This is a genomic window from Pseudomonas sp. R9.37 (assembly GCF_963878885.1).
In the GTDB taxonomy this organism is placed as follows: Bacteria; Pseudomonadota; Gammaproteobacteria; order Pseudomonadales; family Pseudomonadaceae; genus Aquipseudomonas.
This window is the reverse complement of record NZ_CAWNZA010000032.1, coordinates 391362-446128: the sequence shown is the minus strand read 5'-3', so window position 1 is coordinate 446128 and position 54767 is coordinate 391362. Positions and strand designations below refer to the sequence as shown.

The 54767-nt window shown below is 61.6% G+C and carries 55 protein-coding genes and 1 tRNA gene (2 of these 56 cut by a window edge); 26 read left to right on the top strand and 30 right to left on the bottom strand.

The window, feature by feature from the left end; all coding sequences use genetic code 11:
• Both AACU78_RS17910 and AACU78_RS17905 read right to left on the bottom strand, forming a co-directional pair.
• Positions 1-2415: the 5' portion of an efflux RND transporter permease subunit gene (locus AACU78_RS17910; protein WP_106577075.1), read on the bottom strand. It extends 750 nt beyond the left edge of the window; 2415 of the gene's 3165 nt are visible here — the first part of the coding sequence; the start codon lies at positions 2413-2415; its stop codon lies off the left edge, out of view.
• Positions 2416-2418: 3 nt separating this feature from the next.
• Positions 2419-3567, bottom strand: a complete 1149-nt coding sequence (locus tag AACU78_RS17905) for an efflux RND transporter periplasmic adaptor subunit (protein WP_106577074.1) — start codon at positions 3565-3567, stop codon at positions 2419-2421.
• 286 nt (positions 3568-3853) lie between these two features.
• On the opposite strand from AACU78_RS17905, the gene AACU78_RS17900 reads away from it, so the two are divergent.
• Complete coding sequence (locus AACU78_RS17900) at positions 3854-4486, top strand: TetR family transcriptional regulator (RefSeq protein WP_106577073.1); 633 nt, start codon at positions 3854-3856, stop codon at positions 4484-4486.
• 363 nt (positions 4487-4849) lie between these two features.
• On the opposite strand, the gene AACU78_RS17895 is transcribed toward AACU78_RS17900, so the two are convergent.
• Genes AACU78_RS17895 through AACU78_RS17885 form a run of 3 tightly spaced genes read right to left on the bottom strand, consistent with a single transcriptional unit; the run spans position 4850 to position 7434 of the window.
• On the bottom strand, positions 4850-5905 hold the full coding sequence (locus AACU78_RS17895) for an alkene reductase (protein ID WP_106577072.1): 1056 nt from the start codon (positions 5903-5905) through the stop codon (positions 4850-4852).
• Between the two features lie 31 nt (positions 5906-5936).
• Positions 5937-7103, bottom strand: coding sequence for an MFS transporter (locus AACU78_RS17890; RefSeq protein ID WP_106577071.1), 1167 nt, complete (start codon positions 7101-7103; stop codon positions 5937-5939).
• A 13-nt stretch (positions 7104-7116) separates the two neighbouring features.
• The gene (locus AACU78_RS17885) at positions 7117-7434 is read right to left on the bottom strand and encodes an ArsR/SmtB family transcription factor (protein WP_106577070.1); all 318 of its coding nucleotides are present in this window, start codon (positions 7432-7434) and stop codon (positions 7117-7119) included.
• A 154-nt stretch (positions 7435-7588) separates the two neighbouring features.
• On the opposite strand from AACU78_RS17885, the gene AACU78_RS17880 reads away from it, so the two are divergent.
• On the top strand, positions 7589-8173 hold the full coding sequence (locus AACU78_RS17880) for an acyl carrier protein phosphodiesterase (protein WP_106577069.1): 585 nt from the start codon (positions 7589-7591) through the stop codon (positions 8171-8173).
• A 108-nt stretch (positions 8174-8281) separates the two neighbouring features.
• On the opposite strand, the gene AACU78_RS17875 is transcribed toward AACU78_RS17880, so the two are convergent.
• The gene (locus tag AACU78_RS17875) at positions 8282-9073 is read right to left on the bottom strand and encodes a lysophospholipid acyltransferase family protein (protein WP_106577068.1); all 792 of its coding nucleotides are present in this window, start codon (positions 9071-9073) and stop codon (positions 8282-8284) included.
• Positions 9073-9828: an L-ornithine N(alpha)-acyltransferase gene (olsB, locus tag AACU78_RS17870; RefSeq protein ID WP_106577067.1), complete on the bottom strand. Its 756-nt coding sequence runs from the start codon at positions 9826-9828 to the stop codon at positions 9073-9075. The genes AACU78_RS17875 and olsB overlap by 1 nt, the downstream gene beginning before the upstream one ends.
• Before the next feature lie 186 nt (positions 9829-10014).
• On the opposite strand from olsB, the gene AACU78_RS17865 reads away from it, so the two are divergent.
• From AACU78_RS17865 to AACU78_RS17850, 4 genes are all read left to right on the top strand, one after another.
• Positions 10015-11097, top strand: coding sequence for a serine hydrolase domain-containing protein (locus AACU78_RS17865; protein WP_106577066.1), 1083 nt, complete (start codon positions 10015-10017; stop codon positions 11095-11097).
• The gene (locus AACU78_RS17860; protein ID WP_106577065.1) at positions 11094-11408 is read left to right on the top strand and encodes an amidase; all 315 of its coding nucleotides are present in this window, start codon (positions 11094-11096) and stop codon (positions 11406-11408) included. The genes AACU78_RS17865 and AACU78_RS17860 overlap by 4 nt, the downstream gene beginning before the upstream one ends.
• A 187-nt stretch (positions 11409-11595) precedes the next feature.
• Positions 11596-12177, top strand: a complete 582-nt coding sequence (locus tag AACU78_RS17855) for a YceI family protein (protein ID WP_106577064.1) — start codon at positions 11596-11598, stop codon at positions 12175-12177.
• A 1-nt stretch (position 12178) separates the two neighbouring features.
• The gene (locus AACU78_RS17850; protein ID WP_106577063.1) at positions 12179-13336 is read left to right on the top strand and encodes a phospholipase D-like domain-containing protein; all 1158 of its coding nucleotides are present in this window, start codon (positions 12179-12181) and stop codon (positions 13334-13336) included.
• Positions 13337-13356: 20 nt separating this feature from the next.
• Here AACU78_RS17850 and AACU78_RS17845 read toward each other — a convergent pair whose 3' ends face one another.
• Together AACU78_RS17845 and bglX are read right to left on the bottom strand one after the other, a co-directional pair.
• The gene (locus AACU78_RS17845) at positions 13357-16398 is read right to left on the bottom strand and encodes a S8 family serine peptidase (RefSeq protein WP_106577062.1); all 3042 of its coding nucleotides are present in this window, start codon (positions 16396-16398) and stop codon (positions 13357-13359) included.
• A gap of 163 nt (positions 16399-16561) precedes the next feature.
• Positions 16562-18853 carry a beta-glucosidase BglX gene (gene bglX / locus AACU78_RS17840; protein WP_106577061.1) on the bottom strand — a complete coding sequence of 764 codons (2292 nt, stop codon included), beginning with the start codon at positions 18851-18853 and terminating at the stop codon, positions 16562-16564.
• Positions 18854-19096: 243 nt separating this feature from the next.
• On the opposite strand from bglX, the gene AACU78_RS17835 reads away from it, so the two are divergent.
• From AACU78_RS17835 to AACU78_RS17820, 4 genes are all read left to right on the top strand, one after another.
• The gene (locus AACU78_RS17835; RefSeq protein ID WP_106577060.1) at positions 19097-19708 is read left to right on the top strand and encodes a LemA family protein; all 612 of its coding nucleotides are present in this window, start codon (positions 19097-19099) and stop codon (positions 19706-19708) included.
• Positions 19709-19726: 18 nt separating this feature from the next.
• Positions 19727-20455, top strand: coding sequence for a TPM domain-containing protein (locus AACU78_RS17830; protein ID WP_106577059.1), 729 nt, complete (start codon positions 19727-19729; stop codon positions 20453-20455).
• Positions 20456-20486: 31 nt separating this feature from the next.
• Entirely contained in the window at positions 20487-21104 is a 618-nt protein-coding gene (locus tag AACU78_RS17825) for a TPM domain-containing protein (RefSeq protein ID WP_106577058.1), read from the top strand.
• A 222-nt stretch (positions 21105-21326) separates the two neighbouring features.
• Positions 21327-22544 (top strand): class I SAM-dependent methyltransferase, encoded by a 1218-nt coding sequence (locus tag AACU78_RS17820; RefSeq protein WP_106577057.1) that lies wholly within the window; start codon positions 21327-21329, stop codon positions 22542-22544.
• 131 nt (positions 22545-22675) lie between these two features.
• On the opposite strand, the gene AACU78_RS17815 is transcribed toward AACU78_RS17820, so the two are convergent.
• The 5 genes from AACU78_RS17815 to AACU78_RS17795 all read right to left on the bottom strand — a co-directional run bounded on the left by AACU78_RS17815 (position 22676) and on the right by AACU78_RS17795 (position 29168).
• Positions 22676-23575 (bottom strand): DMT family transporter, encoded by a 900-nt coding sequence (locus AACU78_RS17815; RefSeq protein ID WP_106577056.1) that lies wholly within the window; start codon positions 23573-23575, stop codon positions 22676-22678.
• A 274-nt stretch (positions 23576-23849) separates the two neighbouring features.
• Complete coding sequence (locus AACU78_RS17810; protein WP_106577055.1) at positions 23850-26408, bottom strand: TonB-dependent receptor; 2559 nt, start codon at positions 26406-26408, stop codon at positions 23850-23852.
• A gap of 128 nt (positions 26409-26536) precedes the next feature.
• Entirely contained in the window at positions 26537-27505 is a 969-nt protein-coding gene (locus AACU78_RS17805; RefSeq protein WP_106577054.1) for a FecR family protein, read from the bottom strand.
• Positions 27502-28041, bottom strand: a complete 540-nt coding sequence (locus AACU78_RS17800; RefSeq protein WP_106577053.1) for an RNA polymerase sigma factor — start codon at positions 28039-28041, stop codon at positions 27502-27504. Before AACU78_RS17800 ends, AACU78_RS17805 begins: the two co-directional genes overlap by 4 nt.
• A gap of 110 nt (positions 28042-28151) precedes the next feature.
• Complete coding sequence (locus AACU78_RS17795) at positions 28152-29168, bottom strand: DUF4917 family protein (protein ID WP_106577052.1); 1017 nt, start codon at positions 29166-29168, stop codon at positions 28152-28154.
• 123 nt (positions 29169-29291) lie between these two features.
• Here AACU78_RS17795 and yiaY point away from each other — a divergent pair, with 123 nt between their 5' ends.
• The 6 genes from yiaY to AACU78_RS17765 all read left to right on the top strand — a co-directional run bounded on the left by yiaY (position 29292) and on the right by AACU78_RS17765 (position 35857).
• On the top strand, positions 29292-30440 hold the full coding sequence (gene yiaY / locus AACU78_RS17790; protein WP_106577051.1) for an L-threonine dehydrogenase: 1149 nt from the start codon (positions 29292-29294) through the stop codon (positions 30438-30440).
• Positions 30441-30532: 92 nt separating this feature from the next.
• Complete coding sequence (locus AACU78_RS17785; RefSeq protein ID WP_106577050.1) at positions 30533-31207, top strand: NAD(P)H-binding protein; 675 nt, start codon at positions 30533-30535, stop codon at positions 31205-31207.
• Complete coding sequence (locus AACU78_RS17780; RefSeq protein ID WP_106577049.1) at positions 31207-32118, top strand: LysR family transcriptional regulator; 912 nt, start codon at positions 31207-31209, stop codon at positions 32116-32118. Before AACU78_RS17785 ends, AACU78_RS17780 begins: the two co-directional genes overlap by 1 nt.
• A 216-nt stretch (positions 32119-32334) precedes the next feature.
• Complete coding sequence (locus AACU78_RS17775) at positions 32335-33528, top strand: CaiB/BaiF CoA transferase family protein (RefSeq protein ID WP_106577048.1); 1194 nt, start codon at positions 32335-32337, stop codon at positions 33526-33528.
• Positions 33525-34466 carry a hydroxymethylglutaryl-CoA lyase gene (locus AACU78_RS17770; RefSeq protein WP_106577047.1) on the top strand — a complete coding sequence of 314 codons (942 nt, stop codon included), beginning with the start codon at positions 33525-33527 and terminating at the stop codon, positions 34464-34466. Before AACU78_RS17775 ends, AACU78_RS17770 begins: the two co-directional genes overlap by 4 nt.
• 59 nt (positions 34467-34525) lie before the next feature.
• Positions 34526-35857, top strand: coding sequence for an MFS transporter (locus tag AACU78_RS17765; protein ID WP_106577046.1), 1332 nt, complete (start codon positions 34526-34528; stop codon positions 35855-35857).
• Here AACU78_RS17765 and AACU78_RS17760 read toward each other — a convergent pair whose 3' ends face one another.
• Complete coding sequence (locus tag AACU78_RS17760) at positions 35858-36346, bottom strand: DMT family transporter (protein ID WP_106577045.1); 489 nt, start codon at positions 36344-36346, stop codon at positions 35858-35860.
• A gap of 77 nt (positions 36347-36423) precedes the next feature.
• Between AACU78_RS17760 and AACU78_RS17755 the strand changes: the two genes are divergently transcribed.
• The 4 genes from AACU78_RS17755 to AACU78_RS17740 all read left to right on the top strand — a co-directional run bounded on the left by AACU78_RS17755 (position 36424) and on the right by AACU78_RS17740 (position 39110).
• Positions 36424-37329, top strand: a complete 906-nt coding sequence (locus tag AACU78_RS17755; protein ID WP_445261901.1) for a LysR family transcriptional regulator — start codon at positions 36424-36426, stop codon at positions 37327-37329.
• A gap of 27 nt (positions 37330-37356) precedes the next feature.
• On the top strand, positions 37357-37767 hold the full coding sequence (gene fos, locus AACU78_RS17750) for a fosfomycin resistance glutathione transferase (RefSeq protein WP_106577043.1): 411 nt from the start codon (positions 37357-37359) through the stop codon (positions 37765-37767).
• A gap of 54 nt (positions 37768-37821) precedes the next feature.
• A complete protein-coding gene (locus tag AACU78_RS17745) occupies positions 37822-38463 on the top strand; it encodes a LysE family translocator (RefSeq protein WP_106577042.1) in 642 nt (213 codons plus the stop codon).
• A gap of 119 nt (positions 38464-38582) precedes the next feature.
• Entirely contained in the window at positions 38583-39110 is a 528-nt protein-coding gene (locus AACU78_RS17740; protein ID WP_106577041.1) for a DUF4142 domain-containing protein, read from the top strand.
• Between the two features lie 55 nt (positions 39111-39165).
• Here the strand turns inward: AACU78_RS17740 and AACU78_RS17735 are convergent, their stop codons facing one another.
• Together AACU78_RS17735 and AACU78_RS17730 are read right to left on the bottom strand one after the other, a co-directional pair.
• Positions 39166-39591, bottom strand: a complete 426-nt coding sequence (locus AACU78_RS17735; RefSeq protein WP_106577040.1) for a low affinity iron permease family protein — start codon at positions 39589-39591, stop codon at positions 39166-39168.
• A gap of 114 nt (positions 39592-39705) precedes the next feature.
• Entirely contained in the window at positions 39706-40206 is a 501-nt protein-coding gene (locus tag AACU78_RS17730; protein ID WP_106577039.1) for a methylated-DNA--[protein]-cysteine S-methyltransferase, read from the bottom strand.
• A gap of 48 nt (positions 40207-40254) precedes the next feature.
• On the opposite strand from AACU78_RS17730, the gene AACU78_RS17725 reads away from it, so the two are divergent.
• Positions 40255-40416 (top strand): hypothetical protein, encoded by a 162-nt coding sequence (locus AACU78_RS17725; RefSeq protein WP_158266155.1) that lies wholly within the window; start codon positions 40255-40257, stop codon positions 40414-40416.
• Positions 40417-40464: 48 nt separating this feature from the next.
• Here the strand turns inward: AACU78_RS17725 and AACU78_RS17720 are convergent, their stop codons facing one another.
• The gene (locus AACU78_RS17720) at positions 40465-41358 is read right to left on the bottom strand and encodes a LysR family transcriptional regulator (RefSeq protein WP_106577038.1); all 894 of its coding nucleotides are present in this window, start codon (positions 41356-41358) and stop codon (positions 40465-40467) included.
• A 95-nt stretch (positions 41359-41453) separates the two neighbouring features.
• Here AACU78_RS17720 and AACU78_RS17715 point away from each other — a divergent pair, with 95 nt between their 5' ends.
• The gene (locus AACU78_RS17715) at positions 41454-42617 is read left to right on the top strand and encodes an MFS transporter (protein ID WP_106577037.1); all 1164 of its coding nucleotides are present in this window, start codon (positions 41454-41456) and stop codon (positions 42615-42617) included.
• The gene (locus tag AACU78_RS17710) at positions 42614-43807 is read left to right on the top strand and encodes an MFS transporter (protein ID WP_106577036.1); all 1194 of its coding nucleotides are present in this window, start codon (positions 42614-42616) and stop codon (positions 43805-43807) included. Before AACU78_RS17715 ends, AACU78_RS17710 begins: the two co-directional genes overlap by 4 nt.
• Before the next feature lie 15 nt (positions 43808-43822).
• Here the strand turns inward: AACU78_RS17710 and AACU78_RS17705 are convergent, their stop codons facing one another.
• The 6 genes from AACU78_RS17705 to AACU78_RS17680 all read right to left on the bottom strand — a co-directional run bounded on the left by AACU78_RS17705 (position 43823) and on the right by AACU78_RS17680 (position 47228).
• Positions 43823-44128, bottom strand: a complete 306-nt coding sequence (locus AACU78_RS17705) for a DUF6482 family protein (RefSeq protein WP_106577035.1) — start codon at positions 44126-44128, stop codon at positions 43823-43825.
• Positions 44129-44152: 24 nt separating this feature from the next.
• Positions 44153-44677 carry a DUF3833 domain-containing protein gene (locus AACU78_RS17700; protein WP_106577034.1) on the bottom strand — a complete coding sequence of 175 codons (525 nt, stop codon included), beginning with the start codon at positions 44675-44677 and terminating at the stop codon, positions 44153-44155.
• A 189-nt stretch (positions 44678-44866) separates the two neighbouring features.
• Positions 44867-44940 (bottom strand) — tRNA-Gly (locus tag AACU78_RS17695).
• A gap of 193 nt (positions 44941-45133) precedes the next feature.
• Positions 45134-46018, bottom strand: coding sequence for an alpha/beta fold hydrolase (locus tag AACU78_RS17690; RefSeq protein ID WP_106577033.1), 885 nt, complete (start codon positions 46016-46018; stop codon positions 45134-45136).
• A gap of 305 nt (positions 46019-46323) precedes the next feature.
• Positions 46324-47016: a 16S rRNA pseudouridine(516) synthase gene (locus AACU78_RS17685; RefSeq protein ID WP_106577032.1), complete on the bottom strand. Its 693-nt coding sequence runs from the start codon at positions 47014-47016 to the stop codon at positions 46324-46326.
• Positions 47016-47228 carry a cysteine-rich CWC family protein gene (locus AACU78_RS17680; RefSeq protein WP_106577031.1) on the bottom strand — a complete coding sequence of 71 codons (213 nt, stop codon included), beginning with the start codon at positions 47226-47228 and terminating at the stop codon, positions 47016-47018. The genes AACU78_RS17685 and AACU78_RS17680 overlap by 1 nt, the downstream gene beginning before the upstream one ends.
• A 343-nt stretch (positions 47229-47571) precedes the next feature.
• On the opposite strand from AACU78_RS17680, the gene AACU78_RS17675 reads away from it, so the two are divergent.
• Both AACU78_RS17675 and AACU78_RS17670 read left to right on the top strand, forming a co-directional pair.
• Positions 47572-47910 carry a hypothetical protein gene (locus AACU78_RS17675; protein ID WP_106577030.1) on the top strand — a complete coding sequence of 113 codons (339 nt, stop codon included), beginning with the start codon at positions 47572-47574 and terminating at the stop codon, positions 47908-47910.
• Between the two features lie 160 nt (positions 47911-48070).
• On the top strand, positions 48071-48499 hold the full coding sequence (locus AACU78_RS17670) for a DUF3757 domain-containing protein (RefSeq protein WP_106577301.1): 429 nt from the start codon (positions 48071-48073) through the stop codon (positions 48497-48499).
• 7 nt (positions 48500-48506) lie between these two features.
• Here the strand turns inward: AACU78_RS17670 and AACU78_RS17665 are convergent, their stop codons facing one another.
• The gene (locus tag AACU78_RS17665; RefSeq protein WP_106577029.1) at positions 48507-49619 is read right to left on the bottom strand and encodes an enoyl-CoA hydratase/isomerase family protein; all 1113 of its coding nucleotides are present in this window, start codon (positions 49617-49619) and stop codon (positions 48507-48509) included.
• 136 nt (positions 49620-49755) lie between these two features.
• Here AACU78_RS17665 and ung point away from each other — a divergent pair, with 136 nt between their 5' ends.
• Positions 49756-50448: a uracil-DNA glycosylase gene (gene ung / locus AACU78_RS17660; RefSeq protein WP_106577028.1), complete on the top strand. Its 693-nt coding sequence runs from the start codon at positions 49756-49758 to the stop codon at positions 50446-50448.
• Between the two features lie 126 nt (positions 50449-50574).
• Here ung and AACU78_RS17655 read toward each other — a convergent pair whose 3' ends face one another.
• The 5 genes in view from AACU78_RS17655 to AACU78_RS17635 are tightly spaced (at most 60 nt apart) and all read right to left on the bottom strand, a layout consistent with a single transcriptional unit that may run on beyond the window.
• Positions 50575-51612, bottom strand: coding sequence for an AbrB family transcriptional regulator (locus tag AACU78_RS17655; RefSeq protein ID WP_106577027.1), 1038 nt, complete (start codon positions 51610-51612; stop codon positions 50575-50577).
• On the bottom strand, positions 51605-53119 hold the full coding sequence (locus tag AACU78_RS17650; protein WP_106577026.1) for a tripartite tricarboxylate transporter permease: 1515 nt from the start codon (positions 53117-53119) through the stop codon (positions 51605-51607). The genes AACU78_RS17655 and AACU78_RS17650 overlap by 8 nt, the downstream gene beginning before the upstream one ends.
• 1 nt (position 53120) lies before the next feature.
• Positions 53121-53579 (bottom strand): tripartite tricarboxylate transporter TctB family protein, encoded by a 459-nt coding sequence (locus tag AACU78_RS17645; protein WP_106577025.1) that lies wholly within the window; start codon positions 53577-53579, stop codon positions 53121-53123.
• Positions 53580-53639: 60 nt separating this feature from the next.
• On the bottom strand, positions 53640-54623 hold the full coding sequence (locus AACU78_RS17640; protein ID WP_106577024.1) for a Bug family tripartite tricarboxylate transporter substrate binding protein: 984 nt from the start codon (positions 54621-54623) through the stop codon (positions 53640-53642).
• A 33-nt stretch (positions 54624-54656) separates the two neighbouring features.
• Positions 54657-54767, bottom strand: the 3' end of a protein-coding gene (locus AACU78_RS17635) for an OprD family porin (protein ID WP_106577023.1). It continues 1182 nt past the right edge of the window; only the last 111 of its 1293 coding nucleotides appear in the window; the start codon falls outside the window, past its right edge; its stop codon occupies positions 54657-54659.

Sequence of the window (54767 nt, the reverse complement as noted above, 5' to 3'; positions counted from 1 at the left end):
TGGCACCATCTTCCCGGAGGTGCTGCGCACGTACCACTTATCCAGGTCTTCCGGAGACATGCGGCTGGCCGCGTCACCCTGCACATACACTTTCTTCACACGACCACGGTCGATGAAGTCGTTGATGTAGCTACCCCCCAGGGCAATGGCCAGGGTCTGCTGGATGTCCGACAGGCTGATGCCTTGGGCGCTGGCTTTTTCGTCGTCGACCGACAGCTCGTACTGCGGCTCGTCGTTCACGCCGTTGGGGCGCACGCCCGCCAGGATCTTGCTTTGTGCCGCCGCACCCAGGAACTGGTTGCGCGCATCCATCAGCTTCTGGTGGCCAACGCCGCCCTGGTCTTGCAGGAACACGTCGAAACCGGTGGCGTTACCCAGCTCCAGTACAGACGGTGGAACGACGGCATACACCATGGCGTCCTTGAACGTCTGCGAGAAGTAGCCTTGGGCGCGCTTGGCAATCTCGAACACCGACGTGGATGAGTCACGCTCGTCCCACGACTTGAGCATGACGAACGCCAGGCCAGAGCTCTGGCCACGACCGGCAAAGTTGAAGCCGTTCACGGTGAACACCGATTGAACGCCTTTGCCTTCGCCTGGCTCGCCTTCCTTGTTGTTGAGCAAGTAGGCGCGCATATCGTCGATGACTTTTTGCGTGCGTTCGGCCGAAGAGCCAACCGGCGTCTGCACCTGGGCAAAGATCACACCCTGGTCTTCGTCGGGCAGGAACGCGCTTGGAATGCGGGTGAACATCCAGATCATGCCGGCCAGGATCAGCGCATACACCAGGAATGCCGGGAGCTTGTGCTTGATCATGTTGCCCACGCCGCGCTCGTAGCTCAGTACGCCACGGTCGAAGGTGCGGTTGAACCAGCCGAAGAAACCACGCTTGGGTTGGCCGTGCTTTTCCGGATCGATCGGCTTGAGCATGGTGGCGCACAAGGCCGGGGTGAAGATCAGCGCAACCAGTACCGACAACGCCATCGCCGAAACAATCGTGATGGAGAACTGCCGGTAGATCACACCGGTGGAGCCGCCGAAGAACGCCATTGGCAGCAGTACCGCCGACAGTACCAGCGCGATACCGACCAGGGCGCCCTGGATCTGGCCCATGGACTTGATCGTCGCCTCCTTGGGCGACAGGTGTTCCTCGGCCATTACCCGCTCGACGTTTTCCACCACAACGATGGCGTCGTCCACCAGCAAGCCGATGGCCAGGATCATGCCGAACATGGTCAGGGTGTTGATGGTAAAACCGAACGCTGCGAGGATCCCGAAGGTGCCCAGCAATACCACCGGTACGGTCATGGTGGTGATGATGGTGGCGCGGAAGTTCTGCAGGAACAGGAACATCACCAGGAACACCAGCACGATCGCTTCGACCAGGGTGTGAACCACACCGGAAATCGATTCGGTCACAACCGGCGTGGTGTCATACGGCACCACCGCCTTCATGCCAGGCGGGAAGAACGGTTCCAGGGACGCAACCGTGGCACGGATCGCCTTGGCGGTGTCCAGTGCGTTGGCACCGGCGGCCAGTTTGAGCGCCATACCCGAGGCCGGCTTGCCGTTGAACTGCGCGCTGATGCTGTAGTTCTGGCCACCCAGTTCGATACGGGCAACGTCACCCAGGCGAACTTGCGAGCCGTCGGCATTGACCTTCATCAGGATCTTGCCGAACTCTTCGGCCGATTGCAGACGTGTCTTGCCGATGATGGTGGCGTTCAGCTGAGTGCCGGGCAGGGCAGGCAGGCCGCCCAATTGACCGGTGGCCACCTGGACGTTCTGCGCCTGAATGGCGTTGCTGACATCCACCGGCGTCAGCTGGTAGTTGTTCAACTTGGCCGGGTCGAGCCAGATACGCATGGCGTACTGCGAACCGAACACCTGGAAGTCACCCACACCGGCGGTACGGGAGATCGGGTCCTGGATGTTCGACACGATGTAGTTGGACAAGTCGTCCTTGGTCATGCTGCCGTCTTCCGACACCAGACCAATCACCATCAGGAAGTTCTTCACCGACTTGGTCACGCGGATACCCTGCTGCTGCACTTCTTGCGGCAGCAGTGGGGTCGCCAGGTTCAGCTTGTTCTGCACCTGAACCTGGGCGATGTCCGGGTTGGTACCCTGGTTGAACGTCGCGGTGATGGTCATGCTGCCGTCGGAGTTACTGTCCGAGGCGACATAACGCAGGTTGTCGATACCGTTGAGCTGTTGCTCGATGACCTGCACCACGGTGTCCTGCACGGTTTGTGCGGACGCGCCTGGGTAGGTCACCTGGATGTCGATGGCGGTCGGCGCAATGGCCGGGTATTGGTTGATGGGCAACTTCAGGATCGACAGTGCCCCGACCAGCATGATCACCAGGGCAATTACCCAGGCGAAAATGGGACGGTCGATAAAAAATTTCGACATGGATTACTCCCCTTTACCAGCATCGGCAGCAGGCGCTGCGGCAGTGCCGGCGGGTTTGGCGTTGTCTGCGTCCTTGACCTTGACTTCGATGCCCGGCTTGATGAATTGCAGGCCTTCGGTGATCACGCGGTCACCGGCGTCCAGGCCTTTTTCCACCAGCCAGTAGGCGCCGGCAGTACGGTTGGCGACCAGCTGACGTTGCTCGACCTTGTTGTCCTTGTTCACGATCAGCGCAGTCGGGATGCCCTTGAGGTCACGGGTCACGCCTTGCTGTGGGGCCAGAATGGCCTTGCTGTTCACACCGGCTTGCAGCTGGGCGTGGACGAACATGCCCGGCAGCAGGGTGTGATCAGGGTTCGGGAACACGGCGCGCAGGGTCACGGAACCGGTGGTCTGGTCGACCGACACTTCAGAGAATTCCAACTTGCCGTCCTGGCCATAGGCGCTGCCATCTTCCAGGGTCAGTTTTACCTTGGCGGCATTATCGCCGGCTTTTTCCAGCTGGCCGCTTTCCAGGTCACGGCGCAGTTTCAGCATTTCAGCCGAAGACTGCGTGACGTCGACGTAGATCGGGTCCAGTTGCTGGATGACGGCCATGGCATCGGCCTGGCCATTGCTGACCAGTGCGCCTTCGGTGACCGAAGAACGGCCAATACGCCCGGAGATCGGCGCGAACACTTTGGTGTAGCGCACGTTGATCTGGGCGGTTTGAACGTTTGCTTCGGCAGTCATGCGGTTGGCGACGGCCGTGTCGTATTCCTGGCGGCTGACGGCTTGCTCATCGACCAACTGCTTGTAGCGGTCGGTGATGGACTTGGTCTGGGTCAGGCTGGCTTGTGCGCTTTTCAGGGTCGCGTCATACACCGACGGGTCGATCTGGTAGAGCTGTTGCCCTTCCTTCACGTCGGCGCCTTCCTTGAACAGGCGCTTGAGAATGATGCCGTTGACCTGAGGCCGAACTTCCGCAATGCGGAAGGCGGTGGTACGCCCCGGCAATTCGGAGGTCAGGGTAAAGGCTTGCGGTTGAATGGTGACCACGCCGACCTGAGGGGTTTGAGCGGGCGGAGCCGCTTCTTCCTTTTTACATCCGCTGAGCAGCGATGCCAGGGCGACGGCAGTGACCAGAGCGGTAACAGCTGGCTTAAGTTGCATGAAGATCCTCGGGTCAGGCGCGCAGAATGCGCACAAGAAGTGTGGAAGGGTAAAAAACAAGCTGTGAGTAGATAAGTAGCTTGCTACGCAATATACTTACGTTCATGGTTGTTTGTAAACTCTTGACAGGCTTCGCGGAATGTTGACAAAGCATGTCCAAAAGCCTCGATTTTAGTACGTTCGGCGCCCATGACGGTGTCGTCCCACAATTATTCAGATGATCGTTACCGCCTATTAAAGCTGCGTTACCGATAGTCCCAAGTGTTCTGATTGAGGTTTTACTGCCATGGTTCGTCGCACCAAAGAGGAAGCTCAGGAAACGCGCAGCCAGATTCTCGAAGCCGCTGAACAGGCCTTTTATGAGCGCGGCGTTGCGCGCACGACGCTGGCGGACATCGCGGCGCTGGCCGGTGTGACGCGCGGTGCCATCTACTGGCATTTCAGCAACAAGTCCGATTTGCTCCAGGCATTGCTGGACACGCTGCACGAACCCCTGGACGAACTGGCCCGGGCGAGTGAAAGCGAAGATGAAGTCGACCCGCTTGGCTGTATGCGCAAGCTGCTGATTCATTTGTTTCATCAGGTGGCCCTGGACCCGAAAACCCGGCGCATCAATGAGATTTTGTTTCATAAGTGCGAGTTCACCGATGAAATGTGTGACATGCGTCGCCAGCGCCAGACCCATAGCCTGGAATGCAACCTGCGTATCGGCCTGACATTGCGTAACGCGGTCCATCGCGGGCAGCTTCCGGAAAATCTCGACACCACCCGTGGTGCGGTGTGCATGCATGCCTACATCAATGGGCTGATCGGCCAATGGCTTCTGGTGCCCGACAGCTTTCAATTGCATCAAGAGGCTGAGCGCTGGGTTGATGCAGGGCTGGACATGCTGCGCCTGAGCCCCAGCCTGCGCAATTAAGACAAAATGCGTAATTGCGTCCAGTTGTGTCAACAGTAAAGACGAGAGACAGTCAATCGTCCTTGCGCCTGAAGGGTGGGGTGACTTTATATACGGGCTGGCGGCCGGTTGATAGGTAGCCGCCTAAGTATTTTGTAGCAATATTGTTGCAAGCCTGTGAAGGAATGTTTCCCAGCCGTTGTGTGATCGTTCCCAAATGTGGGAGCGGGCTTGCTCGCGAAAGCGGTGGATCAGTCAAAGCATATTTAACTGATGGCCCGTATTCGCGAGCAAGCCCGCTCCCACACTAGATCTCAGGTGTATTACAAAACTCAGTAAAAAGCCCCGGTTCCTGCGAACCGGGGCTTTTTGCGTTTCAGACGATCAAAGCGCCAGGGTTGGGTAGTCGATGTAGCCGACCGGGCCTTTGGCGTAGAAGGTTTCCGGGTGCGCTTCGTTCAGCGGCGCGTCGGCCTTCAGGCGGGCCGGCAGGTCCGGGTTGGCAATAAACGGTACGCCGAAGGCCACCGCGTCTGCCTTGCCCGAGGCCAGCCAGGCGTTGGCGCTGTCCTTGGTGAAGCGTTCGTTGGCGATGTACGGGCCACCGAAGGCTTTTTTCAGTTGTGGACCGAGGCTGTCGCCGGCTTCTTTTTCGCGCGAGCAGATGAACGCGATGCCACGCTTGCCCAGTTCACTGGCGACGTAGGTGAAGGTTTCGGCCAGGTTGTCGTCGCCCATGTCATGGGAGTCGGCACGCGGTGCCAGGTGCACACCCACGCGGCCGGCGCCCCAGACGTCGATGGCGGCGTCAGTCACTTCCAGCAGCAGGCGCGCACGGTTTTCCAACGAGCCGCCGTAGTTGTCGGTGCGCTGGTTGGTGCTGCTTTGCAGGAATTGGTCGAGCAGGTAACCGTTGGCGCCGTGGATTTCCACGCCGTCAAAGCCTGCGGCCTTGGCGTTTTCGGCGCCGACGCGGTAAGCGTCGACGATATCGGCGATTTCAGCGGTTTCCAGCGCGCGTGGCGTCGGGTAGTCGGCCAGCGGACGCACCAGGCTAACGTGGCCCTTGGGCTGGATCGCGCTCGGTGCCACCGGGGTTTCGCCGTTCAGGTACGACTCGTGGGAGATGCGGCCGACATGCCACAGTTGCAGGAAGATCTTGCCGCCCGCGCCGTGCACGGCCTTGGTCACATTGGCCCAGCCGCGTACCTGGTCGTTGGACCAGATGCCCGGGGTGTCCGGGTAGCCCACGCCCAGCGGCGTCACGGAGGTGGCTTCGCTGAGGATCAGCCCGGCAGACGCGCGTTGCACGTAGTACTCGGCCATCAGCGCGTTGGGTACGCGGCCTTCATCGGCACGGCAGCGGGTCAGCGGCGCCATGATGATGCGGTTGGACAATTGCAGGTCGCCCAGTTTGATCGGATCGAAAATAGTCGTCATGGGATAACACCCTTCTCTTTAAGTGGATTGATCAGTTGGTCGCAGGGGCCAGGTCGGCATCGCCGCTCTGACGGAAAGTAATCAGGGTCACCAGCAGGGCCAGGATCGCCAGGGCCGCAGCCGCCAACGGCACGCTGGTCAGGCCGAAACCGTGGGCAATCACACTGCCGCCGACCCAGGCGCCGAGGGCGTTGCCGATGTTGAAGGCGCCGATATTCAGGGTGGACACCAGGTTCGGTGCGGCCTTGCCGAAAGTCACCACGTTGATCTGCAGCGCCGGCACGGCGGCGAACGAGGCGGTGGCCCATAGGAACAGGGTGATCTCGGTCGGGATCACCGCGACGCTGGTCCAGGTCAGTACCGTGGACACCACCGCCATGCTGATGAACACACCGATCAAGGTGGCCGCCAGGCGTTTGTCCGCCAGCTTGCCGCCGATGATGTTGCCCACGGTGAGGCCCAGGCCGATCAGCAGCAGGGTCCAGGTCACGCCTTTGGGCGACACGCCGGTGACGTCGCCCAGCAGCGGCGCGACGTAGGTGAAGAGGGTGAACATGGAGGCGGCGAACAGCGCGGTCATGGTCAGCGACAACCAGATACCGGCACCTTTGAGGGCGGCCAGTTCGGCGCGCATGTCGAGTTTTTCTTCGTCACGCTTGGCCGGCAGAAAGCGGATCAGGCCGATCAGCGCCACAACGCCGATCACCGTCACGGCCCAGAAGGTCGAGCGCCAGCCGGCTTCCTGGCCCAGCGCGGTACCCAGCGGCACGCCGAGCACATTGGCCAGGGTCAAGCCGGTGAACATCAAGGCCACTGCCGAAGCGCGCTTGTTGGCCGGCACCAGGTTGGCGGCGACCACTGAACCGATACCAAAGAACGCACCGTGGCACAGCGCGGTGACCACACGGGCAAACATCAGCACGTTGTAGTCACTGGCCAGGGCGCAGAGCAGGTTGCCAATGATAAAGATGCCCATCAACGCGACCAGGGCAGCCTTGCGCGGCAGCTTGGCGGTGGCCAGTGCCATGAAGGGTGCGCCGATGGCCACGCCCAAGGCGTAGCCGGTGACCAGCCAGCCGGCGCCGGGAATCGACACGCCAAGGTCCGCCGCCACATCGGGCAACAAGCCCATGATGACGAACTCGGTGGTGCCGATGGCGAAGGCGCTCAGGGCCAGTATGAGTAGCGAGAGGGGCATTTGCGTTTCCTTGTTACAGCGCCGGTGCGCTGAGTTCTGTAATAAGCGCCGTGAGAAAGGCTTGGATCACTTCCTCATTACGTCTGAAAAAGTGCCACTGCCCGGCCTTCTGGCTGCTGATCAAACCCGCCCGTTGCAAGGTTGCCAGGTGGGCCGACACGGTCGACTGGGACAAGCCGCAGCGCTGGTCGATCTGCCCGGCGCAGATGCCGTATTCGTGGTTGTGCAATTGCTCGGGGAACTGCACTTTCGGGTCTTTCAGCCAGGTGAGGATGTCTCGTCGTACTGGGTGCGCCAGGGCTTTTATTATTTCGTCGAGGTCGATGGACATGGCGGAGGCTCGTTTTCGTAAAACGTTATATCGCGATGAGGCGAACTTTAAATCGTTACATCCCGATACACCAATATGCTTTTGGTCTTAAGACCGGCTATTTCGGTATATCGGGTTATAACGATACATGGAGGGCAGTGGTAGACTGCGCGCCATGAATTATCTCGCACATCTGCACCTGGGCGGCCAACTTCCTGCGCAATTGCTGGGCAGCCTCTATGGCGACTTCGTTAAAGGCCGCCTGCAGGGCCAGTTCAGCCCGCAAATCGAGGCGGCGATCCAGTTGCATCGCTCCATCGATCGCTTCACCGACAGCCACCCCTTGGTAGGCGAGGCGTTGTCACGCTTCAGCCTGACCCGCAAGCGCTACGCCGGGATTGTCCTGGATGTGTTTTTCGATCACTGCCTGGCGCGGGACTGGGCGCTGTATGCTGACCAGCCGCTGGAGCGCTTCACGGCGCAGGTGTACCGCGTGCTGGCGGCCGAGCCGCAGTTGCCGGGACGACTGGCGCAGATCGCACCCTATATGGCGGCGGATGATTGGTTGGGTTCGTACCGCGAGTTCGCGGTGATGGAACAGGTGTTGCGCGGGATCTCGCGGCGTCTGACCCAGCCCGAGGAATTGAGGCATGCCATGCAGGAGTTGCGGGTGTTGTATGAGCCGTTGAGTGAGGACTTCCGGGTGTTCTACCCCGAGTTGCAGGAATTTGCACGAGCCCATCTGATCAGTGAACTCTAAATGTGGGAGCGGGCTTGCTCGCGAATACGGTGTATCCGTCAGCATATTTGTTGCTGACAGACCGCATTCGCGAGCAAGCCCGCTCCCACATGGTTGACCGTGCCCGCTTTAGGCAGCAAAAGCAGGTCGAGCAACCACGTGTTCTGCCTCCGGCAACGGCCCAAACAACGCCTTCTGCACCGCCTGCTGCGCCTGGAATGCCAGCGCTGCGCGTTCCTGCCCAGCACATGCAATCGGCTGCAGCACATGAATCTCGACATCGCCCTGGTCGTTGGAAAACAGGCGCATCAGGTGCGAGAGCAAATCGTCGTCACCAATAAACGGTGCCAGCGGGTCCACTTGCCCATCACGCAGATAACGAATGGCCACCGGTTGCAGCGACACATCGGCTTCAATCGCACTGGCCAGCAACCGCCCGTGGAAAGTGCGCAGGCTGCGCCCGTCGGTCGTAGTGCCTTCGGGGAACATCAGCAGCGGGTGCTGTTGCGCCAGGTGACGGGTCATCTGCTTGCGGATCAATTGGCTGTCGCCCGAACCCCGGCGGATAAACAAGCTGCCGGCTTTGGCCGCCAACCAGCCGGCCACCGGCCAGGTGCGCACTTCGGCCTTGGACAGAAAGGACATCGGCGCCACAGCGCCCAGCAGTGGGATATCGGTCCAGGACACGTGATTGCTCACCCACAGCATCGGCGTTTTCGGCAACTCACCGTGCACCGTCACGCGAAAGGGCAGGGCATGGGTCAGCCGCGCCATAAAGAATCGCGACCAGCGCTGGCGGCGCACCATCGAGTTGGCCACGCCCAAACGCTCGAACACGCCAAACACGCTGGCCATGCTCAGCCCCAGTGCGACCACCAGCAGCACCCGGGCGATGCGCCCGTACACGCGAAGGCGGGCCATCACATGGCCGCCTTGAAGTGGCGGGCGTAACGTGGGCACAGCTCGTCACGCTTGAGCAGGATGAACACGTCGGCCACCTGGAAATCTTCATCCCAGCACGGCTCCCCGCAGATCTTCGCACCCAGGCGCATGTAGGCTTTGAGCAGTGGCGGCATTTCGGCGATCACGTTGGACGGCAGGTCCAGTGCCGGCAGTGGCTTTTTCGGCTCGGCGCGCAGGTGTTCGTTGCACAGGTAGCGTTCGCGCAGGCGCTGCATGATCGCGTGGGCCTGGATGCCGCCGTCGTGCATCGGGATGCTCGCGCAGCCCATCAAGTAGCTGTAGCCGCCCTGGTTCAAGACTTCCGCCAACTCGCCCCACAACACGGCAATGGTGCCGCCGTTGCGGTAGGCCGGGTCGACACAGGTGCGACCGATTTCCAGGATCGGGCCTTGCAGGTGCAGCAAGCCGTGCAGGCTGAATTCTTCTTCGCTGTAGAACCGGCCCAGGGTGCTGGCGGCCTGGTGGTCGAGAAAACGGGTGGTGGCGACCAATCGACCGCTGTTCAAATCCCGCACGCCGATGTGGCTGCAGTGAACATCATAGTCATCCATGTCCAGACCCAGTTCCGCGCCTTTCAGCTTGGCGTTGAACTCGCCGCTGAACACGTTGAACCGCAGGGCCTGGGCTTCCTGCAACGCCTTGGCGCCAATCAGGCGTTCGGCTTGCAGGCGGCGTTCATTGCCGGTGTCGCTGATGCGGGCGATCTGAGTCATGGCGAATCTCCGAGTGCCAGCCACGTTCCGGCCGGTCGACTTGTTTGTCCAAACTCAGGCTATGTAGGCTCGGTGTCAGCGCCATGAAGTTACGGTGACGCTTAGATGACAGCCGTTGATGTCGCCAATCTGTCATGCGCCTGGGCTAGGCTCGCGGGCTTGAATGCCCCCCTTGAGTTCGCGTCCATGGTCCGAGGCTTGTTGTGCGTTGCCCTGCTGTTCGTCACCGTTGCCGCCCACGCCGACACCTGGCCTGACAAGGACTGGGCCCAGGGCACAGCGCTCGCCGGCCCCGCTGTCGATGCTCTGACTGCCTATGCGTTCCCAACCCGTGACGACGCCACCCGCCAAGGCATTCGCACCGACGCGCTGCTGGTGATCCGTGACGGCGAAGTCATCTACGAACGCTACGCCGCCGCCACTACCGCGAGCACGCCGCACCTGACCTGGTCGATCAGCAAAAGCCTGATGGCCACCGTGCTCGGCGTGGCCTATGGCGAAAATCGCTTCAAACTTAGCGACCCCGCCGCACGCTTTTACCCGCCGATGAAGCAGCACCCCAAGGTGACGATGGCCGACCTGCTGCACTGGGCCTCGGGCCTGGACTGGCAGGAAGATTACGAATACGCGCCGTTGAAATCCTCGGTGGTGGCGATGCTCTACACCCGTGGCCGCGCCGACATGGCCGAGTTCGCCGCCGACACCGAGGCCGCAGCGGCACCGGGCCAAGCCTTCCGTTACTCCAGCGGCGACAGCAACATCCTCTCCGCCACCCTCAAAGGCATGCTCGGCCACAAGGCCTATATGAATTACCCGTGGGACGCGCTGTTCAAGCCGCTGGGCATTCACAACGCCACCTGGGAAACCGACGCCGACGAAACCTTCGTCGCGTCCTCCTACGCCTACCTCACCGCCCGCGACCTGGCGCGCATTGGCCTGCTGATGGCGCGCGATGGGCGCTGGGGCGCGCAGCAATTGCTGCCTGAAGAGTGGGTCGCCTTCAACCGCCAACCCTTCGACAACTACAAAGCCGGCCAGGACGAAGCCGTACCCGGCGGCCAGTGGTGGCTGAACCGCGAAGTACAAGGCGCGCCCCGCCCGTGGCCCGACGCTCCGGCCGACACCTTCGCCGCCCTCGGCCACTGGGGCCAGGCGCTGTTTGTGATGCCCGATGAACACCTGGTGATCGTGCGCTACGGCGATGACCGCGACGGCAGCTACCGCCACAACGACCTGCTCAAACGCGTGCTCGCGGCGGTGCAACCATGATTCGTCGTCACCCGTTCATCAGCCTGTTTCTACTGCTGTTGCTCGCGTTGCTGGGCTGGGTCTGGCATGAGCGCGTCAACCTGCAAGCCTTCCCCGACATCATCGCGGCGTACACCGCCAAGGAATATTGCTCGTGCCGGTATGTGCAGAACTATCCGGCCGAGTATTGCCTGGGGTATGTGAAGCAGTACGTGCCGACCAGCGCGTTCAACGACAACCCGGAGCGCAGTGAAGTGACGGCCAGTGGGTTGGGGCGCACGCATACGGCGCGCTGGATGGGTGATCGCCAAGGCTGCCGCCTGAATCCCTGACACACGCCAAATTCCCTGTGAGAGCTGGCGTGCCTGCGAAGACGGCGGCACAGGCGACAGAAATGTTGACGGACCTGTCGCTATCGCAGGCAAGCCAGCTCCCACCTTGATCGGCTTTGTCAGTTACATTGCGCCCGGCACCCGGCACAGTTAAGGTTCGTCCAGGTTTTTTGCCTCACGAGTCTTTATGTTCAACGTCAAACCCCTGGCCTTCACGCTGCTGACGGCTGCAGCTCTGCCTGCCCATGCCGACTGGTATCTGGATAACGAATCCTCACGCCTGTCGTTCGTCACCACCAAAAACACCGAGGTCGCGGAAGTACAGCGTTTCCTGGTGCTGCACGGCAAGGTCGACAGCCAGGGCGCGGCCCAGTTGGACGTGGAGGTGGAGTCGATCAACAGCGGCATCCCGCTGCGCGATGAGCGCATGCGCAATGACCTGTTCGAGATCAAGACCTTCCCCGAAGCGCTCATCACTGCGCAGATCAACCTGCAACCCATCAACGATCTGGCCCCCGGCGCGCAGCTGGAATTGCGCCTGCCGTTGAGTGTGACGTTGCACGGCAAGACTCAGACCTACAGCGCCGAACTGCTGGCCACGCGCCTGGATGACCGGCGCTTTCAGGTGGTGACCCTGGAGCCGGTGGTGTTGCATGCCGAAGATTTTGACCTGGCGCCAGGCGTGGCCACCTTGCGCAAAGCGGCGGGGCTCAAGTCGATCAGTTTGTCGGTGCCGGTGGGTGCGGTACTGATTTTTACGGCGCGCTGACGTGAGCGGCGCAGTCTTCCCGTGGCGCAGCGCCAACCGTTTCGAGTTGCTGATCGACGGCCCGCGTTTCTTTCCGCAGATGCTGGCGGGCATTGCCCGCGCTGAGCGGCAAGTCGAGTTGGAGTTGTACCTGGTGGAAGCCGGCGCCTGCGCCGACGCCATGGTCCAGGCGCTGGTACTCGCAGCCGAGCGCGGCGTGCGGGTGCGCTGTTTGTTTGATGATTACGGCAGCCTGGCGTTTACCCTGAGTTTGCGTAAGCGCCTGACTGACGCGGGTGTGGAGCTGCGGTTCTACAATCGCCTGAGCTGGCGGCGCTGGATGCGCAATCTGTACCGCGACCACCGCAAGCTGTTGCTGATTGACCAGAGCATTGCCGTGGTCGGCGGCACCGGCGTGACCGATGAATTCTGGACGCCAGGGCAAGACACGGCCGAATGGCATGAAGTGATGGTGCAAATCAGCGGCCCGTTGGTGCTGGACTGGCAAGCGCTGTTCGAGCGGCAATGGCACGCCAATGCCGCTCGCCGTGAATGGAAGCCCGCTACCCATTTTGGTTTGCCGCGCCTGCCCAAGGTGCCGGCCACCGGGCCAGGCCTGGGGCGCGTCGCCTATGCCGACGCGCGTCAGCACCGCGATATCCTGCAGTCGCTGATCCGCGCCTTGAACAGCGGCCAGCAAAGAATCTGGCTGGCCACGCCGTATTTTCTGCCGACCTGGAGTGTGCGCCGTGCCTTGCGCCGCGCGGCCGGGCGTGGGGTGGATGTGCGTTTGCTGCTCACCGGCCCGCGCACCGATCATCCCTCCGTGCGCTACGCCGGGCACCGTTATTACCCGCGTTTGTTGCGCGCCGGTGTGCAGATTTTCGAATACCAGCCGTGCTTCCTGCACCTGAAAATGGTGCTGGTGGACGATTGGGTGAGCATCGGCTCGTGCAATTTCGACCACTGGAATTTGCGCTTCAACCTGGAAGCCAACCTGGAAGCGCTGGACCCGCAATTGACGCTGGCCGTGGCCGGCAGTTTCGAACGCGATTTTGCCAAGAGCCAGGCCGTGAGCCTGGAAGCATGGAAGTCGCGGCCGTTGTGGCGGCGGGTCAAGCAGCGGGTGTGGGGCTGGATTGATCGGTTGGTGGTGAATCTGTTGGATCGGCGGGGGTAGGGCGCCCCCGCCGTTGCTGACTAAAACTGCAAGCTGTACTGCGCCGTAAGGCTCTGGTCGCGTGTGCGCTCACCGCGCTGTTGGCTGAAGCCGAAGTCCAAGGTGCTGTCGCGGCTCAGGCGCGCGGTGGCGCCCACTTCCAGTCGGGTGCTGAGGCGATCCAACGGCGCGCCGCTGATGCTCATCACGCGGCCGCCGTCCCAGGCGGCCTGAGTGGTGGGTTGCAGGTCGCCGCTTGCATGGGTATAAGCCAGGCCGCCACGCAGGCTCAGCCATGACGGGCCGATCTGCGCTTTGCCCAGGTCGAGGTTGACCCGCACACCGCCGGTGGTCAGGTTGACGTTTTCCTTCGAGCGTTTGCCCTTCAGTGCAGCCATGCTACCGCGCTCTTTGAAGCCTTCGTTGCGCTGTTGCACATTGGCCAGTTGCAGATACGGCTGCCAGTTCCAGAAGTCATGGCTGAACCTGTAGTTGGCCTCGGCAAACGTCTGCACGGTGCGGCTGGCGTATGTGGCGGTCAGGCGGTTGTCTACGCCGGGGAAGCTGACGCGGCGTTTTGTTTCGATCTCATGTTGCGCATAGGCGATGCCGCCATACACGCCGAACGCGTCCCACGTGTGGCCGGCGTGCAGGGCCAATTGGTAGGTGTCGACGCTGGCTTTGCCTCGCGAACCGGCCTTCACGTCCGAGCGGCCGCTGCCGGCTACCATGCCCACGCGAGTGCCTTGCTCCAGCGTGTGATCGAACCCCAACAGCAGGCCGGTGCTGTTGTGGTGAGTGCGCGTGGTATTGCTGTTGCCTGCGAGTTGGCCGGATTGACGCGGCAGTTGCACCCAGATGCCTTGGTTGTTGGCGTCGAGTGCGGCGTCGCGGCTGTCTTGCGCCAGGCGCTGACGGTCGAGCGCGGCCTGGCGCACGACACGGCTGTTTTCAATCAGCACCGCTTGGGTGCTGGCATGCAGTTCGCCGCTCAACTGGTCCAGGGCTGCAGGTGCTTGCTCGGGAAACAGCGCGGTCAGGCGTTGCAGCAGCGGCGAGGGTTGGGTTTCAGCATCCGCAGCATGGGCGACGGCGCGTTGGTTAGCAGTCTGCGCCGCTGACGCCAGTGACTGACCGCGGCCAAACTCCACCAGCAAGTTATTGCCCTGCCTGACCTGGGAAACGCTGAGGAAAGGCGAGAACTCGCGGCGGTCTACCGAGGTAAATTCGCCATTCAACGCACCTTGGGCTTGAAGGATGCTGTAACGCTGGCCCACATAATAGTGGTTGGGTTGCGCACTCAGGTACAACGAGCCGCCATTGATGGACGCCTGGTTTTGGACCTGCAATGTGGCCGGGGCTGTCTGGCTGGTCAGCCCGGTCATCAGGGTGGAGCCGGCTGCTTGTCGGTAGTCGCCCTCGACGGCCAGTGAACCATTCAGCCGCAGCAGACCGCCTTCGAGGTTAACGTCACCTTTGAGGGTATTGGTGGCGTCCAGCTCCAGCACACCCTCTTTGAGCGTGACGCCGGCAAAGCTGTTGTTGCCGCTCAGGCGCAGCCAGCCGATGCCGGTTTTTTCCAGGTGCCCCGGGCCGCTGATGTCGTTGCGCCAGTCGTCCCAGGCGCCGCCTTGCCAGACCCTGGCGCCGCCGGCGGGGCGGTCCATGTTCACCACGGTGTCGACCCGCAGTTGGCCAGGGCCATCGATGGCTTTTTTCAGGTTCATGAGGCCCCAGCCATAGACGTCGTCTACCCCAGGCTCACCCAGGTCGGTGGCGGTGGTCAGCAACACGTCGCGGATTTGCGGGTTGTCGAGGTAGGGGAAGCGTTCCATCAGCAGGGCCAGCCCGCCGGTCACGTGCGGGGCGGCGATGGAGGTGCCGGAGGCGGTCAGGTAGTTGAACGCGGGATTGTCGCCGGTCACCTTGAAACCATCGACTTCGCCGTCGGCGTCATGGTGGTTTTCGGTGGTGATCGAACCCGACACCCAGGCTGAGGTGATACCCGTTCCGGGTGCGGCCAGGCACCAGTCTTTGCTGAAGCCGCAACGGTAGGAGCGATCGCTTAATGTCAGGCTTTGATCGAGGTTGACCACGGTCAGCCAATAAGGCTCCAGCGCCTTGATTGCGCGGGGCAGGCTCGAATGGACGCCGGTAAACGGTGCTGTTTGGGGCGAGGCGTTGGCCGTGTCGGTATTGCCCGCTGCCCATACCTGCAGCATGCCGTATTTGATCGCACCCTCGGCTGTGGCCTTGAGCTCTTGATATTGATTTATCTCGGCCAGGAAGGCGTCGAGTTCTGCCTCACCCGCCAGGGGCGTAGGTGTGCCCCAACTGTGATTGACCACGCGTACCTGTTGTTCGTGCAGTTGCGCGTAGGCCATGCTCACGGCTGCAGGCGTTACGTTGGTGACGCTGAAAGGGCTTAAACCAGGCCCGCCCAGGTAGCTGTTGCTGAATTTGCGCACGGCACTCATGTGGGCGCCGTAGGCCACGCCCTGGATGCCAGAGCCATCACGGTTGGCGACTATCCTGCCGGCCACGTGCGTGCCGTGAGCGTTGTACTGAGTGCTCACATTTTTCAGATAGTTATCAAGCTCTTCGCGGGTGATGTCGCCATTGGCAATGGCCTCCTCCAGGCCGAGCAAGGCTTCGGGAGGCAGCGAGTCGATGACATTCACCGCGGAACGGTCACCCTCGCTGAAAAAGCAGCCATCAGCCAGCACTGTCTCACTCATGCAGCCAGGGTCGGCCAGGCGCACGCCGGAATGGGGCTTGCCGGCAAATTCAGGGTGGCGCATATCGGTTCCAGAATCGTAAACGCCCACCCGCACCCCTGTGCCGCTCAACCCCCTGGCGTAGGCGTGGTCGGCACCGATTGCACCCAGCCCCCAGTCTTTGTTGAACTCTTGACTGTGCCAACTGGCTGCATCGTGCAACCGGCCTTGTTCGACGTAGCGGGCTGCCTGGGCCGCCAGGCTCGACAGGCATCCGAGCACGCAGAGGGCGATCGCCGCTGGCTTGAATGATGATTGAGCGGGCGCCTGTGTTGCGGGTGCTCGAACGGTTTTTGGGGGCGACATGGTCCACACACCTGCACAGTTATTTCGGGTCAATAGCGTGCGTGAGTAGGCCGGGCGCCTGATGTAGGACTTGGCTTGAAGCGGGGAGGGAACGCTGACTTTTTACTGACTGAGACGGGGAAGGGCGCAAGCCCCCTCTCCAACGAAGAGGGGGCTGCAGGTATTACAGCAATTCGAACGTCTGCTGCTGCACATCCTGGGAATCCAGCCCGATCTGCACATTGAACTGGCCGGGTTCCGCGGCGAACTTGAGCTGGGTGTTGTAGAACTTCAAGTCTTCTTCGGTGATGGTGAAGTGCAGCGTGCGCTCTTCACCGGCCTTGAGCATGACCTTCTGGAAGTTCTTCAGCTCTTTCACCGGGCGGATCATCGAGCCGGCCACGTCCTGGATATACAGCTGCACCACGGTTTCGCCGTCGACCTTGCCGGTGTTTTTCAGCGTGACGCTGGCGTCGAGCTTGCCGGTCTTGTTCAGCGTCGTGGACGACAGCGCCATGTCGGACAGGCTGAACGTGGTGTAGCTCAGGCCATAGCCAAACGGGAACAGCGGCCCGGTGACGTCATCGAAGTATTGCGAGGTGTAGTTGCCCGGCTTGCCCGGCGTGAAGGGCCGGCCAATGCTCAGGTGGTTGTAGTAGGTCGGAATCTGCCCCACCGAACGTGGGAAGGTGATCGGCAGCTTGCCCGACGGGTTGTAGTCACCGAACAGCACGTCGGCAATCGCGTTGCCGCCTTCGGTGCCGGCGAACCAGGTTTCGAGGATCGCGTCGGCTTGTTGGTTCTCGTCAAGAATCGACAGTGGGCGGCCGTTCATCAGCACCAGCACCAACGGTTTGCCGGTAGCTTTGAGGGCCTTGATCAAGTCGCGCTGGCTTTGCGGGATGTTCAAATCGGTGCGGCTCGAGGATTCGTGGGACATGCCACGCGACTCGCCTACGGCCGCGACCACCACGTCAGCGTCCTTCGCCGCTTTCACCGCTTCGTCGATCAGTACTTGGGCTGGGCGGGTGTCATCCACCACTTCCGGCGCATCGAAGTTGAGGAAGTTGAGGTAGTCGACCACGGCCTTGTCGTTGGTGATGTTGGCGCCACGCGCGTAGATCACTTTGCCTTTTTCGCCGATCACGGCATTGATGCCGTCGAGCAGGGTTACCGATTGTTCAGGCTTACCGGCGGCAGCCCAGCTGCCCATCATGTCGATAGGGGCCTTGGCCAGCGGGCCGACCAGCGCGATGGTCGCGGACTTTTTCAGCGGCAGGGTGTCGTTCTGGTTTTTCAGCAGCACCAGGCTGCGGCGCGCGATATCACGGGCGTCGGCGCGGTGCAGGCGGCTCTCGGCATAGGTGTCGGCCGGGTCATCCTCGGCTTTGCCGATGCGCAGGTACGGGTCGTTGAACAGGCCCATGTCGTACTTGGCACCGAGCACTTCGCGCACGGCGTTGTCGATGTCGCTCTGTTCGATTTCGCCGGACTTGAGCAACCCCGGCAGTTCCTTGCCATACAGCGAGTCGTTCATGCTCATGTCGATGCCGGCCTTGATCGCCAGCTTGGCGGCTTCACGCCCGTCCTTGGCCACGCCGTGCTTGATCAGCTCGAAGATCGCGCCGTGGTCACTGACGGCCAGGCCTTTGAAGCCCCAGTCCTTGCGCAGCAAGTCGTTCATCAGCCAGGTGTTGGCGGTGGCGGGCACGCCGTTGATCGAGTTCAACGCCACCATCACGCTGCCGGAACCGGCCTTGATTGCCGCGTGGTACGGCGGCAGGTAGTCCTGGTACATCTTGACCGGGCTCATGTCGACCACGTTGTAGTCGCGACCGCCTTCTACCGCGCCATACAGGGCGAAGTGCTTGACGCTGGCCATGATGCTGTCGGCATTGGCGGGGCTGGCGCCCTGGAAGGCCTTGACCATGACCTCGGCAATGCGCGAGACCAGGTAGGTGTCTTCGCCGAAGCCTTCGGATGTACGGCCCCAGCGTGGGTCGCGGGAAATGTCGACCATCGGCGCAAAGGTGATGTCGAGGCTGTCGGCAGCGGCTTCCTGGGCGGCGATGCGCCCGGAGCGGCCGATGGCGTCCATGTCCCAGCTGGAGGCCAGGGCCAAACTGATCGGGAAGATTGTGCGGTGGCCGTGGATCACGTCATAGGCGAAGAACATCGGGATTTTCAACCGGCTGCGCATGGCCGCGTCCTGCATCGGACGGTTTTCCGGGCGAGTGATCGAGTTGAAGGTGCCGCCGATACGGCCGGCGGCGATTTCCTTGCGGATCAGCTCGCGGGGCATTTCGGGGCCGATGCTGATCAGGCGCAATTGGCCGATCTTTTCATCCAGTGTCATCTGCTTGAGCAGGTCGCTGACAAAGGCGTCCTTGTCTTTAAGCGCAGCAGGCTTTGTTTCTGCCCAGACGGGGTGAGTGGCCAGAGTGGCAACAAGGCCGAGCAAACACAGCTTCTTCATGAATATCCTTTTTCGGCTACTGCACAGCGAAAATGCGCCGCTCTGCCAAAATGTGGGGAACATATGTTGTTGTTCGAGTGTTATTGCAGTAAATGCACGACACTTGTGAACTCTTATTCGCGCTGGGCATCTTTTTAGCTGATTGGCTCAATGCAATCCAGTGGTGGCGGCGGATTATGCCCCAAGCGCGTGGTTTAAAGGGTTAGTCGTCAACTTCCATCAAGTTTGGGCAGGAGAAACACCATGCAAGCAGCACAAGGTTACCGCTGGGGCTTGAAAGCCGCCGCTTTGCTATTGATCAGCACAGTGCTGAGCGGTTGCGGCATCAACACCATTCCGACTCTGGATGAACAGGCCAAGGCGGCCTGGGGCCAGGTGCAGAACCAGTACCAGCGCCGCGCCGACCTGATCCCCAACCTGGTGGAAGTGGTCAAGGGTTACGCAGCGCATGAGCAAGATACCCTCACCGCCGTGATCGAAGCGCGGGCCAAGGCCACCTCGATTCAGGTGGATGCCAGCACCCTCGACAATCCGGAAAAACTCAAGCAGTTCCAGCAAGCCCAGGATGGTTTGAGCGGCGCCCTCAGCCGTTTGATGGTGGTGTCCGAGCGCTACCCGGACCTCAAAGCCAACCAGAACTTCCTGGCCCTGCAATCGCAACTTGAAGGCACAGAAAACCGCATTGCCGTGGCTCGCCGTGACTTTATCCAGGCCGTGCAGGCTTACAACACCGAAATCCGTACCTTCCCTGGCCGCCTGTGGCACAGCGTGATGTACAGCGACTTGCCGATCCGCGCCACGTTTGAAGCCACCAGCGCCGATGCCGATAAAGCGCCACAAGTGAAGTTCAAATAAGGCTTCTCTGAGGTGTCGATGCGTTTATTACGGATAGGCTTGGCGCTGTGGTTGCTGGCCTGCGTGGGTGCCGCCCAGGCGGCATTGACGTTCCCGGCCTTGACCGGACGGGTGGTGGACAGCGCCCAGATGATTGACCCGGCAACCCGCGCGCAGATCACCCAGCAGTTGCAGGCGCTGGAGCAAACCTCGGGCGACCAGATCGTGGTGGTCACCGTGCCCGACCTGCAAGGCGTGCCCATTGAAGACTACGGTTACCAATTGGGTCGCCAGTGGGGCATCGGGCAGAAGGGCAAGGACAACGGCGCGCTGTTGATCGTCGCCCGTGATGAGCACAAGTTGCGCATCGAAGTCGGCTATGGCCTCGAAGGTGTGCTGACCGATGCGCAGTCGTGGGTGATCATCAACCAGGTGATCGCGCCCAAGTTCAAGGCGGGCAATTACAGCCAGGGCATCAGCGACGGTGTGGCGGCGATGGTGCAGGTGGTGGGTGGCGAGCCGCTGGCCGTGCCGGCGCATGTGGCCGATGCGAATTTCGCCAAGAACAACCCGGGGTTTTCCATCGGCTTGTTCATCTTGCTGATTGGCGTGCTGTGGCTGTGCAATCGCCTGGGCCTGCCGGTTGGCGCTATTCTGCTGGCGATTCTCAGCAGCAGTGGGCGCGGCGGCGGTGGCGGGGGCGGCGGTGGTGGCTTCAGAGGCGGCGGCGGTGGTTTTGGCGGTGGCGGGGCCTCGGGTGGCTGGTAATGACAATAACTAGAAAGGGGCATCTACAACCATGGCACTACTGAGTGAACACGAGCAACGCCAGGTCGCTGAGGCGATCGCTCGGGTCGAAAAAACCACCGATGCCGAACTGGTCACCGTGCTGGCGGCGCGTGCCGATGATTACGCCTACATCCCGTTGCTCTGGGCCAGTCTGATCGCCTTGGTGGTGCCCGGCGTGGTGCATTACTTGTCGGGCTACCTGACCATGTACACCTTGCTGCTGGCACAGTGGGCAACGTTTATCGTGTTGTGCCTGGTGTTTCGCCTGCCGAAAGTCACCACGCGTCTGATCCCGCGGTCAGTGCGGCATTGGCGCGCGTCCAACCTGGCGCGCCGCCAGTTCCTGGAGCAGAACCTGCACCACACGCTGGGCGGCACAGGCGTGCTGATTTTTGTCAGCGAGGCGGAGCGCTATGTGGAAATCCTGGTGGACGAGGGCATTTCCAAGCGCCTGGATGACGGCAGTTGGGACACCATCGTCAAGGCGTTCACCCAGCAGGTGAAGCAGGGGCAGACGCTGGCCGGGTTTATCGCGTGCATTGAGGCCTGCGGCGAGTTGCTCAAGGTGCATGTGCCGGTAACGCAAACCCGTAATGAACTACCCAACAGGTTGGTCGTACTCGAATAACCCAAACACCACTGAACCAAAATGTGGGAGGGGGCTTGCCCCCCGATGGCCGTGTGTCAAGCAACTCATTTGGAGCTGATACACCGCCATCGGGGGCAAGCCCCCTTCCACCTTTGGATCTGTGCAGGCTGGACGAATCGACCGTTGATCAAATAACCCCGTGCCCTAAACCTTCATCCCCCCTAAAATGCCCGGCATTCCCAGCCCGAGGCGTTTTTGTTCATGTCCGTCACCGCTCAACCTGCCCGCCCTGCGCCGGATCATCACGCCCAGTTCATCGAACTGCTGAGCGCAAGCCTGGCGCAGAACGCGTTTATCAAGCTGGTGCTGGCCAAGTACGTGGGTGAGGAAGCCCAATTGCAACGGCTGATCATCAAGGCGGTAGAGGTCAAGGAGCAGGCCTGCCTGTCCTTCGTCTACCGCTACAAGACCCGCGATATCACCAAGAACTTGCCGCTGGCCGAGGGCGTGGCCGCGATTGCTGCGCTGCTGCCCACCTCGTTCAAGAATGCGCATTTGCTGTCGCTGACCGACGAAGCCCAGCTGGAATACAGCAAGAAGAACAAAAGCTCGCTGTTCAAAAGCAAGCCCCAGCAACTGCGTGAGGCGCCGTCCGCCGAGCACAACCGCGAGAAAAATCGCTTCCTTGACCTGAGCCGGCCATTCCTCGCCGACCTGGGCGTGACCGACGCCAAGCAGGCGCTGATCCCGTCGATGTCGCGCAAGTGGAAGCAGATCAACAAGTTCATCGAAGTGTTCAGCCATGCGCTGACCTCGTCGCCGCTGAACCTGGATCAGCCGGTGCGCGTCGCCGATTTCGGTTCGGGCAAGGGTTACCTGACCTTCGCCATCCACGATTACCTGCGCAACACCCTCAAGGCCGAGGGCGAAGTGACTGGCGTGGAACTGCGCGAAGACATGGTGACGTTGTGCAACAGCGCGGCCGCACGCCTGGAACACCCTGGGCTGGTGTTCAAGTGCGGTGACGTACGCAGCGTGGCGCCCAGTGACCTGGACGTAATGATTGCGCTGCATGCCTGTGACATTGCCACCGATTACGCGATCCACACCGGTATCCGTTCGGGCGCGTCGATCATCATGTGCTCGCCGTGCTGCCACAAACAGATTCGCCTGCAGATCCAGAGCCCGGTGCTGCTCAAGCCGATGCTGCAATACGGCCTGCACCTGGGCCAACAGGCGGAAATGGTCACCGACAGCCTGCGTGCGCTGTACCTCGAGGCCTGTGGGTATGAGACCAAGGTGTTCGAGTTCATCTCGTTGGAACACACCAACAAGAACAAGATGATTCTGGCGATCAAGCGCAGCGAGCCGGTGGACAACGCGCAGTTGCTGGAGAAAATCCAGGCGCTGAAGGCGTTCTACCAGATCAGCGAGCACTGCCTGGAAACCCTGCTGCGCGCGGATGGCTTCTTGAACTGAACACAGACGCTGTGGGAGCCGGGCTTGTGTGGGAGCTGGCTTGCCTGCGATGCAGGCGACTCAGTCTTTCAGCTAAACCGCGGTGATTCCATCGCGGGCAAGCCCGGCGCCCACACACGCGTGCTTTCACATTAGATAGCGTTCGGCTTGGGCGCAGGCGCGGGCTGCACCGCGGTCTTGCGCCCCAGCATCACCGTCACGATCACCCCACAGGCAAACAGCCAGGTGATCGGCTCGATATGCTCACCAAAAAACAACGCCGAAAACGCGATGGTGAAGAAGATCTGCAGCAACTGGATCTGGCTGACCCGCGCGATGCCGCCCATGGCCAGCCCGGCGTACCAGGCGAAGAACCCCAGGAACTGCGAGAACAGCGACACGTAACCAAACGCCCACCAGGCACGCGTCGAAATTGCCCCTTGATGCTGCGCCGCCAAGTACCACACCGGGCCGATCAACACCGGCGTCGACAGCACCAGCGCCCAGCAGATGACCTGCCAGCCACCCATTTCCTTGGCCAGGCGGCCACCTTCGGCATACCCCAGGCCGCCCACGGCAATCGCGCCGAGCATCAGCAAATCGCCTGCCTGGACACTGCCGGCACCGGTGATCAGCGCGTAACTCAACACCAATGCACTGCCCAGCGCCGCACAGGCCCAGAAGGCTTTTGACGGCCGCTCATGGGACAGCCACGCCGCATACAGCGCCACGCACAGCGGCTGCAGGCCGTTGACCAGTGCGCCATGGGAGGCTGGCAAGGTTTGCATGGCCCAGGCCGACAACACCGGGAAACCGAGGATCACGCCGGCTATCACCAGGCACAGCCCGCGCACCTGGCGCCAGGTGGGCCAGCGCTCGCGGCGCCACAGCAACAGCGCCGCCGCCGGAACTGCCGCGAACAAGGCACGGCCCAGGCCGTTGAGCAACGGATGGATCTCCTGCACGACGATGCGGGTGAACGGCAAGGTGAGGCTGAAGATGATGACGCCCAGCAGGCCGAGGGCCATGCCGGTGTTTTCGCGCGAGCTCATGAGGGCGACCCGAATCTAGAGGGCTTCAAGGGAAGCTCATCTAGCCACAACCCTCGCCGATTGCTGGCCTACAGCTGGGTGCGGATTTATCCGTACAGTTTCAATCGCTCGGGTTGGCAGTGCCGCCGCCTTCGCCGCCTCGCCAGGGCTCGACGGCTCCCACAGAAGATCGCGAGCAAATGGAGATCCATGTGGGAGCTGTCGAGCTTTAGCGAGGCGGCGAAGGGTTCGCCTCGGTCGTGCAGACAAACCCACACACCCGCAGCACCTAACCTTAGAAGAACCGCGTAATGCTGATCTTCGCATCGCGACCTTTGGTGTAGGCACGGTCGCCGCTCAGGGCCGGGCGGAAGTTGTTGTTGAGCAAGTTGTCCACGGTGAAATTCACCTCGGTGCCTTTCAGGTAAGCCTGTTGCGGTTTCCATTTGGCGAACAGACCCTGGGTGTTGTAGGCCTTGTTACCGTACTGGTCGTAGAACAGGTCGCCCACGCTGCTGCCCGGTCCGCCGGAATATGTGTCGCTGGGCAAGCGGTCGGTGGCGCCGATGAACTGGCCTATCCAGCCTACCTGGGCATCCCAGGCCGGAATATTGGTGCCCAGCACCAGCACCCATTTGGTCGGTGGAATGTCACGTGCCGCCACATCCGGCCCCCATGGGTTGGTGTAGGCGCCTTCGTGTTCACCTTTGGCGTAGGCGAACGACACCGAGCCGAACAGGTAGGTGGAGTTATAGAACGATTCGAGTTCAAAGCCCTTGATGGTCAGGCCGCCGATGTTGCGGTAATTGGACATCGCCCCAGGCGGGCAGGCGCTGGAAATCGTGCCACCGTTGACGGCCTGGTTCTGGCAGCCGACGCCGGTGGCCTTGAAGATTTCGTCTTCGACTTTGTTGTGGAACAACGTGGTGCGCACTTGCAGGTTGTCGTCATGGGCAATCAGGTTATCGAAGCTGACGACGCTGCCCACGGTGATCGACGTGATGCGCTCCGGGTCGAGGTCGACGCTGGTGGCGGTGCGGCTGCCCAGGCCTTGCACTTCATACTGCTCGTCGATGACCGGCGCGCGCCAGGTTTTGCTCCAGTTGGCGAACAGCCCCAGGTTCGGCGTGACGTTCCAGAACAACGCCAGGCGTGGCGACCAGCCGGTGTAGGTGCGGTCACTGTAATCGTGGCCGAACGACGGGTCCGGGTTGTTGTAGTACGGCGCATCGTTGCCTTCGCCGCGGTTGCGCACGTGGTCGTAGCGCAGGGACGGGGTGATGGTCACGTCGCCCACGGTCACTGCATCCTGGACAAAGAAGCTGTGGGTATCGACCTTGCCGTGGGGCATGAAACCCGGCTGGAAATGCCCGTAGTTGTAGCGCGCCGTGTTGTAGGCAGTGCCCGGCATCCACATCTCGGTTTCGCGGATGTGCTTGCGGATCTGCCCACCCACGGTGACGGCATGCTGCAAGGGCCCGGTGTCAAACAGACTGATGTTGCGGATGTCGAGGTTTTTGTCGGTGTAGGACGTGTCCATCTTGCGCCCGCCGGTGGCCAGCTGGAAAAACGCCGTGGCGTCGCGCTCGTCGGTCTGGTCGGTGTTGGACTGGGAATATTTGACGGTCAGGTCCACCAGCGGGTTGTCCACGGGCTGGTACTCGTACTTGCCCGACCAGGTGGTGTCGACGGTGTCACGTTGGGCTAAAAAACGCTTCAACGCCCCTTCATAGCCGTAGCGATCGATGTTGGCCTGGGTCGGCGGCGTCGGGTAGCTGGCAGCAGAAAACGGTGTCCAGCGATTGCTGTGGGAACGCGAGTAGGAGAGGCCGACGCTGTGCTCTTCGGTCAAGTGGGCGTTGACCTTGAACAACTTGCCGTCCACATCCTGGGCGCTGTTGGGCAGGCGCTGCGGGTTGACCGGGTATTGGTTGCTGTCGTTGGGCAGCTTGGCAGCCACTTTCATGTCGCCGCCGTCGCGCTGCGTCAGGTAGGCCAGCGCGTCGAAACGGCCGTCGTCGGTGCGGCCATACACGGCACCGCTGTAGACCTGTTCGTGGTCGTTGCTGGAGTAGCCGTACTTGAGCATCGCGCCGCTGTTGCGACCGTCCTGGAGCAGGTCCGGGGCATCTTTGGTGGTCATGTTGACCGTGCCGCCGAAACCGCCGTTGCCGGTGAACGGTGAGTTGGGGCCTTTTTCCACCTCGATGCTTTTGATCAGCTCGGGCTCGATAAACACCGTGCCTTGCTGGTAGCGCTCAAAGCCGCTTTTGGTGGCGCCATCGACGGTCATCGGTACATCTTCGGCATCGCCGAAACCACGAATGTTGATGGTCTGGCCACCGGGTTTGAGCGAACCGCCCTGGCTCACGCCGGGCAAGGTCTGCAACAGGCTGGGAATGTTATTGGACTGATAGCGGTCGATGTCGGCCTGGCTGAGGGTGGAACGGTTGACGGTGCTTGAGTCGACTTCGTTACCGGTGCCGATCACGCTGAGGGCGTCCAGCTGGATCGCGCTGCTGTGGGTGGTCTTGCCCTCGTCGGGGCGCACCACGTAGGTGGTGCCGACCTTGATCAGGGTGAACTCGCCGTTTTTGAGCAGGCTGCGAATCGCCACTTCGGGGGTGAAGTCGCCATTGAGCGCGGGCGCCTGCACGTTCTTGAGCAGTGTTTCATCGAACAGCAGCTGGATTTTCGCCTGCTGCGCCACTTGGCTCAGGGACGTGGCCAGCGACTGGGCGGGCAGTTGCAGCTTGAAGGACTCGGCCTGGGCATTGAGGCTGAACGCCAGGCAGGTGGCAATCAGCGTCGGTCGAAGAAACAGGTGCGAAGCGTGGCAAGGCGCGCGAAACATGAAATCCCCCGGGGTGGCTAAATAGCCAAAAAGGTGTGCGTATCAAACACAGTCGGGAGGAAGACGGGGCAGGCCAAAAAAACCACACATGCGAATGCAAAATATTCTCAAGTGTGGCGGTGCCGGTCTTACTTGATGGGTTCGATTCTCACCACACCATCGGCCGAGGCCACGGTTTTCACCGGCAGCAGGGCAGGCAGTGCGTTGAGCAGGGCGTCCGGGTCATTCACATCCAGATTGCCCGAGACCTTCAGTTGCGCCACTGATTTGCTGACCTGCAGCGGTGCCTGCGGCCGATAGAGGCTCAGCTCGTCGATCAGGCTGGCCAGGTCGCGATTGCGAAACGACAGGTGCCCGCTGCGCCAGTCCGCCACTTCTTCAGCGCTCAGGGTTTGTTGTTGCACTGTGCCCTTGGCGTAACTGTAGATGGCGCGTTGTTGAGCGCCGAGCACGCTCACCGGGCTTTTGCGGTCGGGCTCGAACGCCACCTGGCCATGGGCGACGCTCACCACCAGTTGCTGCTGGCTGCGGCGCACATCAAAACCGGTGCCGACTACCCGCACATTCGCCTCGCCGGCTTGCACGTACAGCGGCCGTTCCTTGTCGGCGGCGACTTCGATGTAGAGCTGGCCCTTGTCCAGGTGAAGGATGCGTTGGTGGGCGCTGAAATCCACGCGCAGGCGTGTGTTGGCATTCACGTAGAGGGTGCTGCCATCGGGCAGGTTCAGGGTGCGCATGCCTTTGGCATGAGCGGCAACCTGGCTGTGATAAAGCTCGCGCGGTGCGCCGATAGGTGTGGTCAGCACGGCGCACACCAGCGCGGCCGCCGCCGCCAGGGCAGGGCGCCAGGCCGACGGCTTGCGCTTGGGCAGCGGCACCGGTTTGTTCAATTGCTGCAACTGGGCGAGGTCGGCCCACAGTTGTTCGAACTCGGCATAGGCGCGCGCATGGGCGGGTTCGGCCTGCCAGGCCGCAAAGGCCCTGCGGTCGGCGCGCCCCATGTCACTGCGGTTGCGGGCAAACCAGCTGGCGGCTTGGGCATCGATGGAGTCGCTCGCTTCGATGTCCAGCGCGTCAAGGTCGCTCAGGCGGTTCATTCTGGCTGCTCCGTGCCGGGTTCGTGTTGAAGGCGTCGCTTGCAATGCAGCAGGGCCAAGGCGATGTGCTTTTCCACCATGCTGGTCGAAATGCCCATGCGCTCGGCGATCTGCGCCTGGCTCAGGCCTTCGAAGCGGTGCAGCATAAGGGCTTCTCGCCTGCGGGGCGAGAGCTCGGCGAGGACTTCTTTCAACTGTTCCAGGCGTTGCAAGCGTTGCGCGGCGGCCATGGGGTCGTTTTGCTCATCGGTGACCGGCTCGGCGTCCCTTGCGGCCGGGTCTGAGTGGACGGTCTGCCGTACCTTCTGTTTACGCCAGTGATCGCGCAGCAGATTGCGCGCCATCTGGAACAGAAACGCCCGTGGCTGCTCGACCTTGGCGCGGTCGCGGTAGTCCAGCCATTGGGTGAAGACATCCTGGGTCATGTCCGCCGCGTCGCTGGCGTTGTCCGTGCGTTTGCGCAGGAAATACAGGATGTCTGCATAAAACCCGCGAAAGGCATCGGCCGACAACGGGTCGGGCTTGGGACGAGACATGGATATCCTTCTTGACGAAGCACGACGTAGAAAAGTCGCGAATGATATCGAGAACTATTGTCATTTGTCTCTATGTAACCGATGCACTCAGTCAAAATGCGAGCGAAGGATCAGCGCTCGACCGGCACTGACAATGCCGAATTACCCAGCGGATGCGTGCGCGCTGCAAAAAACTTCAACTCCACACCGCTGCCCTCAAACAGCTCTGAATACCGGCGCTTCTGCTGGCGGATAAACCCGTCGCTGCGCCCCGACACCGAAATCGCCAGGGTCGTGATCCTCGCCTGGCAAAGCGCATCCACCAAGTGCTTGTCCTGCGGCCCCAGGTCGTGGCCGAAAATGCACAGCGCGCCCGTATGGGTCAGCAACTGCTCATAACAGAACGACAAGTAGTCCGAACTGCGGATGGTCTTGAGCTTCTCTTCCACCTTGCCTTCGCTGACAAACAGCGGCACGTCGTCCAGGGTCTTGATCGTGTTGTTGATCGCAAAACTGCTGAGCAACGTGCTGTCGGTGGACGGCAATTTGCGCGCCGTACCATCGAGGTTACGCACCAGGTGCAGGCCGCCGTGCAGGTACAGAATGCGCGTGGCATCGGTGCGGGTGTTGCGCAGGTCGAAGCTTGAGTCGGCGCTGCGAAACAGGTCATCGATGCCCGGCGTGTGCAGGATCGCCCAGTAGTTGAGCAGGTCGTAGTTGGTGGTGAAGACGGTGGCGTAGTTGGCCAGTTCCGCGTTGATCGTCGCCAGCGTGGACGGCTGCACCAGGCGCCACGGAATGTGCACGGCGTGGATGGTATTGATCAGCGCTTCCTTGATCGCGTAGTAGCGATTACGCGGCGCCGCCGAGCTGACCGCCAGCGCCTTGTTGACCCGGCTGGTGGTTTTCAGTGCGCCCAGCGCTTGCTCGAAGCTGCGGGTTTGCAGGGCGTCGAACACACTCAGCTCGGATTGGCTGAGGGGTTTTTCTTCGACGGTGCGGGCGTTTTCAAACAGCGAGTCGTAGGCAAAGTCTTCCCAAATCACGCGGCTCGCACCGTTACCGATCAGAATCCCACTGAAGTCGACAGCGCTGCGCAGCGCGCTCCAGTCTTCAAGGTGGGCGTCAATATCCTGGAAATCCTTCATTGCGGCGGGTCTACTCGAAATCGGCTGGGTGGTGACTTTATCACGAGCCGGCGTTGATCCTGATCAAGATGCCACGGCCCACTCAGGTTGATCCTGTAGGCATAACGCCTCTGAGGATTCGCCATGAGCAGCACCTTCTTCATTCCCGCCGTCAACATCATGGGCACCGACTGCCTCGACGAAGCCATGACTGCCATCCGCAATTACGGCTTTCGCAAAGCGCTGATCGTCACCGACGCGGGCCTGGCCAAAGCGGGCGTGGCCAGCATGATCGCCGAGAAGCTGGCGATGCAGGACATCGACTCGGTGATCTACGACGGCGCCAAGCCCAACCCGAATGTGGAAAACGTCGAGAAAGGCCTGGCGCTGTTGCAGCACAGCCACTGCGATTTTGTGGTGTCCCTGGGCGGCGGTTCGCCCCATGACTGCGCCAAGGGCATTGCCTTGTGCGCCACCAATGGCGGGCATATCGGCGACTACGAAGGCGTCGATCAATCCAGCAAGCCGCAACTGCCGCTGGTGGCCATCAACACCACCGCCGGTACTGCCAGTGAGATGACGCGTTTTTGCATCATCACCGACGAAACCCGCCACGTGAAAATGGCCATCGTCGACCGCAACGTGACGCCGCTGCTGTCGGTCAATGACCCGACGCTGATGGTCGGCATGCCCAAGGGCCTGACCGCCGCCACCGGCATGGACGCGTTGACCCACGCCATCGAGGCCTACGTGTCGACCGCCGCCACACCGATCACCGACGCCTGCGCGATCAAGGCAATCGAACTGATCAGCGCCAACCTGCGCCTGGCGGTACGCGACGGCAGCGACAAGGTCGCGCGGGAAAACATGGCTTACGCGCAATTCCTAGCCGGGATGGCGTTCAACAATGCGTCCCTGGGGTTTGTGCACGCCATGGCCCACCAACTTGGCGGCCTTTACGACCTGCCCCATGGCGTGTGCAACGCGGTGTTGCTGCCCCATGTGCAAAGCTTCAACGCCAGCGTCTGCGCCAAGCGTTTGAGCGACGTGGCGCGCGCCCTTGGCGCCGACATCAAGGGGATCACGCCGGAAGAGGGCGCCCAGGCCGCGATCGCTGCCATCCGTGCGTTGGCCCAGGAGGTTGAGATCCCGGCCGGCTTGCGCGAGCTGGGGGCCAAGCTGCAAGACATTCCGCTGCTGGCCACCAATGCGTTGAAGGACGCCTGTGGGCTGACCAACCCGCGCCGCGCCGATCAGCGCCAGATCGAGGAGATTTTCCGCAGCGCGTTCTAAAGAGGGCGGTCGCACGCGGCAAGCGATAAGCTACAGGCTCAACTGCATTCAACTTGAGCACGAAGCGTGCGGCTTGCCGCTGAGGTCCCCCCATGAGAGTTCTGTTATTCGGCGCCACCGGCATGGTCGGCCAAGGCGTGCTGCGCGAGTGCCTGCTGGCCGCAGACGTGCAGGAAGTCGTCGCCGTTGGCCGCACGCCCTTGACCCAGGAACATGGCAAGCTGCATCAGGTGCTGCACAGCGACATGCTGGATTTCCAGCCGCTGGAAAACTTGCTGCAGGGCTTTGATGCGTGTTTCTTCTGCCTCGGCGTTTCGTCGGCGGGCATGAATGAAACCAAGTACACCCACCTCACCTATGACCTGACGTTGGTCGCCGCCAGTACCCTCGCGCGGCTCAATCCGCAGATGACCTTTATCTACGTGTCCGGTGCCGGCACCGACAGCTCCGAAGCGGGCAAGTCGATGTGGGCGCGGGTCAAGGGCAAGACCGAAAACGCTTTGCTGCGCTTGCCGTTCAAGGCGGTGTACCTGTTTCGGCCGGGGGTGATCCAGCCGCTGCATGGCGTGCGCTCGAAAACGCCGTTGTACCAATCCTTTTATTCCGTGCTCGGGCCGCTGCTCACCTTTGTGCGCCGGGTCAAGCCCGCCTGGGTAGTGAGCACCGAGACCGTCGGTCAGGCCATGTTGGCGGCCGTGCGCCATGGCGCGCCGCACGCGGTGGTGGAGCAGGGCGAGATCAATCGCCTGGCTGCCGAGCGTCACTGATGTTGCACAAGAGCCTGGTGCGTCGCCTGGATCTGATCACCTTGCAGCTGTTCGTTGCGGTGTTTGAAGAGGGCACATTGACTCGCGCGGCGGCCCGTGAAGCCATTGCGGTATCGGCCGCGAGCAAGCGGCTGATGGAGCTGGAACAGGTGCTGGGCGTGAGCCTGTTTGTACGCCGGGCCAAGGGCATGGACCTGACGGCGGCGGGCGAAACCCTGTTGCACCACGCGCGGCAGATGCTGTTCAACGTCGAAAAAATGGGCCTGGAACTGGGCGAGCACAGCCATGGCGTGCGCGGTTATGTGCGCATGCTGGCCAATCTGTCGGCGATCATTCAGTTTCTTCCGGAAGACTTGCGGGACTTTTCTGCGCTGCACCCCGAGGTGAAAACCGACCTGGAAGAACGCCCCAGCAATGGCGTGGTTCAGGGCGTTCTGGACGGCGTGGCCGACCTTGGGATCTGTTCCAGTGACACTGACACCAAAGGCCTGCCCCGCGTGACCTATCGCCACGACAAACTGGTGGTGCTGATGCCGGCGGCGCATCCGTTGGCCGCACGCGAGACCCTGGCGTTCGCCGAAACACTCGACAGTGATTACGTTGGCCTGCATGCCGCCAGCTCGATCAATATGCGCACCCACGCGGCCGCGCGCGAGGCCGGCAAGATGCTGCGCCTGCGCATCCACGTGCCAGGGTTTGATGCGATGTGCCGGATGGTTCAGGCGAACATGGGCATCGGTATCCTGCCGCAAAAAGCTTACGAGCTGTTCGGCCGCGCGTTGGGATTGCACGCCGTGCCGCTCACGGATGCCTGGTCGGATCGCCGTTTGATTGTGGTGATACGTGATCAAGCGCAGCTGTCGCCGGTGAGCCGGTTATTGTTTGACTATCTGCGCACGTCGCTGAAGTAAACCAGCGCCGTGGGCCTCATCGCGGGCAGGTCCGGCTCCCACATGGAAAACCGCTCATCTGTGGGAGCCGGGCTTGCCGCGATAGCGATCTGAATGGCGCCGACAGGGCATAACCGTTCGCCATCCACGAACGCTGCTTGCCAACTGACGGTTGGATTTCTCCTACGGCTGTCCTCTAGCCTTGGCCACACATTCCAAGAATAAGAGGCACACCCCATGACGGCTCCATTGAGCGGTATCAAGGTGATTGAGATCGGCACCCTGATTGCCGCGCCGTTCGCCGCCCGGCTGATGGCCGAGTTTGGCGCCGAGGTGATCAAGATCGAAGCCCTGGGCCAGGGCGATCCGCTTCGTAAATGGCGAAAGCTGCACGAAGGCACTTCGCTGTGGTGGTACCTGCAATCGCGCAACAAGAAGTCCCTGGCGTTGGACCTCAAGTCAGCGGAAGGCTTGGGTTTGATCAAGCAATTGCTCGGCGACGCCGACGTGCTGATCGAAAACCTGCGCCCCGGCGGCCTGGAAAAACTCGGCCTGGGCTGGGACGTGTTGCACGCCCTCAACCCCAAGCTGACCCTGGTGCGCATCTCCGGCTACGGCCAGACCGGCCCGTATCGCGACCGTCCAGGCTTCGGTGCCATCGGCGAGGCCATGGGCGGCATTCGCTACACCACCGGCAACCCGGATTCGCCACCGGCGCGGGTGGGCGTGAGCCTGGGCGATTCCCTTGCGTCATTGCACGGCGTGATCGGCGCGCTGATGTCGCTGCTGCGGGTCAAGACCGGCCAGGGCGACGGGCAGATTGTCGATGTGTCGCTGGCCGAAAGCGTGTTCAACCTGATGGAAAGCCTGGTGCCTGAATACGACATGCTCGGCCACGTGCGCGAGCGCAGCGGTGGCGCCTTGCCCGGCATCGCGCCGTCCAATACCTACCTGACCGCCGACGGTGCCTATGTGGTGATCGCCGGTAACAGTGACCCGATCTACAAGCGTTTGATGACCACCATCGGCCGCGCCGACCTGGCCGACGCGCCGGAGTTTGCCCACAACGATGGCCGCGCGGCGAAAAGTGGTTTGCTGGATGCGGCGATCACGCACTGGACCAGCAGCCTGCCCATCGACCAAGTGCTTGCTGCCCTGGAAACCGCCGAAGTGCCGGCCGGGCGCATCTACTCGGTGGCTGATATCGTCAGCGACCCGCATTACCAGGCGCGCGACATGCTGCTCAATGCCGAACTGCCTGGCGGCGTGTCGGTGAAAATGCCGGGCATCGTGCCCAAGCTCTCCGAAACCCCCGGCGCGGTGAACTGGCAAGGCCCGAGCCTGGGCCAGCACACCGACGACATCCTCGGCAGCCTCGGCCTGACCGATACCGATATCCAACGCCTGAAAACCTCGGGAGTGGTGCAATGATCACCGATTATTCTGACCCGCTGATCGTGCAGGAAGTGTCCCCGCGCGATGGCCTGCAAATCGAACCGACCTGGGTTGAAACCGCCGACAAGATCGCGTTGATCAACCAGCTGTCGCTGGCCGGGTTTTCGCGAATCGAGGCTGGTTCATTCGTCTCGCCCAAGGCCATTCCGGCATTGCGCGATGGCGAGCAAGTGTTCCAGGGCATCGGGCGCAAACCCGGTGTGATCTATGTGGCGCTGATCCCTAATCTCAAGGGTGCCCAGCGCGCCATCGAGTCCCGCGCCGATGAGTTGAACCTGGTGATGTCCGCCAGCCAGACCCACAACCTGGCGAATATGCGCATGCGTTGCGAGGCCTCGTTGGCGGCTTTTAAAGACATCGTCAGCTTCGCCGCCGACTACCCGGTGCGCCTCAACGGCAGCATCGCCACCACCTTCGGCTGCCCGTTCGAAGGCAAGATTGATGAAGACCGCGTGCTGCACATCGTCGATGCCTATCGCGAGTTGGGCATCCAGGGCATCACCCTGGCCGACACCACCGGCATGGCCAACCCGCGCCAAGTTGCGCGCCTGGTCAAACGTGTATTGCAGCATGTGCCAGCCAGCGATCTGACCCTGCATTTTCACAACACCCGTGGCCTGGGCTTGTGCAATGTGCTGGCGGCCTACGAGGCCGGCGCGCGCCGATTTGATGCGGCCCTGGGCGGCCTCGGCGGCTGCCCGTTCGCGCCGGGGGCGTCGGGCAATATCTGCACCGAAGACCTGGTCAACCTGTGCGACGAGGTCGGGATTCACACCGGTATCGACCTGCCGCACCTGTTGCACATGTCCCGCCAACTGCCAGCGCTGCTTGGCCATGAGCTGCCCGGCCAGGTCGCCAAGGCCGGGCGCAATGGCGACCTGCATCCGCCACCCGATTACATCGCCACCCTGTAACACCGCACCAGACAACAAAAACAATCGGGCGCCGTTGAGCTGCCCGCTGGAGAGAAAGCATGAGCACTAATACGTTAGAGGCCGGCGCGCGCCCGGCCGCTGAGATCAATGCCGAAAAAGCCCTGGTCAGCAAGGTCGCCTGGCGCGTGATGCCGCTGATCATGGTGTGCTACCTGTTCGCGTTTTTTGACCGCATCAACATCAGCTTCGCCAAGTTCCAACTGCAAACCGACCTGAGCCTGAGCGACACCGCTTACGGCCTCGGCGCCGGGCTGTTTGTGGTCGGCTATGTGATTTTCGAAGTGCCGAGCAACATGATGCTGTACAAGGTCGGCGCACGGCGCTGGATCGCGCGGATCATGATGTCGTGGGGCCTGGCCACGGCGGCCATGGTGTTTGTCACCGCCGAATGGCAGTTCTACGGCCTGCGTTTCATCATTGGCGCCATGGAAGCTGGCTTCGCACCGGGCGTACTGTATTACCTGACGTTGTGGTTTCCGCAGCACTTTCGTGGGCGCATCACCTCGCTGCTGTTTCTGGCTTCGGCCTTCGCGGGCTTGGTTGGCGCGCCGTTCTCCGGCCTGGTGTTGGAGCATCTCGACGGCGTACTGCAACTGCGCGGCTGGCACTGGTTGTTTCTGCTTGGCGGCTTGCCCTGCATCGGCCTGGGCTTTCTGGTGCTAACACTGCTCAAAGACCGTATCGAAGACGCGCAGTGGCTGACGCCAGCGGAAAAGACCTTGCTGTCCAGCCGAATTGCCAAGCATGAGCCCAACTCCCACGGTGGTTCATTGCTGTCGGCGATCCGCATTCCAGGCTTTTTGATGCTGGGTTTTATCTACTTCCTGATCCAGGTCGCGTCCTACGGGCTCAACTTCTGGGCGCCACAATTGATCCGCAGCGCCGGCACCCAGAGCCCGGTGATGATCGGCCTGCTCACCGCGATTCCCTATGTGTGCGGCGCGATCAGCATGGTGGTGATCGGGCGGCTGTCGGACGCCACCGGCGAGCGGCGCAAGTTTGTCTGCGGCCTGGTGGTGTTGGGGGCGATTGGCTTTTTCAGCGCCGGGATTTTTGCCGACCACACCACGTTTCTGATCATCGCCCTGGGCATGCTGGGGGCGGGCATCATCGCCTCGATCCCGACCTTCTGGACCTTGCCGCCCAAACTGCTGGCGGGCGCGGGAGCCGGTGCGGCCGGCGGCATCGCGGTGATCAACACCCTCGGTCAGTTCGGCGGCATTGTCAGCCCGGTGATGGTGGGGCGGATCAAGGACCTCACCGGCAGCACCACCCCGGCGCTGTATGTGATTGGCGTGTGCGCCCTGTTGGCCGCGGCTTTGTTGCTGTGGGGCTTGCCACACAAGCTGCGCACGCTCGACAAGGCCTGATCAGCCTGTCGCTGCCAATGCTCGGGCAGGCGTGCTGCTGAACTGAATCAATACCACGCCGCCAATCAACAACAGTGCCCCCAGCACACGGGGCGTTGTCAGTTGGCGCTCCACCAGGCCGAACAGCCCGAAGTGATCGAGTACCAGTGAGGCGAGAATCTGTCCGGCCATGGCCAAGGCAATGAACCCCGACGCGCCGAGCTTGGGCAACAGCATCAGCGCCAGGGAAATAAAGCACACGCCAAATGCACCCCCGGCCCACATCCACACCGGCGCTTTAGTGATAAAGGTCAGGCTCGGCAGGGGTAAACGCAGCGCCAGAATGACCGGCAGCAGCACGATAATACTCACCAACAGTGACGCCAGCGTGGCCCACAACGGGTGACCGAGCCCGCGCCCGAGGTTGGCGTTGATTGCGCTTTGAAACGGCACCACCGCCCCGGCGATCACCGCCAACGCCAGCAAACCCAGCCAATGCAACGTCGTCATTTCGAATCTCCCAGAGGTTTTGCTGGACTCTAGGCTATTCGTCGCGCAAATTTAAATTCCAAATTCTTATGCTGAGCATGCAGCCGATGAATGATCTGCGTCGCGTCGACCTCAACCTGCTGGTGATCCTGGAGGCCTTGCTCAGTGAGCAACACGTCACTCGCGCCGCCGAGCGTTTGCACCTGAGCCAGCCGGCAGTCAGCCACGCTCTGGCGCGTTTGCGGGATCTGCTGGGTGATCCCTTGCTGGTGCGCCAGGGCGGAACATTGGTGCCGACCGCGCGAGCCCTGGAGTTGGCGACACCTTTGGCTGAAGCCCTGGCCCAGGTGCAAGCACTGCTGGCACCGAACCGGTTTGACCCGGCGTCGGCCAAGCGCAGGTTTCGCCTGGCGATGTCGGACTACAGCGCGGCGATTTTCCTGCCGGAGCTGGTCCGCGTTCTGTGCCGTGAAGCCCCTGGCATCGACCTGCAAATCGTCCAGGCCAGCCGTGAAGGCATGGTAGACGCCGTGCTCAACGGCGACATCGACCTGGCCGCCGGGGTATTCCCCGATATGCCCGCCGAACTGCGCACCACGCCTTTGTTTGAGGAGCATTACACCTGCCTGGTCGACCGCAACAGCCTGCCGCCCAGTGGCGTGCTTGACCTGCCCACCTATTTGTCGCGCCCGCACGTGCTGTTGGAAATGCGCGGTAGCGGCACCCCGGAAATCGAGCGGGCGTTAACGGCGATTCGTGAACGGCGCCATGTGGCAATCAGCCTGCCGCATTGGGGCGTGGCGCCGCAGTTGATTCAGGGCACCGACCTGATTCTGACGGTGTCATCCAGGGGCTTGCTCAACATCGATCAACAGCATCTGCTGGCCGTGCCGCCACCGTTTCATATTCCCTCGTTCGCCGTCGAACTGGCGTGGCATGCACGGCGGGGCGGCGATTCGGGGTTGCAGTGGCTGATTGGGCAGGTGCAAGGTGTGCTGTCCTAAGGCTATCGATCACAGGAAAAAACACTCATGCTCTCAGGCTTGAACCACCTGACCCTTGCCGTTACCGACTTGAACCGCAGCGTCAGCTTCTACCATGGGCTGCTGCAGCTTAAGCTCGACGCCACCTGGGACCAGGGCGCCTACCTCTCATTGCCCGGTTTGTGGCTGTGCCTGTCGCTCGATCCTTCGCGTTCAACCACACCTGCGGTGGATTACACCCATTACGCGTTCACTGCCGCCGCCGATGCGTTCGCCGCGCTGGTGGTGCGCTTGCGAGACGCCAAGGTGCAGGAGTGGCGTGACAACCGCAGCGAAGGGGCCTCGTTCTACTTTCTCGACCCGGATGGGCACAAGCTCGAGGCGCATGTCGGCGACCTGGCTTCGCGCCTTCAGGCCTGCCGCGCCAAGCCTTATGCAGGCATGCAGTTTTACCCGTAGCGCCAGAACGTGCAGAATCGCTGCACCTTTCAATCGCCTGTCAGAGTCGCGTCCATGACCCCCTCCTTGCTGCTCGCCGTTCTTGCTTCGGGTTTTATCTATGGGATCACGCCTGGGCCGGGCGTCCTGGCGGTATTTGGGATCGGCGCGTCTCGTGGCCGTCGCGCCGGGGCGGGTTTTCTGTGCGGGCACTTGCTGGGTGATGTGGTGTGGTGCAGTACGGCGCTGGTCGCCATTGTGGGCGCGCGGGAAGTGGGCAGCAGCGCCTTTGATGTGCTGGGCGTGCTGAGCGGTGTGTACTTGTTCTGGCTTGGCTGGCGGGCGATTCGCACCCAGCGCCGCAGCAGCGATGCGCCTCAGGGCGCGGCGCGCCATCCGTTCTGGCACGGCATCCTGTTCGGCTTGACCAACCCCAAGGCCTACCCGGTGGCGGTTGCAACCTTTACCGCGCTGCTGTCCAGCCGTGCCGAGTTGCTGACATGGGCAATGCTGCCGTCGTTGATCTTGTTGAGTTTCATCGGCGGCCTGCTGGCTTACGCGATTCTGATCGGCGTGGTGGGCGCCCAGCGTGTGCGCACGGTGTACCAGCGGCATGAAATCCTCATCACCCGGCTGTGCGGCGTGATGTTTATCGGCTTCGCCATTAACGCCCTGGCGCACGCGTTGCCGGGCCTGTTCGGCAGCAAACCGGCTTGAGGCGACGACGACCGTTCGTCGCACTGGCGAGTTTTTTCTAAACCTTTGCCGCCCTGAAAATTCGAATTCAGGGCGGGGCGTATTCCCCCGCACCTATTTTTGCCCTGGAGGAACCCATCATGAGCCGCATGGCTATCCGGTTACGCACCGCCAGTTTCGCGATGCTGCTGGGCCTCGGCGCCAGCAATGCTTTCGCCCAGTCGCCTGCTGAATTCATCGAGCAGGCTTCGGCCAAAGGGATGGCCGATATCGAAACCAGTCGCATGGCCCACGCCAGGACGTCGTCCCAGGAAATCAAGGACTACACCATCGAGGTCATCAACGAACGCACCCTGGCCAACCAGCATTTGGCGGCCATCGCCAAGAAGCTCGACTTGCCCGTGGCCCCGCGCGAGAAGATCGTCGACAAGGCCGAAACCCTGATGCCTGAACTCAAGGACGGCGACTCCTTTGACGCCGCCTACACCGCGCAGCAGGTCAAGGAAAACGAAGACGCCATCGCGCTGTTCAAGAAAGAAGGCGCGGCGTCGGATGTGCCAGAGATAAAAGCGCTGGTGGACGAGACGCTGCCCAAGCTTGAAGAGCGTCTGCAAAAAGCCCGTGCCCTGGCCTCCACTTACGGTAAAGGTCATCAAGGCGACGGTTGATTGCGTCACCTGAAATGAGAAACGGCGGTTGGATGATTTCCAACCGCCGTTTTTTTTAGGCTTGATTCAGATCGGTTTTGTTGGGGTGCGCATCGTCGACCCTTTCACCACAACTGGTGCTCAAGCTGACCGTGCCGGTGTCGCCGATGCTGCGGTATTGCTTGCGCAGTTGTTCCAGTTCTTTGCGGTCCAGGCCATCCAGGCTCAACACGGCGTTCTGGGCATCCTTGGAGACGCGCAGCAGTTCGTCGATCTTGATATGCAGGATGTCGTTGTCGCGGTTTTGTGTGTTCTGGATCAGGAAGACCATCAGGAAGGTGATGATGGTGGTCGAGGTATTGATGATCAACTGCCAGGTGTCGTTGTAGTGGAAGTAGGGTCCGCTCAGGCTCCACAGGAATATCAACGCGACGGCCGCATAGAACGTCCGGGCGCTGCCTGCCCAGCGGGACAAGGATTGAGAGACTGCGGAGAATTTCATGACCGTTTTTCCTTAATGGGTGGGTGATGAAATTATGGACCGCAGCGGTTCTTTGAAATTTCTTTTTACAAAAGCGTCGGTGAGCAAAGTTGTACGTTTTTGTCGCGGTTCGCCTCAGAAGCCCAGTTCTGCCTGGCCTGCACCTTCCAGCGCGAGCAGATAGTGTTTGGCGCCAAGCCCTCCGGCGAACCCGGTCAGCCCACCCGAGGCGCCTATGACCCGATGGCAGGGCGCAATGATCGAGATGGGGTTACGCCCGTTGGCGGCACCCACCGCGCGCACGGCCTTGGGGTTGCCGATTTGCTCGGCGATCTGGCTGTAGCTGCGGGTTTCGCCGAACGGAATGGTCAGCAGCGCCCGCCAGACCTGTTGTTGAAAAGGCGTGCCGTTGAAGTCCAGTTCCAGCTCGAACTGGCTGCGTGCGCCGGCGAAATACTCGCGTAGCTGGCGCGCGGTTTCCAACAACACCGGGCTGTCGTTGGCCTCGCGCAACTCGCCCAGCCGTACGCGGTTGGCGCGTTCCTGTTCCCACAGGATCGCGGTGAGCTTGCCGTCGCGGGCCACCAGGGTGAGCTGGCCGACGGGGGAGGGCATGAGCGTGTATTCGTACGGCATGAGCGGGCTCCTCGAAGGACGGGTGTTAAAAGCCAGGACGCTACTGTAATGCCATCTGCCTGTCAGGAAACCGCGTTTCTTGCGATCAAATTCCTCAAGGGGCTTGCCGTTCCAGTAGCGCCCGTCGGGGCAATGGAAATACCCGTTACCGAGCGACAAACCCGCCGGCTCACGACGGCCGATGAGCGGGTTTCGGTCGGCGTTGAATGAGCGCCCTGGTGGGGTGTTGGTAAGAGGTTTGCGGTTTTTTCCAAGGCATTACCGGCTGTGTAACACCTGCGCAAGGATGGCGAGAAATGCATCAGCCAATACATTTTTCCTTTGCGCGGGCGTCAACACCAACAATTGCGCGCACGCATCCGCCTCCACCAGCGGCCGATACGTCACGCCCTTGTTCATCAGGCTTTGGGTACAGGCGGGCACCAACGCCACGCCTTGTGCGGCGGCCACCAAGGCAATGATCGAGGTGATCTGCCGCCCCGTTGGCCCCGCGCGCAAAGGCTGGGCGTGGCGGCGGTAAAGGTGCTCGATGGATTGGTTCAGACCCGACCCGTAGTCGGCCGGGAACAGAATCAGCGGATACGCACTGAGTTGCGTCAAGCTGACCTGCGCCAGCTTGGCCAGCGGACTGTCGCTAGACACCGCGGCCACCAGCCGCTCTTCGCCCAACGACAACGCGTGAACGTCTGCTGTGTGCGGCAAAAGCCGACTCAATCCGATATCCATCCGGCCGTCTGCCACCTGCGCGCCGAGGCTGCCAGAGGCGCACTCCACCAAGGTCAACTGCACATCGGGCAAGCGCTGGGCGAAGGCCTGGATCGCTTGGCTGAACAGGTCCGACAAAGCGATCGAGCTGACATACCCGAGTGCCAATTGGCCTGCGGTGCCCGCTGCCAGTTTGCCGGCGATGACCTGTGCCAATTCAACCTGCTCCAACACGCCACGCGCGTAGGGCAAGAACGAACGCCCCTGGGCGGTGAGAGACACCGTGCGGCTGGTGCGATCAAACAGCTTGAACCCCAGCTCTGTCTCCAGCGCTGAAATCTGCCGAGTCAGCGGCGGTTGGGCCAGGTGCAGGCGCAGTGCCGCGCGGCCGAAGTGCAATTCTTCGGCGACCGTCAGAAAGTAACGCAGCTTGCGTAGGTCGAGCATCCTGATCCTTGGGTATTGATCGGTTCGAAATCGGTATTGGTTTAAGACCCGACGGCCATTCTATAAAGGCGTTACAAAATAAAACGAGAGGTTTCATGAAACCGCGCCTGCATTGTGCCCGTCTAGCCCTGTTCCTGTGTGGCTGCGCTGCGTTTCTCAACCTTTACGCCACCCAAAGCATCCTCGCGACCTTTGCCGCACAGTTTCATATCAGCGCCAAGGAAGCGGGCTGGAGCATCACGGTCACCACCCTGGCGGTGGCAATCACCGCGCCTTTTGTCAGCCGGCTGACCGGGCGCTTCGAACAGCGCACGGTCATCGCCGTGGCCGCGCTGCTGCTGGCCGCCCCTGCGCTGATGACCGCCTACGCCGGCAGTTTTGCCGAAGTGCTGGTGTGGCGGTTTGTGCAGGGTATGGTGATCCCGGTGGTGTTTGCCACCAGCGTGGCTTACATCGGCGACCGTTGGCGTGGCGCGACGGTGACCGAGGTCACCAGCCTGTACGTGGCGGGCACGGTTCTGGGCGGGTTCGCCGGGCGTTTCGTCACCGGTGTGATGACGCAATACGTCGGCTGGCGCGAAGCGTTCGAACTGCTGGCGGTGTTGAGCTTGATGGTCGGCGGGTTTATTCAGTTCCTGTTGCCCGCCAATCGACAGCGCGGCGAACGGCCTGGAACGGTTTCTTCAGGTGTTTTTAGCCGACCTTTGCTGGCGGCGTACGGCGTAGGTTTTTGCGTGTTGTTCTCCCAGGTTGCGGCATTTACTTACGCAGGTTTGCACCTTGGCCTGCCACCGTTCAACTTGGGGCCTGCGGCGCTGGGCACGCTTTACATGGTGTTTCTGCTGGCGTTGATCGTGATTCCCATCGCCGGGCGCCTCAGCAAAGCCAGGCCTCACGCCGAACTGCTGGCGGTCGCCGCCGCGCTCGGTGTCGGTGGTTCGGCGCTGACCCTGGCGCCGTCGCTGTGGTGCATTGTGGTGGGCCTGGCGCTCAGTTCCACCGGCGTGTTCCTGGCCCAGGCCGCCGCCAATGCTTTCATCAGTGCCACCGCCGGTGAGAGCAAGTCTGGCGCCGTGGGGGTTTACCTGACGTGCTATTACCTGGGCGGCAGTTGCGGTGCCATCGTCCCGGCATTGATCTGGGAGCGCTGGGGCTGGGCCGGCTGTGTGGCGCTGATTATCGGTTTTCAACTGCTGACGCTGCTGATCGCCCTGACGGGCTGGAAGCCACTCAAACCTGAGCGGGTGCCGACACCATGAATGACACTGTAGCCATGCCTGTCCGCGAAACCTCCAGCCGGCGCCGCGCGCTGATCGCCGGTTGCAGCGCTCACGCCGTACACGATGGCCTCACGGACGTTATCTACGTGTTGCTGCCGATCTGGCAGGCGCAGTTCGCCTTGTCCTACGCCCAGATCGGCCTGTTGCGTGGCGCCTATTCCGGAATGATGGCCGTGTTCCAACTGATGGCCAGCCGCGCCGCCCGACGCTGGGGCCGTTTACCGTTGCTGGTAGGTGGCACTGCGCTTGCGGGTGTCGCTTACCTAGTGGTGGGGCAAGCCACCGGGCTGAGCCTGTTGCTGTTGGCGTTGCTGCTGGGCGGTTTGGGGGCCAGCACCCAACATCCATTGGCCTCCTCGATGATCACCGACGCTTATGAGGACGGTGGTGGCGTCAAGCAGGCGCTGTCCCAGTACAACTTCAGCGGCGATATCGGCAAAACCCTGATTCCTGGGGTGGTGGGCCTGCTGCTGACCGTCGTCAGCTGGCGCGCCAGCGCCACACTGCTGGGGCTGCTTGGTCTGGCGGCAGCGGGGATGCTGTGGTGGCTGGTGCCGGCTGAAGTTCGCGAGTCCAACGCGATAAAAAAAGCCCGGCCACCGAGTGGCACGGGCTCGGTGGCAGGCCTGCGTGCGCTGATCCTCACCGGTACGCTCGACAGCGCCGTGCGCATGGGCTTTCTCACGTTCCTGCCGTTTCTGCTGCAAGCCAAAGGCGCTGGCACGGCGGGCATTGGGCTGGCGCTGACGATGCTGTTCATTGGCGGTGCGTTTGGCAAATTGCTTTGCGGCTACCTGGGGGCTCGCATTGGCATGATGAAAACCGTCTGGTTGACCGAAACCAGCACCGCGCTGTTGATCGTCACGGCCGTGTACCTGCCGCTGAGTGGCTTGATGGTGATGTTGCCGCTGCTGGGTTTGGCGCTGAACGGCACGTCTTCTGTGCTCTACGGCGCCGTCCCGGACCTGGCGAGCGCAGACAGGCGCGAACAGGCTTTTGCGGTGTTCTACACCGGCACCATTGGCGGCGGAGCGCTGGCGCCGGTGGTGTTCGGCGGGGTCGGCGATGCGCTCGGTGTGCCGGTGGCGGTGATGGTACTGGCGGGGATGTTGCTGCTGACCTTGCCGTTGGCGTGGGTGGTACAGCGAGGAATGCGCGATGGGGTTTAACCGCACATTCCCTGGTTAAAGGGGCGAGGCCAGCGTAAACGGTATGCGCAACGCGCCGATCGGCCCTTCGCGCGCACCGCACATTTCATCGTGCACGCTGTGCTGCACCAGCACACACGGGAACGGCGGAACCCGCTGCAACAGGTCGCGCAAGTGCGTGGTCGAGCCGATGCGCATGGGCTTGGCGTCATCGTCCACCAGCGTCATTTCGACATGATCCAACCTGACCCGCGCGATGTAGAAACCACCCTCCAGCGACAGCAGCTCCAACTCCCGTATCTCGCCTTTCTCGGCCAATTCAGTGAGCATTTTCAGGTTCATGGTTCACCCTCACGGTGGGTTGTTTCATTGGCGACGAAAGAACAGTGTGACCTGGCCCCATTCGACGCCGAACTTGGTCATGCTGGAGCGGTTGATCAGCGTGTCCTCGTCCATCAAGTACATCCAGTCATCAAAACTCACCTCGTGGACCGAACCGTCCACCGGCAGGTTGAGTCGGTAGCGCCAACGCAATGCATTCCCCGCAACTTCGCCGATCGCTTCGCCGACCACGTCACCCGCCCGACCGCGCCAGCGTCCCGGACCATCCGGGGTCAGTGTCCAGACGCGCTGCTGACGCGTGCCATCGCTGTACAGAAAGCGCTCGTCGAGAATCAGGGCGTCGCCCTCGCGGCGGCTGGCGATATCGACCTCAAAGCGCTTGGCCACTTCGCCCGAACGCTTCTGGAAAATCCCCCAGGCCTTGACGGGCTTGCTGAAGAAACGCTCCAGGTCCAATTGCGGTTTCTGGTCGGCGTAGTGGGCGACCTCGACGTTGCCGCAACTGCTCAAACTCAACGCCAGCAACAATGAAATCAGTAGACGTGCCATTGCCGGGCTCCGTGATCATGCGCGGCGAAGCGCCAACGCTTGGTATTTATACTTGTACAAAAATATTGATTTGTACAGGTTTGCGCGCGGCAAGTGACGAATGCACAAATTGCGCCCATAAAAAAACCGGTCACAGGGACCGGTTTTTTTGGCATCTGCGTCGTAACCGACGTAGGCGCGAAATGTGAGTGGAGCGGGTAGAGGGAATCGAACCCTCGTCGGAAGCTTGGGAAGCTACTGTTCTACCATTAAACTATACCCGCTCAGAGCGGCTGACTTTGTACCAGATGTTCATCGGGATTTGAAGTTTTTCTTCGAAAAATGTGTGGGTTGCGTCGCTCAAGCTCAGTTGGAAGCTGGCTTGCCTGCGATACATCGCCTGTGTGACTGACACACAGGTACCTGCATCGCGGGCAAGCCCGGCTCCCGCCCAAGCGGGCGTTTCAGCTCTGTCATTCAAATCGCAAAGGCATGCTGCGTCTGGCCCTGGTGGTAGCGCAAGCGACTGACCTGTCGCTGCGGTTTCAAAAAGCCCACCACCGCGTCCCGGCTGTCCCGACACGCCGCCTTGTGCTCCATATCCAGAAAATGCCCGGTCGCCTGAACAGTGCTGAAGCTGCTCTTGGCCACATGCTGGCCAAACAGCTTGGCGTCTTCGGCGCTGGTGTACTCGTCCCATTCGCCATTCAAAAACAGCACTGGGATGTCGATTTGCCGCGCTGCCTTGAGGTAGCACAGGCGGTCGCTGTTGAGCACGTGGCTGATGTGAAAGTGCATCTGCCCGTATTCGTGCTCGGCCAGGCTGCTGACGTGCTTGTAGTTGAAGCGCTTGAACAGCGACGGCAGGTGTTTGCCGATAGTGTTGTTGACCAGGTGGCCGACGCGGTCGCGGTCAAGGTTGCCGAGGTAGTCCACACCGCGTTCAAGGTAATCGCGCATCGGTGCATTGATTACCGGGGAAAACGAACTGATCACGGCCTTTTCCACGCGGCGCGGGCGCGCAGCGAGGGCGACCAGGGTGGCAGCGCCGCCCCAGGAAAATGACAGCACGTGTTCGGCGGCGAAGTGGTCGATGAGTTCCAGCAGAATCTGGCCTTCGACTTCTTTCGTCAGCATCTGCTCGTGGCGGTTGTGGATTTTGGAGCGGCCAGCGTAGGGCTGGTCGTACAAAACCACGTTGAACTGCGGGTACAGGCTTTTCACGGTTTGGGCGAAGGACGCCGTGGTGGCCATCGAGCCGTTGACCAGGATGATGGTCTTTTCAGCAGCATCCGCGCGATAGAACTCCGTGTAAACCCGATACTGACCCTGTATATCCAACACAGCGATTTCTGGCCTCATGTCGTAAGACTCCTGGCAAGCGGGTAGGGCGCGCAGATCACTCTGCACGAGCTTTATGACAGGTAGGCATACGCCTGGAAGAGGAGCGCCCATGTCGGTCCGATGACGGCTGGCCGACGGCTGTTGTCAGGGCGGGCTGTTTGCCTGAGAGGCCCGTAGATCACGCGCGGGCGGGGCAAGGTGTTTCTTGGAGGTTATAAGGCGACTCGCCAGTCATGATTTGGCTGACGGTTTGATTCAAGCAGCACAGACGCCAGGTCGCAAGGCGACCAGCTGGTTTATTGCCAGCACCGGCCGAACGGTCATCAGACCGCGAGGATTTCGTTTTCAGTCAGTGCCCGATATTCGCCCGGCGCCAGCGAGTCATCCAGCGCCAATGGCCCCATCCGCTCACGGTGCAAGCCGATGACCTTGTTATCAAAGTGCCCGAACATGCGCTTGACCTGGTGATAGCGGCCTTCAATGATGCTCAGCCGCGCAGTCGTCGGCCCCAGCAGGGCCAGCTCGGCGGGCTGAGTGGTGAGGTCTTCAAACGCGAAATACACGCCGGCTGCGAAGGTGATCGCGTACGCCGGCGTGATGGCCTGTTCGGTTTCCACGCGATAAACCTTGGGCAGCTTGGTCTGCGGTTGCGTCAGGCGCCGTGACCATTGGCCGTCGTTGGTGATCAGCATCAGCCCGGTGGTATTGAAATCCAGACGACCGGCGATATGCAGCTCGCCTTTGTCCGGTTCATTGAGCAAATCGAGGACCGTCCTGTGCTGCGGGTCTGAGGTAGCGCTTACACAGCCTTGAGGTTTGTGCAGCATGAAGTAGCGCGCCGGTTTGCCGGCTTGCAGCACGTCATTGTCGACACACACGCGGCTGAACTCACGCACCTCATGGTGCGGATCGCTGACCGCCACGCCATCGACGGTCACCCGTCGCTCTACCAGCAGCACGCGCACTTGCTGACGATTGAAACGCGGCAGGTTGCTGAGGAAACGATCAACGCGCATTACTCAATCGCTGCCTCACGCAATTGCGCATCCACTTGGGCACAGTGCGGGCACAGGCAGGCGGTGTTGCGCAGTTCATCGGGCAAGGCTTGAAGCACCGCCGGATCGAGGGTGACGCTGTAGCACCAGCAGGCCTGGTCGGCGGTGCGCGGGTCAGCCAGCGCGCAGTCGTTACGGGCACCGCAGGCGGGGCAGAGGGTTGGCGTGGTCATGTGGGTTCGTGCTGTATCGCGCAGTTTTCAGCACGATACAGCGCCGTCCCGCTATTGCAAGCTGCGCAGGTTACCGCGCCGGCCGCTGAAGTGGCTGATGTTTACGGTATCGGCAAGGCCTTCAGGCTCACCGATGAGGCGGGTTTTCCACTGGCCGTCAGCGAGTTGCACCTTTCCACGCACGGGTGATGAGGTGCTCAGCTCGTCCGAAACAGGTGTTACAACCTGTGTCTGAAACGCACCAGATTCGGATTTCGATGTCAGATATTTCGTCATTCAATGAAAGACGAATGCCGCTCTCCAGCGTCGCTGGAGGTGCTCTCAAGCGGTCCAGGAGGCCGCCATGTATCGACGACTGCTGCTCACTGCGTTACTCGGGTTGACCCTTTCTGCGTGTGTGCCCTATTACGATGGAGGTGCTACTTACTATCGCTCCGAGGTCTACACCGCGCCGGCACCGGCCTATTACTACGGCGGCCCCGCTTACTATCAATATGGGCGCAGCTACTATGCGCCGCCGCCACGTTACTATTCGGCGCCGCGCTATTACCAACCGGCCCCGCGTTATTACCCACGGCCCGCTTACCGGCCTTATCCAGGCCAGGGCTGGAACAATCGTTGGGGCAATGGCGGGTCGGGCCATGGCGGTGGACGCGGCGGCGGCGGTGGCGGCCATCGTTGACAGGTCATGACCCCAAGCGGCGCCCAGGCGCCGCTTTTTTATGCAGACCGTTCGTCGGCACTGTCATTTCTAACAGCTATCGCAAGCGTTTGATCTGCATTCCACTGCTGGGGACGCTGTTGTGCGTCTCTGAGGAGGCAGTGGGTCTATGGAATGCTCTTTGATCAAACGTGTGTGCTTGTTCTTATTGTGGGTGGGTGGCGCCGCGCAAGCGAATGCGGAACAGGGCTGTCCCTACCCATCATCGGTCAAGTACGTGAGCGGCTATTTTCAAGCGTCATATAAACAGTCTCATTGGCGAAGCCCGAAGGTCGACGCCAATGACTTCGCGGATCGGTTTATCGGTGCGCTCTTCACCCCCGGCAAGGGCCAGGATCGCGAGAACGGCTTCCTGGACCGCTGCGTTTATCTGATGGGCAGCGGGCGAAGCCTGGCGTTGCGGTATGACATGCCGGGGGCCCTCAGCACGATGTCGCTGACCAAGTCCCTGCACTGGGAACTCGCCACCGATCCACTCAAGCAAGACGTCTACATTTGCCAGGACAGCCAGCCGGACAATTGTGCATTTACGGTCGGGCGCCTGAATTGATTGCCTGTCAGTAGTCGGACAAGTCCGCCAGAGGGTGCCTGCCTTCCCACACCTTGGTGAAGTGCGCCTGCACCACAGCCTCCGGCACCGTGTTGATATCGGGCCAATGCCAGTGGGGTTGCTGGTCCTTGTCGATCAAGCGTGCGCGTACGCCTTCGGCAAATTCCGGGTGACGGCAGCAATTGAGGCTCATGGTGTACTCCATCTGGAAGACCTCGGCCAATGACAAGTGCCGGGCGCGCTCGACCTGTTCCCACACCAGATGCGCCGTCAGCGGGCAACCTTCGGCCAGCGTCTTGCCGGCACGCCTGAACAGCGGGTCGGCGTGGTCGCGCAACAGGTTCAGGGCGCGCCAGGCACAGCGCACATCGCCCACATCCAACCATTCATCAATCTGTGCACGACGGGGCAGCCATTGCGCCTCCGGTTGCTGGCTGACGGCTTCCTGGGCCAGTGCCTTGAGCAGGCTGTTGAGCTGCATCGCGGTCTGTTCCTGCCAGTTCAGTTGCAGCAGGCCTTCGATCAGTTCGTCTTGCTGGTCATCGCGCAGGAAACGGTCGGCCAGGCCCAGGTCCACTGCGTCGCGGCCGTTCATATGCGCGCCGGTGAGGCCCAGGAATAATCCCAGCTTGCCGGGCAAGCGTGACAGGAACCAGCTTGCGCCCACATCCGGGTACAGGCCGATGCTGATTTCGGGCATCGCCAAACGGCTGCTGGGGGTGACGATGCGTATTGCTGCGCTCTGCAGCAGGCCCATGCCTCCACCCAGCACATAGCCGTGGCCCCAGCAGATCAGCGGTTTCGGGTAGGTGTGCAGGCGATAGTCGAGGCGGTATTCGGCCGCAAAAAAATCGGCGGCCAGTGCTGGCACAACGCCGGGCCGTTCACGGCAGGCCTGGGCCAGGCTGCGTACTTCACCGCCCGCGCAAAAGGCCTTTGGCCCGTTGCCGCGCAGCAGTACGCAGACAATATTCGGGTCTTTGGCCCACGCATCCAGACGTTCGGTCAGGGCCAGGATCATCGGCAAGGAAAGCGCGTTGAGCGATTTTTCAGCGTCCAGGCTGGCGATGCCAAGGCGGCCACCGTCGCTACCGGTCAGCTCTTCGAAGTGCAGGTTCATCGTGACCTCAATCGAGAAAGTGAAGGATCAGTATGATCGGTTCAACGGAAAGCGCTGGTGGTGTGTCAGATCAATTGACAAGCGGGGCCTGCTTTCCTAGGGTTCGCCCATTCTTTTTCTACGCGACGAACACACCATGACCGAAGGCGACCGTATCAAACTCGAACCCAGCTGGAAACACGCCCTGCGGGATGAGTTCGAGCAGCCCTACATGGCCCAACTGCGCGAGTTCCTACGCCAGGAACACGCCGCTGGCAAAGAGATTTACCCGCCAGGCCCGCTGATTTTCAATGCGCTCAACTCAACGCCTTTGGACAAGGTCAAAGTGGTGATTCTGGGCCAGGACCCGTACCACGGGCCCGGTCAGGCCCACGGGTTGTGCTTCTCGGTGCAGCCGGGCGTGCCGACGCCGCCCTCGCTGGTCAATATTTACAAAGAACTCAAGCGCGACTTGAACATCGATATTCCCAACCACGGTTGCCTGCAAAGCTGGGCGGATCAGGGCGTGCTGATGCTCAACACCACCATGACCGTTGAGCGCGCCAATGCCAACGCCCATGCGGGCAAGGGCTGGCAGTTCTTCACGGATCGGATTATCGAGGTGGTCAGTGAACATCAGCCGCACCTGGTGTTCCTGCTGTGGGGCGCCCATGCGCAAAGCAAGCAGAAGCTGGTGGACGCGACCAAGCACCTGGTACTGACGTCGGTGCACCCGTCACCGTTGTCGGCGTATCGCGGGTTCCTGGGCTGCGGGCATTTCAGCCGTACCAATAAATTTCTTGAACAGAATGGCGAGACGCCGATTGAGTGGCGGTTGCCGCCACTCTAAAGGTTAACCGCAACCCAATGTGGGAGCTGGCTTGCCTGCGATGACGATCTGTCAGCCGATATATTTATTGACTGAACCACCGCTATCGCAGGCAAGCCAGCTCCCACATTGGAATTTTGTGAAGGCTTAGATTTTTTCCGGCTGACGGTTCCAGTGCCGGAACAACGGCTCCGCCAGAAACAGCACAAACAACAAGCGCATCACCTGCATCGCCGTCACCAACGGCACCGACAGTTGCAGGGTTTCGGCCGTCAGGCTCATTTCAGCAATACCGCCCGGCATCATGCCCAGCGTGAGTGAGCGTAAGTCCAGATGTGTCAATGCACTCAAGCCCACCGCCGCCAACGTCGCCAGCGCCATGGTCAACGCCGTGCCTAGCAGCGTACGCGCCATGAACGACGGTGCACGGCGAAAGAACTGACGGTTGAAGTGGCAGCCCAAACCGCTGCCGATCAGCCATTGGCCGATCTGGCTGCCGCCATCGGGCAGGCCGATGTGCAAATCCCACACAACACTGGCAGTTGCGCTGACCAACAAGGGCCCAAACAGCCACGGGTTCGGTTGGCGCAAACGCTGCCAGCCCCAGGCCACCAGCGCCCCAAGCGGAAACAGCAGCGCCAGCCACGCCCAGTTCACCGGCGCCGGATGAAACTGCGGCGCGCCGCCTTCCAGCACGTACTTGAAGATCGCCGGCACACACAACACCACCACCAGCACCCGCAGACTCTGGCCCGCCGCGACGCGGCTGAGCACCGCGCCATTGCGTGCGCCGAGGTTGACCATCTCTCCGGAACCGCCCGGCATGCTGGAGAAGAACGCGGTGGCGCGGTCTTCACCGCTGCGGCGCATCAACCACACGCCGACAATGCTCGACAGGCTGGTGATCAGCGCGCCGAAGAAGATCAGGCCGAAGTGGCTCATGACTTGCTCGATCACCACCGGGGTGAAGTGCAGCCCGATGCCGATGCCCACCACCCATTGGCCGCATTTGCGCCCGCCGGGAATCTCCGCCAGTTGCCATGGTGTGAGGCAGCGCACCAGGATAATTGCCAGCAACGAGCCGACCATATAAGGCAATGGCCAGCCGACGAGGCTGGCCAGGTAACCGCCGGCCAGGCCGACCAGCGGTGTTGCCCACCATTGCCTAAAGGTGATCTCAGACATCGGCCAGGGCACGACGCTGCAGGGCACGTTTGCGATAGATGCGCACCAGCGGGAAAGCCAGCATCAGCGCGGTCAGCACCCACACACCAAAGGTGATCGGGCTGGACCAGAGGATGTCCAGCGCGCCGTTGGAAATCGACAGCGCGCGGCGCAGGTTCTGTTCCATCAGGCCGCCGAGGATGAAGCCCAGCAGCACGGGCGACAGCGGGAAGTCCAGCTTGCGCAGGATGTAGCCGAAGATGCCGATGCCGACCATCAGGAACAGGTCGAAGGTGGTGGCGTGAACCGCGTACACACCAATCGCGGTGATGATGGCGATCACCGGCACCAGCGCCCAATTCGGCACGGCGAGGATGCGCGTGAAGATGCGGATCATCGGGATGTTGAGGATCACCAGCATGATGTTGGCGATAAACAGCGACGCGATCAGGCCCCAGACGATGTCCGGTTGCTGTTGGAACAGCAGCGGGCCAGGGGTGATGTTGTACAGCGACAATGCGCCGATCATCACAGCGGTGGTGCCTGAACCGGGTACGCCGAGGGTCAGCATCGGCACCAGCGCGCCGCAGGCGGAGGCGCCGATTGCGGTTTCCGGAGCGGCGAGGCCGCGCATGTCGCCCTGGCCGAATTTACCGCTGGCACCGGCCAGGCGTTTTTCGGTCATGTAGGCAACGGCCGAGGCGAGCGTCGCGCCGGCACCCGGCAGCACGCCCATGATGAAACCCAGCAGGCCGCAACGGATGTTAACCACGAAGACTGCAGACGCTTCCTTCAGGTTGAACATCATTCGTCCGGTGGCTTTTACCGCTTCCTGGCCGCGGTGGGTTTTTTCCAGCAGCAGCAGGATCTCGCTGATGGAGAACAAACCCAGGACCAATACGACAAACTGGATGCCGTCGGTGAGGTGGATGTTGTCACCGGTAAAACGGTACACGCCGCTGTTGGCGTCGATGCCGACGGCTGAAAGGAACAGGCCGATCAGCGCCGCCACAAAGGTCTTCAGCGGTTTGTCTCCGGCCATGCCGCCGAGGCAGACAATCGCGAACACCATCAGTACGAAATATTCCGCCGGGCCGAAGGCAATCGCCCATTTGGCCAGCAGCGGCGCAAACAGCACCATGCCGCAGGTGGCAATGAACGCGCCGATGAACGAACTCCACGCCGACAACGACAGTGCCACACCGGCCAGGCCTTTGCGGGCCATCGGGTAGCCGTCGAGGGTGGTCATTACGGTGGACGCTTCGCCGGGAATGTTCAGCAGGATCGAGCTGATGCGGCCGCCGTATTCGCAGCCCAGGTAGACGGCAGCGAGCAGGATCAAGGCTGATTCCGGCGGCAGACCCAGGGCGAACGCGATGGGGATCAGCAGGGCCACGCCGTTGATCGGGCCCAGGCCCGGCAGCAGGCCGACCACGGTGCCGATCAAGGTGCCGCACAGGGCGGTCACCAGGTTGTAAGGGGTCAGTGCAACGCCGAAGCCCTGGCCCAAATAGCTGAACGTATCCATATCAGTTCTCCAGAACTTCAAGCAGGCCGAGGGGCAGCGGTACATCCATGGCTTTGTCGAACAGCAGGTAAAGACCAATGGCCATCAGCGTGACGATTACCACGCTCGGCACCCAGCGGCCGCCATACAGGCGCGCCATCGGAATGCCGATCAGCATGCTGCTGAGGATGAAGCCCAGAGTCTCGAACGTGCCGGCGAACACGATCAGCAGCGCCACGCAGATGCCGATCTTGATCAGCGTGTCGCGGTCCAGGGCCGGTTCTTCTTCGGTGTGCTTGGTGGGCTGTGGGCGAAACAGCATGTAGATCAGGCCCAGGCTCATCAGCCCGAGCATCAGCAGCGGGTAGGCGCGAGGCCCGACCGGCTCGTAGGAAAACGCCGCCTGATACGGCCATGCCATCAGCGCGAGGCCGGCGCAGACCAGCAGCATCACTGAGGCGAAAATGCGTTGTAAGAGCATGTGAAACTCCTAGGCCGCGCCGCCCGTCGAGGAGGGCGCGGCCGTGCGAAAGCGAGGCGATTACTGGATCAGGCCGAACTCTTTGGCCAGCACTTTGTAGTCAGCCACCTGTTTCTTCACGTAGGTGTCCAGCTCCGGGCCGGTCATGGCGAACGGAAACAGCTCGCGCTGGTCACGCAGCTTGGCGAACTCTTCGGAGGCCAGCAGTTTGTCGAACGCTTCTTTCCACCACGCGTAATCGGCATCGCTGACTTTTGGCCCGAGGTAGAAGCCGCGTACCACCGGCCAGACGATGTCGTAGCCTTGCTCCTTGGCGGTCGGAATGTTCTTCATTTCCGGCTCGTCCAGGCGCTTTTCGGCAAACACGGCGAGCAGGCGCATGTCGCCGCTGAGGATGTGCGGCATGGAGTCGGAGATGTCGGTGCTGCCTACCTGGATATGACCGCCGAGCAGTGCGGTGGCGATTTCACCGCCGCCTTCGAGTGCCACATAACGCAGGTCGCGCGGGTTGATCCCGGCAGCCTTGGCGATCAGTGCGGTTTGCATCCAGTCCTGGCTGCCGACGGTGCCGCCAGAACCGATGACGACGCTGCCCGGATCTTTCTTCAGGGCTTTGACCAAATCGTCGAGCGTCTTGTAGGGCGAATCGGCTTTCACCGCGATGGCCCCGTAGCTGGTGCCGACGGCCGCCAACCAACGCACGGCGCTTTCATCAAAGCGGCCGAACTTGCCCTGGGCCAGGTTCAGCAGCGAACCGCTGGACCACGCTACCAGCGTGCCAGCGTCCGCCGGGCGTTGTGCGACCACCGCGTTATAGGCCACCGCGCCCACGCCGCCTGGCATGTAGGTGACGCGCATCGGCTTGCTCAGCAACTTTTCGTTGACCAGCGCGCTTTGCGCCAGTTTGCAGGTCAGGTCAAAGCCACCGCCGGGCGAGGCCGGGGCGATGCACTCCGGGCGCTTGGGTTCGTCGGCGGCCAGCAGTTGGCCGGCGAACAGCATGCAGCCGGCGGCGAGGGCCAATTTACGCAGTGAATAGGTCATGGTTATCTCCGTCTTTGTTGTTATGAGTTGCGACTACCAAAGCGCAATGCTGTAGCTCACCAGCACACGCACTTCGTCGGCATCACGTGCCGAATAGTTGGAGCGGTAGGTGGCGTTACGCAGGCGCAGGGCGACATCCTTGAG

What these genes read in the sequence shown, in the direction of transcription:
- AACU78_RS17905 (WP_106577074.1), bottom strand. Translation starts at nt 3,567, where the DNA reads ATGCAACTTAAGCCAGCTGTTACCGCTCTGGTCACTGCCGTCGCCCTG.
- AACU78_RS17900 (WP_106577073.1), top strand. Translation starts at nt 3,854, where the DNA reads ATGGTTCGTCGCACCAAAGAGGAAGCTCAGGAAACGCGCAGCCAGATT.
- AACU78_RS17895 (WP_106577072.1), bottom strand. Translation starts at nt 5,905, where the DNA reads ATGACGACTATTTTCGATCCGATCAAACTGGGCGACCTGCAATTGTCC.
- AACU78_RS17890 (WP_106577071.1), bottom strand. Translation starts at nt 7,103, where the DNA reads ATGCCCCTCTCGCTACTCATACTGGCCCTGAGCGCCTTCGCCATCGGC.
- AACU78_RS17885 (WP_106577070.1), bottom strand. Translation starts at nt 7,434, where the DNA reads ATGTCCATCGACCTCGACGAAATAATAAAAGCCCTGGCGCACCCAGTA.
- AACU78_RS17880 (WP_106577069.1), top strand. Translation starts at nt 7,589, where the DNA reads ATGAATTATCTCGCACATCTGCACCTGGGCGGCCAACTTCCTGCGCAA.
- AACU78_RS17875 (WP_106577068.1), bottom strand. Translation starts at nt 9,073, where the DNA reads ATGGCCCGCCTTCGCGTGTACGGGCGCATCGCCCGGGTGCTGCTGGTG.
- olsB (WP_106577067.1), bottom strand. Translation starts at nt 9,828, where the DNA reads ATGACTCAGATCGCCCGCATCAGCGACACCGGCAATGAACGCCGCCTG.
- AACU78_RS17865 (WP_106577066.1), top strand. Translation starts at nt 10,015, where the DNA reads ATGGTCCGAGGCTTGTTGTGCGTTGCCCTGCTGTTCGTCACCGTTGCC.
- AACU78_RS17860 (WP_106577065.1), top strand. Translation starts at nt 11,094, where the DNA reads ATGATTCGTCGTCACCCGTTCATCAGCCTGTTTCTACTGCTGTTGCTC.
- AACU78_RS17855 (WP_106577064.1), top strand. Translation starts at nt 11,596, where the DNA reads ATGTTCAACGTCAAACCCCTGGCCTTCACGCTGCTGACGGCTGCAGCT.
- AACU78_RS17845 (WP_106577062.1), bottom strand. Translation starts at nt 16,398, where the DNA reads ATGTCGCCCCCAAAAACCGTTCGAGCACCCGCAACACAGGCGCCCGCT.
- bglX (WP_106577061.1), bottom strand. Translation starts at nt 18,853, where the DNA reads ATGAAGAAGCTGTGTTTGCTCGGCCTTGTTGCCACTCTGGCCACTCAC.
- AACU78_RS17835 (WP_106577060.1), top strand. Translation starts at nt 19,097, where the DNA reads ATGCAAGCAGCACAAGGTTACCGCTGGGGCTTGAAAGCCGCCGCTTTG.
- AACU78_RS17830 (WP_106577059.1), top strand. Translation starts at nt 19,727, where the DNA reads ATGCGTTTATTACGGATAGGCTTGGCGCTGTGGTTGCTGGCCTGCGTG.
- AACU78_RS17825 (WP_106577058.1), top strand. Translation starts at nt 20,487, where the DNA reads ATGGCACTACTGAGTGAACACGAGCAACGCCAGGTCGCTGAGGCGATC.
- AACU78_RS17820 (WP_106577057.1), top strand. Translation starts at nt 21,327, where the DNA reads ATGTCCGTCACCGCTCAACCTGCCCGCCCTGCGCCGGATCATCACGCC.
- AACU78_RS17815 (WP_106577056.1), bottom strand. Translation starts at nt 23,575, where the DNA reads ATGAGCTCGCGCGAAAACACCGGCATGGCCCTCGGCCTGCTGGGCGTC.
- AACU78_RS17810 (WP_106577055.1), bottom strand. Translation starts at nt 26,408, where the DNA reads ATGTTTCGCGCGCCTTGCCACGCTTCGCACCTGTTTCTTCGACCGACG.
- AACU78_RS17805 (WP_106577054.1), bottom strand. Translation starts at nt 27,505, where the DNA reads ATGAACCGCCTGAGCGACCTTGACGCGCTGGACATCGAAGCGAGCGAC.
- AACU78_RS17800 (WP_106577053.1), bottom strand. Translation starts at nt 28,041, where the DNA reads ATGTCTCGTCCCAAGCCCGACCCGTTGTCGGCCGATGCCTTTCGCGGG.
- AACU78_RS17795 (WP_106577052.1), bottom strand. Translation starts at nt 29,168, where the DNA reads ATGAAGGATTTCCAGGATATTGACGCCCACCTTGAAGACTGGAGCGCG.
- yiaY (WP_106577051.1), top strand. Translation starts at nt 29,292, where the DNA reads ATGAGCAGCACCTTCTTCATTCCCGCCGTCAACATCATGGGCACCGAC.
- AACU78_RS17785 (WP_106577050.1), top strand. Translation starts at nt 30,533, where the DNA reads ATGAGAGTTCTGTTATTCGGCGCCACCGGCATGGTCGGCCAAGGCGTG.
- AACU78_RS17780 (WP_106577049.1), top strand. Translation starts at nt 31,207, where the DNA reads ATGTTGCACAAGAGCCTGGTGCGTCGCCTGGATCTGATCACCTTGCAG.
- AACU78_RS17775 (WP_106577048.1), top strand. Translation starts at nt 32,335, where the DNA reads ATGACGGCTCCATTGAGCGGTATCAAGGTGATTGAGATCGGCACCCTG.
- AACU78_RS17770 (WP_106577047.1), top strand. Translation starts at nt 33,525, where the DNA reads ATGATCACCGATTATTCTGACCCGCTGATCGTGCAGGAAGTGTCCCCG.
- AACU78_RS17765 (WP_106577046.1), top strand. Translation starts at nt 34,526, where the DNA reads ATGAGCACTAATACGTTAGAGGCCGGCGCGCGCCCGGCCGCTGAGATC.
- AACU78_RS17760 (WP_106577045.1), bottom strand. Translation starts at nt 36,346, where the DNA reads ATGACGACGTTGCATTGGCTGGGTTTGCTGGCGTTGGCGGTGATCGCC.
- AACU78_RS17755 (WP_445261901.1), top strand. Translation starts at nt 36,424, where the DNA reads ATGCAGCCGATGAATGATCTGCGTCGCGTCGACCTCAACCTGCTGGTG.
- fos (WP_106577043.1), top strand. Translation starts at nt 37,357, where the DNA reads ATGCTCTCAGGCTTGAACCACCTGACCCTTGCCGTTACCGACTTGAAC.
- AACU78_RS17745 (WP_106577042.1), top strand. Translation starts at nt 37,822, where the DNA reads ATGACCCCCTCCTTGCTGCTCGCCGTTCTTGCTTCGGGTTTTATCTAT.
- AACU78_RS17740 (WP_106577041.1), top strand. Translation starts at nt 38,583, where the DNA reads ATGAGCCGCATGGCTATCCGGTTACGCACCGCCAGTTTCGCGATGCTG.
- AACU78_RS17735 (WP_106577040.1), bottom strand. Translation starts at nt 39,591, where the DNA reads ATGAAATTCTCCGCAGTCTCTCAATCCTTGTCCCGCTGGGCAGGCAGC.
- AACU78_RS17730 (WP_106577039.1), bottom strand. Translation starts at nt 40,206, where the DNA reads ATGCCGTACGAATACACGCTCATGCCCTCCCCCGTCGGCCAGCTCACC.
- AACU78_RS17725 (WP_158266155.1), top strand. Translation starts at nt 40,255, where the DNA reads ATGCCATCTGCCTGTCAGGAAACCGCGTTTCTTGCGATCAAATTCCTC.
- AACU78_RS17720 (WP_106577038.1), bottom strand. Translation starts at nt 41,358, where the DNA reads ATGCTCGACCTACGCAAGCTGCGTTACTTTCTGACGGTCGCCGAAGAA.
- AACU78_RS17715 (WP_106577037.1), top strand. Translation starts at nt 41,454, where the DNA reads ATGAAACCGCGCCTGCATTGTGCCCGTCTAGCCCTGTTCCTGTGTGGC.
- AACU78_RS17710 (WP_106577036.1), top strand. Translation starts at nt 42,614, where the DNA reads ATGAATGACACTGTAGCCATGCCTGTCCGCGAAACCTCCAGCCGGCGC.
- AACU78_RS17705 (WP_106577035.1), bottom strand. Translation starts at nt 44,128, where the DNA reads ATGAACCTGAAAATGCTCACTGAATTGGCCGAGAAAGGCGAGATACGG.
- AACU78_RS17700 (WP_106577034.1), bottom strand. Translation starts at nt 44,677, where the DNA reads ATGGCACGTCTACTGATTTCATTGTTGCTGGCGTTGAGTTTGAGCAGT.
- AACU78_RS17690 (WP_106577033.1), bottom strand. Translation starts at nt 46,018, where the DNA reads ATGAGGCCAGAAATCGCTGTGTTGGATATACAGGGTCAGTATCGGGTT.
- AACU78_RS17685 (WP_106577032.1), bottom strand. Translation starts at nt 47,016, where the DNA reads ATGCGCGTTGATCGTTTCCTCAGCAACCTGCCGCGTTTCAATCGTCAG.
- AACU78_RS17680 (WP_106577031.1), bottom strand. Translation starts at nt 47,228, where the DNA reads ATGACCACGCCAACCCTCTGCCCCGCCTGCGGTGCCCGTAACGACTGC.
- AACU78_RS17675 (WP_106577030.1), top strand. Translation starts at nt 47,572, where the DNA reads ATGTATCGACGACTGCTGCTCACTGCGTTACTCGGGTTGACCCTTTCT.
- AACU78_RS17665 (WP_106577029.1), bottom strand. Translation starts at nt 49,619, where the DNA reads ATGAACCTGCACTTCGAAGAGCTGACCGGTAGCGACGGTGGCCGCCTT.
- ung (WP_106577028.1), top strand. Translation starts at nt 49,756, where the DNA reads ATGACCGAAGGCGACCGTATCAAACTCGAACCCAGCTGGAAACACGCC.
- AACU78_RS17655 (WP_106577027.1), bottom strand. Translation starts at nt 51,612, where the DNA reads ATGTCTGAGATCACCTTTAGGCAATGGTGGGCAACACCGCTGGTCGGC.
- AACU78_RS17650 (WP_106577026.1), bottom strand. Translation starts at nt 53,119, where the DNA reads ATGGATACGTTCAGCTATTTGGGCCAGGGCTTCGGCGTTGCACTGACC.
- AACU78_RS17645 (WP_106577025.1), bottom strand. Translation starts at nt 53,579, where the DNA reads ATGCTCTTACAACGCATTTTCGCCTCAGTGATGCTGCTGGTCTGCGCC.
- AACU78_RS17640 (WP_106577024.1), bottom strand. Translation starts at nt 54,623, where the DNA reads ATGACCTATTCACTGCGTAAATTGGCCCTCGCCGCCGGCTGCATGCTG.